Below are 56,847 nucleotides of genomic sequence, written 5' to 3'. Positions count from 1 at the left end.
AAGGCAGGCAGACCCTTCTCGCATCTGCAAGCGCCCTTCGCAGAACCACTGCACCACCAGGGGGTAGATGCTGTGCTCCTGCACCTGGACCCGGGCCGCCACCTCGTCGGCACTGTCCCCTTCGAAGATGGGGACCCGGGCCTGGAGGATCACCGGGCCGCCATCGAGCTCTTCGGTGACGAAGTGGACGCTGGCGCCATGCTCGCTGTCACCGGCCTCGATGGCGCGCTGGTGGGTGTGCAGCCCCTGGTATTTCGGCAGCAACGAGGGGTGGATGTTGATCATCCGCCCGGCGAAGTGACGCACCAGATCGCCGCTCAATATCCGCATAAAGCCGGCCAGCACCACCAGATCCGGCTGATAATCCGCCATCAGAGCCAGCAGGGCGACATCATACTCCTCCCGGCTGGCGAACTGCTGCTGAGCCAGGATGGCGGTTGCCACCCCGGCTTCCCTGGCACGCACCAGGCCATAGGCATCAGCCTTGTTGCTGATGACGCCGACCACCTGACCGGCAATCTTGCCGCCGGCACAGCCGTCGAGGATGGCCTGCAGATTGCTGCCGCTGCCTGAGATGAGGACGAGGATGCGTTTCATGGAGGTCATCTGGCCGTTGATACGATCATTCATTGAATGATGACCTGCTCCTCACCATCGGCCGCCTTGGCGATGTGGCCGATGTGCCAGGCGTTTTCGCCTTCGGCCTTGAGCAGGGCCAGGGCCTTGTCCAGCTGATCCGCCGGCAGGGCGATGATCATGCCGACGCCGCAGTTGAAGGTGCGATACATCTCGTGGCGGGTGACGTTGCCTGCCTGTTGCAGCCAGCTGAACACCGCCGGCCACTGCCAGCTCTGCTCGTCGATGACCGCCTGGGTGTTGGCGGGCAGCACGCGCGGGATGTTCTCCCAGAAGCCGCCGCCGGTGATGTGGGACAGGGCGTGGATCTCGCACTCCTTGATGAGCTTGAGCACGGGCTTCACGTAGATGCGGGTCGGCTCCAGCAGGGCGTTGGCCAGGGTGGTCTCACCCAGCGGCTGCTGCACGTCGGCCTTGGAGACTTCCAGGATCTTGCGAATGAGGGAGAAGCCGTTGGAGTGGGGACCGCTGGCGGCCAGGGCGATCAGGGCATCCCCTTCGCCAACCTTGCTGCCGTCGATGATCTCGCTCTTTTCCACCACGCCGACGCAGAAACCGGCGATGTCGTAATCTTCCCCTTCATACATGCCAGGCATTTCGGCAGTTTCACCGCCAACCAGGGCACAGCCGGACTGTTCGCAGCCGGCGCCGATGCCGGTGACCACGGCAGCGGCAGTGTCCACGTCCAGTTTGCCGGTGGCATAGTAGTCGAGGAAGAAGAGGGGCTCGGCGCCCTGCACGATGAGGTCATTGACGCACATGGCGACCAAGTCGATCCCCACGGTGTCGTGCTTCTTCAGGTCGATGGCCAGACGCAGCTTGGTGCCCACCCCGTCGGTACCGGAGACCAGTACCGGTTCCTTGTAGCCAGCAGGGATTTGACACAGGGCCCCAAAGCCGCCAAGACCACCAAGGACTTCAGGACGACGAGTGCGTTTTGACACGCCCTTGATACGTTCAACCAGTGCATTGCCGGCATCGATATCTACGCCAGCATCCTTGTAGCTCAGTGAGGTTTTGTCAGTCACGCGTATTCCCCGTCATATAAAGAAGTGGAGGGTAAAATTCGGGGCGTATTCTACCAGCGGGCACGAAAAACCAGAAAGAAAATCGTTTGCGCGTTTTTGAATCGAAAAGCTCTACAAGCAGTGGCTTTTGTTGTATGATTCCGCGATTTTTTTGGCGCCGGTTAGAGGAGATAATAATGAAAGTCGTTGAAGTCAAACACCCCCTGGTCAAGCACAAGATCGGCCTGATGCGCGAAGGCGACATCAGCACCAAGCGTTTCCGTGAACTGGCCAAGGAAGTGGGCAGTTTGTTGACCTACGAAGCGACCTCTGACTTCGAAACCGAAAAAGTGACCATCGATGGCTGGAACGGCCCTGTGGAAGTCGACCAGATCAAGGGCAAGAAGGTCACCGTCGTGCCCATCCTGCGCGCCGGTCTTGGCATGATGGACGGGGTGCTGGAGCACATGCCGAGTGCCCGCGTCAGCGTGGTCGGTATCTATCGCGATGAAGAGACCCTGCAGCCTGTCCCCTACTTCGAGAAGATCGTCAGCAACATCGAAGAGCGTCTGGCCCTGGTCATCGACCCCATGCTGGCCACCGGCGGCTCCATGATCGCCACCATCGATCTGCTCAAGAAGAAAGGTTGCCAGTCCATCAAGGTGCTGGTGCTGGTTGCCGCCCCCGAAGGCATCAAGGCGCTGGAAGCCGCTCACCCTGACGTGGAGCTGTTCTGTGCCTCCATCGACCAGGGGCTGAACGAGAAGGGCTATATCGTCCCGGGTCTGGGGGATGCTGGCGACAAGATCTTCGGCACCAAGTAAGCATCACCCCATCGCCGCGCCCAAGGCGCGCAAACGGAGCCGGCACCCTGCCGGCTCCGCTGTTTCTCCCCCCTTTGCTTGCTGCCATGCGCGCCTTGCCGCTACCATAAGCACCATCCCCCATTTCGAGAATCTTCTTTATGCTGAAACGCTTAGCGACTCTCCTCTGCTGCTGTCTGCCTCTCGTGGTGTCGGCCGCCCAGGTAACCGACCTCTATCAGGGCAAGGCTCCCACCAGTGGCGACATGACGGCCGCCCAGTCCCAGGCGCTGGGGGATGTGCTCGTCAAGGTGACGGGCAAGCGCGATATCCTCACCCAGCCGGATGTGGTGAAGGCCCTGGCGGCGCCGGCGGATTTCGTGCAGCAATACAGCTATCAGGACATCGGGTCGGTCAAGTTTCTCAAGGCGGATTTCAATGTGGTCAAGGTGAACGCCCTGGTCGGCCAGAGCAAGTTTGCCCTGCTTGGCCCGGTGCGGCCGCAGGTTGCCATCTGGCTGGTGGTCGACGAAGGGGAGCGGCGCATTCTGCCGGATCAGTCCGGCGATGGCTGGTCCGAGGCGCTGCGTGCCCAGACCCAGGCCATGGGGCTGCCGGTCAGTCTCCCGCTGATGGACTTGGATGACAATATGGCGGTCAATGCCACCGATGTCTGGGGCCGCTTTGCCGATCCCGTGCTCAAGGCGAGCCAGCGTTACGGCGCTGAAATGGTGGTGCTCGGCAAACTGAGCCCGGAGGGGGAGGCCTGGAGCATCGATTGGGGTCTTTATGGGGCCAAGCCGGGGGCGCAGGCAGGAGAGCTGACCGAGCTGACCAAGGGCTCGGGTTCAGGTACCCAGGCCGAGGTGGCAAAGGGCTTTGCCGATGCCCTGGCCGGTTGGCTGGTGCAGCAGTACGGTACCCGTCTCTCCGGTGTCGCCTCCAGCCAGACCCTGGTGGTGGAGGGGCTGTCCGACATCGATGGCATGATCCAGATCCAGAAGCTGCTGCAGGGGATGGCCAGTGTCACCAAGGTGGCCATCGGCAAGTTGGAAGGGGACAAAGTGACCTTCAACCTCTCGCTGCAGGGGGACAAGGCCGAGCTGGTGAGGGGGTTGCAACTTGAGAGCCGGCTGCATCAGGTGGAAGACAACGAGAGCGGCCTGCGCTATCAATGGTCGCAGCCCTGATCCCGGGGAAGGATCCTGACCGCCCGGCATGGTCCGGGCGGTTCTCTATCTGCCCCGCTGGTGATACACTTGCCCGCAAATATCACAGTCAAAGCCCAACGAGTGAAGCAACCGGCCCAACTGTCTTTAGCCGTACAACTACCGGATGATGAAACCTTCGTCAGTTTTTATCCCGGCAACAACGCCCATCTGATCACCGCCCTCAAGAATGCGGCCATCGGTCAGGGCTCGCCCTTCCTCTATTTCTGGGGAGCCAAGGGGTCGGGCCGCTCCCATCTGCTCCATGCTACCTGTGCCGAGGTCAACGCCCGCGACGCGGCGGCGGCCTATCTCTCCCTCGATCAGTTCGAACAGCTTGACCCCAGCATGCTCGATGCTTTGGAGAGCCTGCCCCTGGTCTGTCTCGACAGCCTGGAGGCGATCGCCGGCAACGCCCTGTGGGAGCGGGCCCTGTTCGACTTCTACAATCGCTGGAAGGAGAAGGGGGAGGGGACGCTCATCGTTACCGGCTGCAGCGCGCCACGCAAGCTGGGGCTGCAACTGCCGGATCTCGCGTCCCGTCTCGACTGGGGAGTGAGCTTCCACCTCGACGAGCTGGACGACGAGGGCAAACTCAGCGCCCTGCAACTGCGCGCCGAGCTGCGGGGTTTCAAGCTGCCCATCGACGTGGGCCGTTTCCTGCTCAATCGCCTCTCCCGCGACATGCGCACCCTGCTTGCCACCCTCAATCGTCTCGACAACGCCTCCTTCCGTGCCAAGCGCAAGCTGACCATTCCCTTTGTCAAAGAGATCCTCGAACTCTGAGAACCTGGCCACGCTCTTACTGCGAGGCCGTGATCAAGGCTCATGTGCTGCTCGGAATCCTCATGTGTGTTTACACACTCCGGTTCCTGCGCTGCTCTTCACCTTGCTGACGACCTCTCGTCACAGACCGTGAACAGGTTCTAAGGCCTTGGCCACTCTCCCTCTGGGAGAGGGGCCTTTCAAAAAGAAACCCCGGCACCAGGCCGGGGTTTTTTATTTCTATCAAGTCGTATCAGTGGAACTGATCTTCTTCGGTGGAGCCGGTCAGCGCGGTCACCGACGACTGGCCGCCCTGAATGACGGTGGTCACCTTGTCGAAGTAACCGGTACCCACTTCCTGCTGGTGTGCCACGAAGGTGTAGCCCCGCTCGGCGGCGGCGAATTCCGGCTGCTGCACCATCTCGACATAGTGCTTCATTCCCTCGCCACGGGCGTACTGGTAGGCCAGCTCGTACATGTGGAACCACATGTTGTGGATACCCGCCAGGGTGATGAACTGGTACTTGTAGCCCATGTCGGAGAGCTCCTGCTGGAAGCGGGCGATGGTGGCATCGTCCAGGTTCTTCTTCCAGTTGAAGCTCGGGGAGCAGTTGTAGGCCAGGATCTTGTCCGGGTACTGGGCCTTGATGGCCTCGGCAAACTGGCGCGCCTCGTCCAAGTCCGGCTTGGCGGTTTCACACCACACCATGTCGGCGTAGGGAGCGTAGGCCAGGCCGCGGGATATGGCCTGCTCGATACCGGCCTGCACCTTGTAGAAGCCCTCGCTGGTGCGCTCACCGGTCAGGAAGCCGGCATCGTAAGGGTCGGCATCCGTGGTCAGCAGATCCGCTGCGTTGGCGTCGGTGCGGGCGATCACCAGGGTGGTGGTGCCGCAGACATCTGCCGCGAGGCGAGCCGCGACAAGCTTTTGCACCGCTTCCTGGGTCGGGACCAGTACCTTGCCGCCCATGTGGCCGCACTTTTTCACGGACGCGAGCTGATCTTCGAAGTGCACGCCGGCTGCGCCCGCTTCAATCATCCCCTTCATCAGTTCGAAGGCGTTCAGCACGCCGCCGAAACCGGCTTCCGCATCCGCTACTATGGGCAGGAAGTAGTCGATGAAGCCCTTGTCCTCTGGTCCAACCTTGTTGGCCCACTGGATCTGGTCGGCCCGGGCGAAGGAGTTGTTGATGCGCTCCACCACGGAGGGGACGGAGTTGGCCGGGTAGAGGGACTGATCCGGGTACATGGTGGAGGAGAGGTTGTTGTCCGCCGCCACCTGCCAGCCGGAGAGATAGATGGCTTCGATGCCGGCCTTGGCCTGTTGCACCGCCTGGCCGCCGGTCAGGGCGCCGAGGCAGTTTACATAGCCTTTCTTGGCGCCGCCGTGGATCAGCTCCCACAGTTTGTCGGCGCCGCGTTGGGCCAGAGTGTGTGCCGGCTGCAGGCTGCCACGCAGGTTCACCACGTCCTCGGCGCTGTAGCCGCGCTTGATCCCTTTCCAGCGGGGGTTTTCTGCCCAGTCTTTCTCGATAGCCTGGATCTGTTGCTCACGGGTCAGTGCCATATCAGTTCCCTCTTTCATTGATTTCACGTTTCCATTGACTTGTTATGGGGGCCGTTACCGGCCCGGGTCTCACAGCCGCTCGTAGCCGGGCAGCGTCAGAAAATCGATGAGTGTGTCGGCGCAGGTGATCTCGTCCATCAGGGCGCTCGCCTCGGCGAAACGGCCCGATTGCCAGCGGGCCTCGCCCACTTCGCCTCTGACCACCTCCTGCTCCTCGGCCAGCATCTGGCGGAACAGCGCCTTGGTCACCGCCTGACCGTTGGAGAGGGTCTTGCCGTGGCGGATCCACTGCCAGATGGAGGTGCGGGAGATCTCGGCGGTGGCGGCATCTTCCATCAGTCCGTAGATGGGCACGCAGCCGTTGCCGTTGATCCAGGCTTCCAGATATTGCAGGGCGACGCGGATATTGGTGCGCATGCCCGCCTCGGTGCGCTCGCCCTCACAGGGGGCCAGCAGGTCGGCGGCCGTGATGGGGGCATCCTGCTCGCGCAGCACGCCGATCTGGTTCTGGGCACCCGCCGGAATGGTGGCGTTGAACACCGCCATGGCGGTATCGGCCAGACCGGGGTGGGCGACCCAGGTACCGTCGTGGCCGTTGTCGGCCTCGCGCTGCTTGTCTGCGTGCACCTTGGCAAACACCTGTTCGTTGACTGCCGCGTCCTTGGCCGGAATAAAGGCAGCCATGCCCCCCATCGCCAGCGCGCCGCGCTTGTGGCAGGTCTTGATGAGGAGTCGCGAGTAGGCAGAGAGGAACGGCTTGTCCATGGTCACCACCTGACGATCCGGCAGGACGCGATCCGGGTGGTTCTTCAAGGTCTTGATATAGCTGAAGATGTAGTCCCAGCGGCCGCAGTTGAGGGCGACGATGTGATCCTTCATCTGATAGAGCAGCTCGTCCATCTCGAATACCGCCGGCAGGGTCTCGATGAGTACGGTGGCCTTGATGGTACCGCGGGGCAGACCGAATTTGTCCTCGGTCCAGGCGAACACCTCGCTCCACCAGCGCCCTTCCAGATGGCTCTGCAGCTTGGGTACGTAGAAGTAGGGACCGGAGCCCTTGGCCAGCAACGCCTTGTGGTTGTGCAGGAAATAGAGGGCGAAGTCGAACAGGCCGCCGGGAATGGGGGCACCATCAAAGGTGACGTGCTTCTCCGGCAGATGCAGACCGCGAACCCGGCAGATGAGCACGGCCGGATTGGGATTCAGGGTATAGGCCTTCCCCTCCGGGCTCTGGTAGGCAATGGTGCCGTTGACCGCATCGCGCAGGTTGATCTGGCCCTCGATCACCTTGTTCCAGGCTGGGGCCAGGGAGTCCTCGAAGTCGGCCATGAAGACCTTGACGTTGGCGTTGAGGGCATTGATCACCATTTTGCGCTCGACCGGGCCGGTGATCTCCACACGGCGGTCCTGCAGATCGGCGGGGATGCCGCGCACCGTCCAGTCACCAGCGCGAATATGGGCGGTCTCTGGCAGGAAGTCCGGCAACTCGCCGCCATCGATACGGGCCTGGCGTGCGACTCGCTGCTTCAGCAGCTCATTGCGTTGGGGAGCGAAACGTTCCACCAGTTCGGACACCAGGGCCACCGCATCCGGCGTCAGGATCTGCGCGTAATCGGGAAGCATCTCGCCTTGAATGCGCAGGCGGGTGCTGCTGATGGTCTGGGCCGGTGCCGACATAGTGGGTACTCCTCCAAAAGTTACATTTTGAATTTATTAACTACGACTAACGTCTATATCCCTTTCTTTCAAACTCCCCGTAACAGCGGGGTAACACGATTCATAAGGTGCAAAAGAATGGCGGATTCGTCAACTTGATTTTTAAAACAGGTGTTTTTTGATGATAGTTAAGATGCTGTTTTAAATGGATTTATGTGATTAGTGCAAAAGCTCTTTGCAGATGGTTATGCTCTTGGGTTGCCGGGGCGGCAGGGGGGAGGATTTCGGTAGAGGGGATGGGTTAAAAATGTAATTAATTACGTAATAAAATTACAAATGCAAAAACAAATCCCGACATTACTCCAAGCTTTGCAAAAACAGCTGTATGAAATGCCTTCGTTCAATCCAGCCTGCATGGGGGCTATGAAGTAACCGGGTAGTGAACTGGCGTTTAAAACTAAAATGTCAAATTGAGTCAAAATGGCGAAGGCGAACAGGAGAGAGGGAAATGACGAGCAATAACGTAGGTTTGTATCACGGCGTGTCCATGAAGGAGAGGGAGGTTGGAACGCAGCAGATGGTCAATTAAACTGATTTTTGAAGAAAAACCAGCATTTTGTCGTTATTTGCGGTGGCGGTCTGTTGGCCTGGGTCAAGGGCGGTGCCGGACAGCAAAACCGGCGTCTTGAACCGCACTATGGCACGGGCTCGTCTCAGTAATCTTCATCCGGGGCGGCGAGATCGATCACATCGAGGTGCACTGAACTGCCAAACCCGTGCTCTGCGGAATCGAGCTCGGAGGGCGTGGGGGAGATCAGGGGCTGAACGGGCTGGGAGTCAACAGCTTGGGTCATGGATGCTTGCCTCATTGATTGCAAGCCGGTCGGTGATTCCATCACCCTAGTGTCCACCTCCCTGTTTTTATGGCCGGCGGAAAAGTTGCGTATCCTAGCGGCACTTTATGAAAGCTTCAAGTGGTTCTGTATGAAATTCATGCCAATAAAAAGCGGCGACCTGATGAACGGGGGAGGCGAGAGGGAAAAGAGGCAAGCGTCGGGCGTGCAGGCAAAAAAATAGCCCAGTCGTTTGACTGGGCTATTCTCGGGGAATTTGGTCGGTGTGAGAGGATTCGAACCTCCGACCCTCTACACCCCATGCAGATGCGCTACCTGGCTGCGCTACACACCGACGGAGTCAGCTCGGCTGACGGGGAGGAAGTCTAATCGGATGATTTGGCGGGCGCAACTCCTTTTTTATCAGGGAGATGCCGACTGCTTCTTTATTGTTCAGCCAAGATGCAACTTGGGCCCTGGCCGGAGTTTTGGCATAATCGCCGCCCCCTTCGGCGGGCACAGGGTGGCGAACACCCGACTCGGGGCGTTCTTATGTCGCCGGGGCCTTTGGCCTCTCTTTCATTGACAGCATCTTCTGCCGTGGGCTACCGGCTACCGGCCAGCGCGAGGGGGAAGGGGCCCGGTGTGCCCAGGGCCGGGACGCAGCAATCCGGGAGTGCGCGGCCGATGCCGTGCAGGGGCCAGGCAAGCCGACATCATATCGACGAGAGGAGCAGGGCGTGAAACCATCTGAAGTTGCAGCACAGATCAGCCAGCGCGAGCAGGACGAACGCTGGATGCGCCATGCCATGGCCCTGGCTGCCAGGGCAGAGGGGATAGGCGAGATCCCGGTGGGCGCCGTGCTGGTGCTGGGGGACAAGATAGTGGCAGAGGGGTGGAATCGCTCCATCAGCGAGCACGACGCCTGCGCCCATGCCGAGGTGATGGCGCTTCGGGAAGCGGGCAAGCAGCTTGAAAACTATCGCCTGCTCGACACCACCCTCTATGTGACGCTGGAGCCCTGCTGTATGTGTGCCGGCGCCCTCATCCACAGCCGGGTCAAGCGGGTGGTCTATGGTGCCCGGGATTTGAAGACGGGGGCGGCAGGCTCTGTGTTCGACATCCTGCTGGATCCCCGCCACAACCACCAGGTGGCACTGACGGGGGAGGTGCTCGCCGACGCCTGCTCGGCCCAGCTGTCGGATTTCTTCAAGCGGCGCCGCGCCGAGAAGAAGGCGGCCAGACTCGCCGCGAAAGAGGCGCTTCCTCAAGATGACAGCGGGGCCTGATGGCCCCGTTTGCTTTTATTTCACTGCCAGACAGGCTGCCTGCTTCCCCCCGAATACCAACTGCCACACCCCCCGATGAAGCCCGTGCTCTTTGCCGCTGTTGATGTAACAAAACTGTCATGCATCCGCCATATAATGCCGCCAAGCCTAGCTCACATTGAGGTCTTGCATGTCATCGGAATCGTTAAATCTGGTCATGGCGGGCAGTCGAAAACGCCGGATCAAGGATAAATTGGCCAAATATGGCGTCACCACAGGGGGAGCCCTGGTGCTGGTGGCGCTGTTGCTTATCTTCTTCTACCTGCTTTATGTGGTGAAGCCCATCTTCAATGGCGCCAGCATGGAGAGCACCGCGTCCTTCACCCTGCCCATCAAGGGTAAGACCGCCTGGCTCGGGGTCGAGGAGCAAAACGAGATAGGTTACCGCTTCAGCGACCTGGGGAAGGTCAAGTTCTTTGCCGTGCAACCGGATGGCAAGATCAAGACCGGACAGGTGATTGGCGAGGCACAGGTGAACGGCGAGATCACGGCGGTCGCGCCGCCTGCACCGGGCCAGAAACTCATCGCCTATGGGTTTGCCGACGGCAAGGCTCAGGTGGTGCAACCCTATTTCAAGATCTCCTATCCCAATGACGTGCGCGTCATCGAGCCCAGCCTGCAATATCCCTTCGGCGAGACCCCCGTGGTGATCGATCCCCAGGGCAAGGCGCTGACGCGCATGGTCTTCGAGGCGACCAAGGACAAGATGGCGACCGCGGCCGTGACCGAAGATGGTCGTGGTGTGCTGATGGTGATGAGCGGCGAGGAGAATTTCCTCTCCGGCGAAATCGAGTGGAGCAACCAGACCTACACCATTCCGTCCCTGCCACGCTATGTTGACCAGATGCTGCTGACCCCGAACCTGCGCCTGTTGTTCGTGCGCGAGGGCAACCGCCTGTCGGTCTATGACATCCACAACCTGAGCGATATTTCCCTGCGCAATGTCATGGAGATCAACGCCCCCAATGCCAGCGTGACCCAGGTGGCCCTGCTCTCCGGTGCGTCCTCCCTGCTGGTGGGCAACGACAACGGCGTCATCTCCCAGTGGTTCGAGGTGGCAAAGGATGGCAAGCGCCAGTTCACCCAGATCCGTGACTTCAAGAGTGACGCGCCGGTCGCCCTGCTGACCCCCGAGCACTTTCGCAAGGGCTTCATCAGCGCAGGCAGCGACGGCACCATCAACTTCTTCCATGCCACCGGCGAAGCCAAGCTGCTTGGCGAGAAGGTTGACGGGGGCAACCTGGCTGCCGTTGCCATCTCTCCTCGCCACAACCTGCTGTTGACCCAGCAGGGGGATGACTTCAAGGTCTTTGACGTCGAGAACGATCACCCCGAGGTAACCTGGTCTGCCCTCTGGCAACAGGTGTGGTATGAAGGCTATCCCGAGCCCCAGTACGTGTGGCAGTCCACCTCCGCCAGCAACGACTTCGAAGCCAAGCTGAGCCTGGTGCCCCTGGTGTTCGGTACCTTGAAAGCCTCCTTCTATGCCATGGTGTTCGCGGTGCCCCTGGGTGTCGCCGGCGCAATCTATACCGCCTACTTCATGTCGGCGGGGCTGCGCAAATACGTCAAGCCGACGGTGGAGATCATGGCGGCGCTGCCGACCGTCATCCTCGGCTTCCTGGCGGGTCTGTGGCTCGCGCCCATCATCGAAGGGGCCCTGCCCGGGGTGATCCTGCTGCTGATCCTGCTGCCCATGGGCATGCTGCTCACCGCCCTGGTGTGGAACTATCTGCCGGAGCGCGGCCGCACCTGGCTGCCGGAAGGCTGGCACGCCATCCTGCTCATCCCTGTGCTGCTGTTCATCGGTTGGGGCGCCTTCGCCTTGAGCCCCATCATCGAGAACGCCTTCATGCACGGTGATTCGCGCATCTGGCTGACCCACGACATGGGCATCAAGTTTGACCAGCGCAACTCCCTGGTGGTTGGTATCGCCATGGGCTTTGCGGTCATCCCCACCATCTTCTCCATCGCCGAAGACGCGGTCTTCTCGGTGCCCAAGCACCTGACCCAGGGCTCGCTTGCGCTGGGGGCGACCCCGTGGCAGACCCTGAGCCGGGTGGTGATCCTCACCGCGAGCCCAGGCATCTTCTCGGCGGTGATGATGGGCCTTGGCCGCGCCGTGGGCGAGACCATGATCGTGCTGATGGCCACCGGCAACACCCCCATCATGGACTTTTCCATGTTCCAGGGGCTGCGGACCCTGGCGGCGAACATCGCGGTGGAGATGCCGGAATCGGAAGTGGGCAGCTCCCACTACCGGGTGCTCTTCCTCGCCGCCTTCGTGCTGTTTGTGTTCACCTTCTTGTTCAATACCCTGGCCGAATTCGTCCGCCAGCGGTTGCGTGAAAAGTACAGCTCTCTGTAAGGACTAAGGAATCGACAATGGGTAAGTGGTTTAAATCGGGGGCCCCCTGGATCTGGATGACGGGGGGCGCCGTCAGCCTGAGTCTGGTGGCCGTACTGGGTCTGTTGTTGCTGATCGGCTGGCGTGGTCTGGTCTATTTCTGGCCCCATCCCATCTATGAGTGGCAACTTGAAGATGCAAGCGGCAACAAGAGCGTCCTGATTGGCGAGATCAACGACCGGGAGCTGGTGCCGGTGGAGCGCCTGCGCGCCGCAGGCCAGGCGCTGGAAGGGGAGGATCGCGAAGAGATTACCCGTTATCTGGTCAAGACCGGCAACCGGGAGTTCGTGGACCTCGATTTTCGCTGGGTGCTGGAGACCGATATCAAATCGCGCACCCAGCCGGCGGAGCTCGCCATGGTGGAGCGTGCCACCAACGGCAACTTCTATGGTTACATCACCTCGGTGAAGGAAGATGGCCAGGAGCTGACCACGGATCTGCATCCCGCCTTGCAGCGGGTGCTGGCCCGTGCCAACGGCCTCTCAAGCCAAGCCAACGACCTGCAAAAAGGGGCCATCGGCAGCATCAACTATCAGCTGGAGCGCCTGCGCCTGAAAGAGCGCAAGGCCGAGCTGGATGACAAGCTGACCGATCAGCTTAAAGCCGAGCTGGCGAGCGAGCGTCAGGCGCTCAACGACCGTTACCAGGTGCTGGAGAAAGAGCTCTTCTCCCTGCGTACCCAGGCGGACAGAGACAGCATCACCGTCAAGGACATGCGCGGCGAGCTGGTGACCATGCCGATGTCCCGGGTGCTGGATGTAGTCTGGCCCAACGACATGAGCCTGATGGCCAAGGTGGGTCACTGGTTCCACCAGATTGGCAAGTTCGTCTCCGATGACCCCCGGGAGGCGAACACCGAGGGCGGCGTCTTCCCGGCCATCTTCGGCACCGTCTTCATGGTGATCCTGATGGCCATCATCGTGACCCCGCTCGGGGTGGTGGCGGCGGTCTACCTGCACGAGTACGCGGGCAAGAACAGCCTGACCAAGATCATCCGCATCGCGGTGATCAACCTGGCGGGGGTACCCTCCATCGTCTACGGCGTGTTTGGTCTGGGCTTCTTCGTCTACACCCTGGGGGGCAGCATCGACCGCCTCTTCTACCCGGAAGCGCTGCCGAGTCCGACCTTCGGTTCCCCCGGAGTCATCTGGTCAGCCCTGACCCTGGCCATCCTGACCCTGCCGGTGGTGATCGTCTCCACCGAAGAGGGGCTGGCCCGGATCCCGAGCACCATTCGCCAGGGTTCGCTGGCGCTGGGTGCCACCCAGGCCGAGACCCTGTGGCGCATCGTGCTGCCCATGGCAAGCCCGGCCATCATGACCGGCCTTATCCTGGCCATCGCCCGTGCGGCGGGCGAGGTGGCGCCGCTGATGCTGGTGGGGGTGGTGAAGCTTGCTCCCACGTTGCCGATGGACGGCAACTTCCCGTACCTGCACGTGGAGCGCAAGTTCATGCACCTGGGCTTCCACATCTATGACGTGGGCTTCCAGAGCCCGAACGTCGAGGCGGCGCGTCCTCTGGTCTACGCCACCTCCTTCCTGCTGGTGACGGTGATCGTCGGCCTCAACCTGACGGCGATCGGTATTCGTAACCACCTGCGCGAGAAATTCCGGTCGCTGGAACATTAATCCAGCCATTACAGAGACGGGCAGGGACCTTCCCTGCCAACCAGATATTCCGGCAGCGGGCAAGACGTTTGCCCGCTGCCACCAAGAGAATTTGAGGTAAACAGATGATCAACGTAACACCGAGTTCGGCCCCGCACACCGCCACCGACCTGCTCAACCTGACCCCGGAGCAGACTGCGCTGGAGGTGAAGGATCTCAACCTGTACTACGGCAACAAGCAGGCGCTGTTCAACGTCAACATGAAGATCCCCAAGGGTCAGGTCACCGCCTTCATCGGCCCGTCCGGTTGCGGCAAGTCCACTTTGCTGCGCTGCATCAACCGGATGAACGATCTGGTGGAGATCTGCCGCATCGAGGGGGAGATCCAGCTGCACGGCCACAACATCTATGACAAGAGCGTGGATGTCTCCGCCCTTCGCCGTCAGGTGGGCATGGTGTTCCAGCGCCCCAACCCCTTCCCCAAGTCCATCTACGAGAACGTGGTCTACGGCCTGCGCCTGCAGGGCATCAATGACCGCCGTACCCTGGACGAGGCCGCCGAGCGTTCCCTGCGCGGTGCCGCCCTGTGGGAGGAGGTGAAGGATCGTCTGCACGACAATGCCTTTGGTCTCTCCGGCGGTCAGCAGCAGCGTCTGGTGATTGCCCGTGCCATCGCCATCGAGCCGGAAGTGCTGTTGCTCGATGAACCGACCTCGGCGCTGGACCCCATCTCCACCCTCACCATCGAGGAGCTCATCAACGAGCTCAAGAGCCAGTTCACCGTGGTGATCGTGACCCACAACATGCAGCAGGCGGCGCGGGTCTCGGATCAGACCGCGTTCATGTACATGGGGGAACTCATCGAGTACTCGAATACCAACACCATCTTCACCACCCCGGCCAAGAAGAAGACCGAAGACTACATTACCGGTCGTTACGGCTAAGGGATGCCGCTGATTGAGATGAGCAAGATGAGCAAGATGGGCATCAACAAACAGATTGGCAGTCAGTTCAACGGCTAAGGCATAATCGGAGCAACAAGGATTACTGGTATGGACAATATGAACCTCAACAAACACATCTCCGGTCAGTTCAATGCCGAGCTTGAGAGCGTGCGCAACCAGGTACTGGTGATGGGGGGGCTGGTGGAGAAGCAACTCACCGACGCCATCGCCGCCATCCATGGCCAGGATCTGGATGCGGCGCGCAAGATCGTGGCCAACGACCACAAGGTCAACGCCATGGAAGTGGCGATCGACGAGGAGTGCACCCGCATCATCGCCAAGCGTCAGCCCACCGCGTCCGACCTGCGGCTGGTGATGGCCATCATCAAGACCATCACGGATCTGGAGCGGATCGGCGACGTGGCGGACAAGATTGCCCGCATGCTGACCGACAACGCCAACAAGCCCCAGCCACCGCTGGTGTCGCTGGAGAACATGGGGCGTCGCACCATCAAGATGCTCCACGACGTGCTCGACGCCTTCGCCCGCATGGATCTGGATGCCGCCCTGGCGGTCTACAAGGAAGATGACAAGGTGGACCGCGAATACGAGTCCATCATCCGCGAGCTGATGACCTACATGATGGAAGATCCGCGCACTATACCGCAGGTGCTGAACGTCTTGTGGGCGGCACGGGCCATCGAGCGGGTCGGCGATCGCTGCCAGCACATCTGCGAGTACATCGTCTACTACGTCAAGGGCAAGGATGTGCGTCACACCAAGGCCGATGACCTGAGCGATCTGCTGGGCAAGGGCTGATGGGGCGCCTTGGGTGGAGCTCCCGTCGCGGCTGCACGACGGGAATCCAACTCTGATTGAATAAAAAGGCGCTTTGAGCGCCTTTTTCATTGCATGGCACGGCAGTTCAAGATAACGCCACCCAGCGGGCGCTTTTCTGCTAGAATATGGCCCCTGTGTGAGTCCCGGATGGAGTCACGGTCCGGTTTCCCGGGCCCAGTTTGCCGTCTTGTGCTAAGGCGGCTGTAGCAATAGGTTAATCATGAGTTTTGCCGATAGTTTGTTCTTTCTGATGCTGCTGGTCGCCGGCAGCGTGTTCTTCTCACTCTCCGAGATCTCCCTTGCCGCCTCCCGCAAGATCAAGTTGCAGGTGATGGCCGACGAGGGCAACCGCCACGCCGAGAAGGTGCTGGCATTGCAGGCCCAGCCGGGCAACTTCTTTACCGTGGTGCAGATAGGCCTCAATACCGTCGCCATCCTCGGCGGTATCCTGGGGGAATCCGCCCTCAATCCCGCCATCAGGGAGCTGATTGCCGGCTTCTACCAGGGGCCCTGGCTCGGCCAGATTAGCTCTGCGGCCTCGTTCGTCTTCGTCACCGGCATGTTCATCCTGATAGCGGACCTGATGCCCAAGCGCCTTGCCATGACCATGCCCGAGCGGATCGCTGTTGTGGTGGTGCGTCCCATGATGCTGTGCGTCACCTTGCTGATGCCGCTGGTGTGGCTGTTCAACGGCATGGCCAACGGCCTGTTCCGGCTGATGCGCATCTCCATGGTGCGCAACGACGAGATCACCTCCGACGATATTTATGCGGTGATGGATGCAGGTGCCGAAGCCGGTGTCATCCAGCGCGAGGAGCACCAGCTCATCGAGAACGTGTTCGAGCTCCAGTCTCTGGGTGTCACTTCCGCCATGACGGCGCGGGAGAGCCTCATCTACTTCACCCTGCAAGAGGGGGAGGAGAGCATCAAGGCGAAGATCGCCGAGCACCCCCACAACAAGTTCCTGGTGTGCGACCACAACCTCGACAGCATCAAGGGGTTCGTGGATGCCAAGGAGCTGCTGATCCGCGTCATCAGCGGCCAGAGCATCGATCTCAACAGCGGCTCCCTGGTGCAGAACGTCATCATCATTCCCGACACCCTCAACCTCTACGAGGCGATGGAGTACTTCAAGAACCATCGCGGCGATTTTGCGGTGGTGATGAACGAATACGCCCTGGTGGTGGGCATCGTCACCATGAACGACCTGATGAGCACCGTCATGGGGGAGTGGGCCACCCACGTGGTGGAAGAGCAGATCGTCCAGCGGGACGAGAACTCCTGGCTGGTGGACGGGGTGACCCCCATCTCCGACGTGATGCGCGCCTTCGACATCGAGGAGTTCCCGGAAAACCAGAACTACGAGACCATCGCCGGTTTCATCATGTACATGCTGCGCAAGATCCCCAAGCGCACCGACTCGGTCAAATATGCCGGTTACAAGTTCGAAGTGGTGGACATCGACAGTTACAAGATTGACCAGTTGCTGGTCACCCGGGTAGAACCTGCGAGCAATGAGAAGCCCGCTCAGGAATCCTAAAGGAGTTCGTTAGCAATCATGAAGATGAAGACTCATTCCCGTGCGCTGGCCTGTGTGGCGCTCGCCCTGGCACTGGGTGCCTGCAGCCAGAGCGCACCGCGCAAGCCGGTGGCGCCTGCCAAACCCGTCGCTCCCCAGCCTGCCGTGGTGGTCCCGCAGCAGGATCCCGATGCGGTGGTGCAAAGCGCCGTGGCAGAGCCCAGCCCGGTGTTCGACGAGGAGTATCACGGCCCGGATCAAGGGTCGCTTGAATCGGTCACCGCCCTGTTTGCCCGGGGTTACATCGAATCCGCCATGCGCGAGACCATGCTGGCGGCGGTGCACAGCGACTATCCGCTGCTCGGCATGCGGGACGTGCGTCTCACTGACCCTGTTGCCAAGTTCCTCACCTCGGCCCAGGCACGCACCACGGCCCACGACTACCTCTATGCCGGGGTGCAGCGTCGGCTGGGCCGCCCCCTCAGCCCCGCCCAGTGGGAGCAGATCTGGCAGGGCTATCCCCAGCAGGGCCGGGTCTCCGACTGGGTCAAGCAGACCAAGCGGGTGATGGCCGGGCGCTGAGCCCCTGGTTATCGGCGGCTGTGCCCGCCTTGATCCCCTGTTTCACAAGAGGCCACCCCCCGGGGTGGCCTCTTGTCGTTTCAGTGCCTGGCCAGGTGATGCCTGTGCCGGGGAGACCTCCCTTTGCCGCCATCATCCTGAGCTTGCCCGGATTTGTTCGTAGCCCCCGATTGCCTCTTGTTCTACTTTGGGTCATGATATTTGGGATTTCTAGCCGTCTAGATGTTTTGATGGCTTAATGTGGTTTCACACAATAAACACCCGTCATGGCGGGGAGACGCAGAGAGACAGAGATGGACAAGCAGGATTTGTGGGTACTCGATGGCGGTATGGGCCGTGAACTGGCGCGGCGTGGTGCGCCGTTCCGTCAACCGGAGTGGTCGGCACTGGCGTTGATGGAAGCGCCCGAGACGGTGCGCGAGGTACACCAGGCCTATGCGACGAGCGGTGCCCGGGTGATCACCACCAACAGCTATGCCCTGGTGCCCTTCCATATCGGCGAGGCACGCTTTGCCGCCCAAGGGGAGGCACTTGCAGCTCTGGCCGGGCAACTGGCCCGAGACGTGGCCGACGAGCAGGGGGGAGCCGTCAAGGTGGCCGGCTCCTTGCCGCCGCTCTTTGGCTCCTATCGTGCGGACCTCTATCAGGCCGAGCGGGTGAGCGAGCTGGCGACACCGCTTATCCGTGCCCTGTCACCCCATGTGGATCTCTGGCTGGCGGAGACCATGAGCCTCATCGCCGAGCCCCTGGCCCTCAAGGCCCTGCTGCCCGAGGACGGCAAGCCGTTCTGGGTCTCCTTTACTCTGGAAGACGAAGCGCCGGGCAGCGAGCCCACCCTGCGCTCCGGCGAGCGGGTGGCGGATGCCGTGACCGCGTTGGCGTCGGCCGGGGTGGATGCCATCCTGTTCAACTGCTGCCAGCCCGAGGTGATTGAAGGGGCGCTCAAGGTGGCCGTCGCCGCGTTGCAGGTTCAGGGGCGCACCGACGTTCGCCTCGGCGCCTATGCCAACGCCTTCCCGCCCCAGCCCAAGGAGGCGACTGCCAATGACGGTCTGGACGAGATCCGCGGCGATCTGGGGCCGCTGGATTACCTCGGCTGGGCCGAGCGCTGGCGCAGAGCCGGGGCAAACCTCATCGGCGGCTGCTGCGGCATCGGCCCGGAACACATCGAGGCGCTGGCCAGCCGGCTGCGTTAAGGAGCGCCCATGAAAGAGAGCAAGATCGGGCTCTGGTCCCTCACTGCGCTGGTGTTCAGCTCCATGGTGGGGGCCGGCATCTTCAGCCTGCCCCAGAACATGGCCGATGTGGCGGGCGCCCGCGCCGTGCTGATCGGCTGGGCCGTCACCGGGGTCGGCATACTGGCGCTGGCCATGAGCTTCCTCTACCTGTCGCGGCTCAAACCCGAGCTCGACGGCGGCATCTACAGCTATGCCCGGGCCGGCTTTGGCGAGCTGGTGGGGTTCTTCTCCGCCTGGGGATACTGGCTCTGTGCCACCATCGGCGTGGTGGGGTATCTGGTGATCGCCTTCGCGGCGCTGGGCAGCTTCGTCGATACGCCGGAGCGGGTCTGGTTTGGCGAGGGCAACACATTGGCAGCTTTTGTCGGCGAGTCCTGCATCCTCTGGGCGGTGCACCTGCTGGTGGCCCGCGGCGTGCAGCAGGCGGCCCTGTTCAATCTGGTGGCGACCCTGGCCAAGAGCCTGCCGCTGCTGCTGTTCATCCTGTTCGCCTGCTACTGGTTCGATCCGGTCACCTTTGCGGCGGATCAGGAGGGCAGCACCCTGGCGGTACCGGTCTCCGAGCAGGTGCGCAACACCATGCTCATCACCCTCTGGGTTTTCACCGGCATCGAAGGGGCAGCGGTGCTCTCGGCCCGGGCGAGAAACAAGCGGGACGTGGGCACCGCCACCGTGCTCGGCGTGGTGCTGGCGCTGCTGCTCTATGTGCTCATCTCGGTGCTGGCGCTCGGAATATTGAGCCGCCCGGAGCTTGCGGCCCTGCCCAACCCCTCCATGGCGGGATTGATGGCCCAGATGACGGGTTCCTGGGGCAAGCTGCTCATCAGCGCCGGCCTCATCGTGTCGGTGCTCGCCTCCTACGTGAGCTGGACCCTCTTCTCGGCCGAGGTGCCGTTCAGCGCGGCTCGTCACGGGGCCTTCCCGGCCATCTTCCGGCGCGAGAACCGCAACGGCACCCCCATCGCCTCGCTCTGGCTCACCAGCCTGACCGTGCAGGGCTGCTTGCTGCTGGTATGGCTGCTTGGCAAGGGGTATACCAACCTGCTGCTCATCTCCACCTCCATGATCCTGGTGCCCTACCTGCTCATCGGCCTCTTCCTGCTCAAGCTGGTCTTCAGTGGCAAGGGGGGGCAGGGCCGCGGCCTGATGCGGGTGGTGGCGCTGGTGTCGAGCGGTTATGGTTTCTGGCTGCTCTACGCCGCCGGGGTGGAGTACCTGCTGCTGTCGCTTCTGCTCTACGGGCCGGGTCTGCTGCTGTTTCTCTACAGCCGTCGCCAGCTCGGCGCCGAGCAGCGGCTCAGCGGGCGCGAACGGCTGCTGGCCGGGGTGACGCTGCTGAGCCTGATCCCCGCCGTCTGGTCCTTCGTTCACGTCTGACCCGGGGGTTGTCCCTGTCATGAAAAAGAGCGCCCCTGGGCGCTCTTTTTTATCCTGGTCGGTGGGTCAACCGCTGGTGGGGCCCGCCGGTTTGCCAAACAGCACGGCGAGCTTTTGCCGCCATGGGAGGCCCCGGGCCTCTTGCAGCATGTCGCGCCACTCGTGGAAGGTGAGGGTGAGGGGGTTGAAGCTGTGAATTGGCTTGGTGATGCCGAAACGGCACGGCTCGCCCAAGTCTTCTTCCACGAAGGTGCCAAACAGCCGGTCCCAGATGATGAGCACGCCGGCGAAGTTGCGATCGATGTATCTGGCATTGCTGGCGTGGTGCACCCTGTGGTGGGACGGGGTGTTGAAGATCCATTCAAGTTTGCCCAGCTTGCCCACCACCTGGGTGTGGACGAAGAACTGAAAACCCAGGCTCAAGAGCACGGTGGCCACCACCGCCTCGGGGGGGAAGCCGATGAGGATCATGGGGATCCAGAACAGCCACATGCCGGAGACCGGGTACATCAGGCTCTGGCGAAAGGCGGTGGAGAGGTTGAGCCGCTCCGAGCTGTGGTGCACCACGTGGGAGGCCCAGAGCCAGCGCACATGGTGGCTCGCGAAGTGGAACAGCCAGTAGCAGAGATCCTGCAACAGAAAGAGCAGCAAGAGGCTCCAGAGGTTCAGCTCGATATCGAATAATCGCCAGCCCCAGAGGGTGTCATAGAGATAGGCGATGGCAATGGCGGCCAGGGCATCGCCCCCCTGATGCATCAGTGCCAGGGTGGCATTGGCGAAGAGATCCTTCCACTGGTAGCCCGCCGTGGGATAGGCGGCGCCGTGTTTTCGCAGGTAGAGCATCTCCCAGCCGATGAAAACCAGAAAGAGGGGCGAGAGGTAGAGCAGGAGCAGTTGCACATCCATGTGAGCCATCCGGTTGGACCAGTTGGATGTCAGCATACCGGATGATGTTAGAAACTCATTAACATTTGATGGTGATCCTCCTGTCTGACGCGGCCCGGCCTTGCCCTCCCTGTTTACACTGAAGAAGGAGCGCGCGCGGCATCTACCGCAAGCGGCAGTACCTTGGGAGGGAGAGAAAATGAACGGGACGCCTGTTTGTCTCATGCTCGGCCTGCTCAGTGCGAGTGCGATGGCCAATGACAATTTCAACAGCGAGTTGAGCCATGTTGTCGGTGGTGCGGCCATGGGGGCGGGCTTTACGGCCATCGCGGATCACTATGGCTATCGGGAGCACAGGGGCTGGATTGGTTTTGGCATCTCGACCGGCATCGGCATCGCCGCAGAGCTGATCGAGCGGGCCAGTGGTCAGGGACCCTTCTCCGCCCTGGATGCGGGGGCCAATGCGCTGGGGGCCGCCGCCGGTGCCTACGGGACGGATCGCTGGCTGCTGGCACCCGTGGTGCTGCCCGAGCAGCACTTCGCCGGCCTGACGGGCATGTATCGATTCTAGGGCGAGCCACCTGGAACAAAAAAGGGAGCCTGGGCTCCCTCTTCTTGATTTGCATGACACCGCTGCGCGGTTGATCGAGCCCGGGTTTGCCCCTTTACCGGATTGCCAATATCGGTGCGCTCGTCAGAGTACCTGGCTCAGGAACTGGCGCAGGCGCGGGGAGGGGGGATTGTCGAAGAAGTCGGCGGGTTTCTCGTCCACCAGCAGCTCGCCGCTCTCCATGAAGAGCACCCTGTCCGCCACTTCCCGGGCAAAGCCCATCTCGTGAGTCACTACCACCATGGTCATCCCTTCGCGGGCCAACCCCTTCATGACGTCCAGCACCTCTCCCACCATTTCGGGGTCGAGGGCGCTGGTGGGCTCGTCAAACAGCATGATGCGCGGCTGCATGGCGAGCGCCCGGGCGATGGCCACCCGCTGCTGCTGGCCGCCGGAGAGCTGGGAGGGGTAGCTCTGGGCCTTGTTGGAGAGACCGACCTTGAGCAACAGGGCCTTGGCCCGCGCCTCTGCCTCCTGGCGAGAGAGCCCTCTCACCTTCTGGGGGGCCAGCGTGATGTTGTCCAGCACCGTCAGGTGAGGGAAGAGGTTGAAGGACTGGAACACCATGCCCACCTCTTCCCGCAGCTTGTTGACATCCCCGGGTTCGGTGAGGCTGATGCCGTCGACCACGATATTGCCATCGTTGATGGTCTCCAGCTGGTTGAGGGTGCGCAGGAAGGTGGACTTGCCCGAGCCGCTCGGCCCCACGATCACCACCACTTCCCCTTCGGCCACCTGGGTGCTGACGTTTTTCAGGGCGTGCACCTCAGTGCCGTAGAACTTCTCTACACCGGTCGCCTTGATGATGGGATCAGTTGCAGCGCGCATAGTTCACCTCCAGACGACGCACCGGGAAGGGGCAGGGAGTGCCAGTGATGGCAGAACGTTTCGACACCGATGGCGCCTTGATAACGGGATCAGTTGCTGCGCGCATATTTCACCTCCAGACGACGCACTAGGAAGGAGAGAGTGCCGGTCAGCACCAGATAGAGCAGGGCCACGGTGAACCACACCTCGAACGGGCTGAAGGTGGAGCTGACCACTTCGCGCCCCGCCTTGGTGAGATCGGTGATGGAGATGACGGAGACCAGAGAGGAGTCCTTGATGAGGTTGATGAACTGGCCCGCGAGCGGTGGCAGCACCCGTTTGAAGGCCTGGGGCAGGATGACGTAGCGCATGGTCTGGGCCGAGGTCATGCCAAGGCTTCTGCCCGCTTCCATCTGCCCCTTGTGAATGGAGCTGATGCCGGCGCGCACGATTTCCGCCACGTAGGCGCCGGTGAAGACCGCGAGCGCCGCCACACCAGCGGTGAATCGGTCGAGGTTCAGCACGGTGCCGATAAAGAAATAGACGATGAAGATCTGCACCAGCAACGGGGTGCCACGGATGAGCTCCACATAGGTCACGGCCAGGTTGCGCAGGGCCGGATTGGGGGAGAGGCGGGCGAGCCCGGCCAGGGTGCCAAGCAGGATGGCGAAGATGCCCGCCACCAGGGAGAGCTTGACCGTGACCCAGACGCCCCAGGCAATGGGGCCGGCGGTCCAGCTCAGTTGCACATCCAGGGTATCGCCGAGGAAGACGGTATCCCCTTCAGCCAGCTGGGAGCCCTTGGGAGCGATGGCCTGACGGCGGCTGGGGTCGAGATCGTCTTGCAGGAAGAGCTGTCCCTTGTCCGCGACCACGGTGCCGTCAAACTCGGCATAGTGTTTCTGTTCTGCCTGATAGGCGATGTACTGGGGAATGCGTTCCCAGCGCCAGGTGTAATCCACTGCCTGCACGGCCTTGTAGATGCCGAAAATGGCGGCCAGCACCAGCAGCAGGAAGATCCCGTGCCAGAGCAGCTGATTGGGCTGTTTTTCCATCTGTCTTGTGAGTTTGGGGTTGATCACTGTCACAACCTCTTTTGTCGTTATCGTGTGGGGAGTCTGCGTGAAGGGGCGGCATGCCGCCCCTTTGAGAGGTTATTTGAGCTGGTTCAGCCAGGCGGTGGATTCAAACCACTTCTTGTAGAGACGGTCGTAGCTGCCGTCGCCCTTGATCTGGCGCAGGTAGTTGTTGAACCAGTTGAGGGTGTCCTGATCCCCCTTGCGGATGGCCCAGGCCAGCGGCTCGAAGGTGAACGGCTTGTCGAGGTGCACCACGGCGCCCTGGTTCTGGGACGCGAAGATGGCGTTGTAGGGCAGGTCGTAGACGAAGGCATCCACCTTGCCGTTGATCACTTCCAGCTTGGCGTCATCCTGGGTTTCAAACTGCAGCAGGGTGGCCTTGGGGATCATGCGCTTGACTGCTTGCTCGCCCGTGGTGCCGAGTTTGACCGCGATCTTGTATTTGGGATCGTTGAGGTCCTGGAAGGATTTGATTTCGCCCGCCTTGTCCTTGCGAAGCACAATGGTCTGGCCGACGACGATGTAGGGATCGGCAAAGTTCACGCGCAGGTTGCGCTGGGGAGTGACGGTCATGCCGCCCATGATGACGTCGAACTTGTCGGTCAAGAGCGCGGGGATGATGCCGTCCCAGGCGGTGTTGACGAACTCCACCTTCACGCCCATCTCCTTGGCGACCATCTTGGCGAGATCCACGTCAAAGCCGATGTACTGGCCCTGCTTGTTGGTCATCTCGAAGGGTTGATAGCCGGCATCGAAGCCGACCCGCAGCACACCGCGTTCCAGCACGGCATCCAGGGTGGAAGTGGGCGCGGCGTTGGCCAGCCCGCACAGCAGCAGGGTAGAGAGAATGAGTTTTTTGATCATAAATGACGTCTCTGTCGTAAATGTGGTCGGCCTTGAACCTGCTCCCGTGCGACTCCATGGCACAAGAGACTGCTGCATCCGGCAGCAGGCAAGACAGGATTATTGTCTTGGTCGGGGCAAAAGCCCCATATGAGATTCTATGAATGGTTCGTTGGATGAAAAATGTACCAAAACCTGTTTGTGCCAGAAGACTCAATAAGTTATGGAGACTTTTATCCCTCGTGGTGACTCATAAAACCACATGAAAACAACATATCTATCTAATGGCGCCGGTTCAAGTGCAAAATATCCGGCGGCCGTCTCGGTGGAAAATCCGGGCACAGACAGGGCGTTGTTCGGCACGCTTCACGGGGAGTAGGGCGTGCGAGCCGGGCAAATATTTTTGCCCGGCCCATAGGCTCCCTCTGTGTCTTGTCATGGGCTTCCCATATACTCAGCCATCCCCATTGGAAGGTTCGGGAATGGACGCCTCAATTCTGCTCAATCTGGACGTATTTACCCTGATGTTGATGGCCCTCGGGGGCTACAGCCTGGGATTCATCACCCTCTCCATCATCTGGTGGACCCACAGGGAAATACCCGGTCTCGGGCTCTGGTGGTGGTCCAGCCTCTGTGCCCTGGCGGCGCAATCGCTCTTCTTCATGCAGGCATTTGCCCCCCATATCGCGGGGATCTGGCTGGCCAACCTGCTCATCACCTTCTGCCTCGCCCTGATGCCACTCGCCATCCAGCGCTTCTTCGGGGAGCCGCCAAACTGGCGGGCATTCACCCTCTTCATGCTGGTCTACCTGCTGATCCTCTGCTGGAGCGTCATCTTCAACGACAAGATGGCCCCCCGGGTGCTGCTGGCCTGCCTGAGCTACATGATGGTGGGGGCGGTGATTGTCTGGCTCATCTGGCGCCATGGCTACCCTGACTATCTGCCCGCGGTGCTGGTGTTCACCGTGGTCAACATCCTGCTCTACGGTTTCAATCTGGTGCGCATGGGGGCCTTGCTCGGCGGCGAGGTGCGGGTCCTGATGGATCAGCATGTGGTCAATGTGCTCCCCTTCCTCTCCATGCTGATGGGCAACTATCTGTCGACCTTCGGGGTGCTGCTGATCTGTACCCAGTACCGGGCCCTGGCCCTGCGGCGACAGGCCAGCCAGGATCCCCTGACCGGCCTCCTGAACCGGCGCGGCTTCATGGATCACTGCGTGACGATGGCAAGGCAGGGGGCGCTGGTGGTGCTGGATCTCGACGACTTCAAGCAGATCAACGATCGCCACGGTCACGAGACCGGGGACAGGGTGCTGGAGGCGGTGGGTCGCTATCTTGCCGGCCAGCGGGATCTGGTGGCCAGCCGCTTCGGCGGGGAAGAGTTTGTGCTGCTGTTGCCCGAGTGGGACCCCCTGGCCCAGCAGGCGCGCTGCGAGCAGATCCGCCAGGGAATAGAAACGCTGGAGCTGAAGGGGGTCCGGGTGACGGCCAGCCTGGGGTGGGTGCCCAGCGCCCGTGAATGGCACTTTGACACCCTGTTCAGCCAGGCAGATCGCGCTCTCTATCAGGCCAAGCGGGAGGGCAAGAACCGGATCTGTCAGGGGGCCTGATCCCCCGTCAGGTCATGCCCGGCCGGTGGCCGTCGGCTCCGACCGGACAAAGGCATACCGAGTCAGCCACCTGGTCGCATCAGACCAGAATGGCCGCCTGGCGGCCTGTCAGCGGTGCAACTCCCCCGCGCGTTCCGGCTGATAGACCACTTCCAGGATCTCCACCTGGATGGTGCGACCGGCTGGCCCCGGCCAGGCGATGCTGTCACCCACCTTGAGCCCCAGCAGGGCGCTGCCCACTGGCGCCAGCACGGAGATCTTCGACTCGTCCCCCTGCACATCCTTCGGATAGACCAGCGTCAGGCAGAAGTCGTTGCCGCTGTTTTGCATCTTGAAGCGCACCGTGCTGTTCATGGTCACCACGTCCGGCGGCATGTCGGCGGGTTCGCGGATCTCGGCGCGATCCAGCTCCTCTTGCAGGGCAAGGTGCTGGGGGTGGTTGCCAAGCAGCTGTTCGATGCGATCCAGATCCAGGCTGGAGATGACGAGATGAGGCTGTTTCATAGGGTATTTCCTTATCAATGACTGAAGGGACCAGGATGACGGGCAGACTGGTCGACAAAAAACGGTGCAAGGGTAAAAAGCAGACAGCAAAAGCGATGCCCCCGAGCGACTCGCGCAGCGGGGCGAGGGCGGGGGCTCAGCGGGGTGTGAGCGTACTGGAAAAAATTATGATTGCTTTCATGGAGATACCATAACCATTCTGGGGTGGTTTGGCAATTGGACTGACTGTCTCATCAGGGAGCCTGGTAATCGTACTGGTGCAGGATGCGCGCGAGACTGCCATCCTCCCTCATTTCCTGAATGACCCGGCGCCAGCGCAGCGCCTCGCTGCGGGAGAAGCGGGGGCTGGCGGCCAGGTAGAGGGTGCTCTGCTGCAAGGTCTCGCCCCGCACCAGGTCCGGGAGCGGCAGACCCGCCCGCTGCTGGTTGTAACGGGCGGTGTTCCAGGCCACCGCCCATGCCTGGATGCGGCCGCGCGCCAGCTTGCTGGCGTTGCTGACCTCCTCGGTGACCAGCTCCCGGGTAACCCCTGTCAGCGGCTGGATCAGGCTCTGGCTATGGGAGCCACGCATCACGCCAACGGTGAGGCCTGGCAGTGTCTTCATGGAGAGCGGCGCTGGATGGTGACGGCGATGGCTGACCAGCACGAAGGCTTCCTCCAGCAGGGGGGCAATCCAGAGAAACAGTGGTTCGCGCTGGGGGTTTCGGGCCGGGGGCAACAACAGGACATCCGGGCGGTGGCTGGCCTGGCTGAGGGCGCGAGCCAGCGGCATCAACTCGATCTCGAGCGGTTCCCCGAGGCGGCGGGCAGCCTCCTCCAGTACCTCGATGGCCATGCCGCTCGGCGCACCCTGCTGGGCGCGGATCACATAGGGGGGAATGTCCGCGGCCACGACGACCACGGCACGGGCCGAAAAGGCGCAGACGATCAGAGGGGAGAGCAGCAGAAGCAGAATAACAAGGCGCATGGATGTTCGGGTCCGGGATGAGTACAGAGAGTGTAACATCCCGTTACGCCATGTCAGCCAGGCGATTGCCGCCTGGGGGGATCAGTCGAAGAAATCCCGGAGATCCAGGGTCTGGTACCCTGCCAGTTGCTGCCAGGGGAGGGTCTTTGGCAGCGGCTTGAGCGTCACCTCCATCCGGTAGCTGCGATAACCGTCGAGGCTTGCCGACTCCACCACCAGGGGCAACTGCCAGCGGCTCGACCAGAGGATGCGGGTACGCTGGCGACCTTCACGGGTCTCATACCAGTTCGCCTGGTCGGGGGCGGCCTCATCCAGCGGTGTCATTCCCTCTAACAGGGCAGGGTTGATGAGGTGGCGGATCCGCGCCCACTCCGGCTTGAAGGCCACCTGGCCGTACTCCTCCTGCGGCACCTCCACCAGCTGGTTGTGCCAGGCATCGGCGTAGCGCAACTGGAGTGCGTCTCCCTCGCTGCGGGTGACCCAGCGCGCCGCCATCTGGTGAGTGAAGTGCTTGTGGCCGGGGCGGGCATCGTGGGTGGCGTGATAGGCACGGGCCAGGGGAACGGGAATGAGCCGCTGGCTCCACACCTGGTCACCGACCCGCAGCCACTTCTCCTGCCACTGGCTCTCCCGGGTGATGCCGTCGCTGCCGGTCACCCTGTCCACGTAGCGGATGCGGGCGGCCAGATCGGGCACCTCGTCGGCCAGGAGGGGGAAGGAGAGGGCGCTGCCCAGCAGCCATAAAGAAAGCAGATATTTCATCATCGTCTCTCGCTCGACGGAAAACGGGCCCGGCGCGGTGCCGGGCCCCTTTATCACAGGCCGAGGGCCTCCCTGAGCTTGCCGAACACCCGGGTGTTGTCGAGGGTGCCCTTGAACTGGCTGCTGCCGGCGCCGCCCGCGAACAGCATCACATCGCCGCCGCCGTGAGTCTCGGAGCCGAGTTTGACCCCGGTCTCCTGCAGGTAGTCATCCGCCATCACCTCATCGCTGGTGAGGGTGGGGCGCTGGTCCTGGCGGTTGGGGCCGTTGCCGAATACCAGAGTAGTGAACGGCTTGCCGTCCGCGTCGTTCTGGGTCGAGCCATCGGCGTTCTTGACCAGATCCAGCACCTTGTTGCCCTTGGCGGAATAGCCGTTGATGGTCATGGTGTGGTCGTGGTCGGCGGTGACCACGATCAGGGTATCGCTCAAATCCACTTTGCCGAGGGCCGTCTTGACCGCCTCGTCCAGCGCCACCGCATCGGTCAGCGATCGCTTGGCGTTGGTGGCATGCAGGGCGTGGTCGATACGCCCCCCCTCCACCATCAGGAAGTAGCCCTGGCTGTTCTGGCTGAGCAGATCGATCGCCTTGGCGGTCATCTCGGAGAGGGACGGCTGGGTACTGGCCGCCCCCTTGGCGACGCGGTCCAGTTCGTAGTCGAGGTGGGACTTGGTGCTGAACAGCCCCAGCACCTTGCCCGAGTTGACGGCAGAGAGCTCATCCTTGGTGGTGACATAGCGGTAGCCCCGGGCGGTCAGCTCGGCGGTGAGATCCCGGCCGTCGGCCCGGCCGCCCTTGTTGCTGGCGCTGTAGGGCGTCCAGTGGTTGGCGCCGCCCCCCATCAGCACATCGACCCCATCCCCCAGCGCCTGATTGAAGCCGGCTCCGCCCGGTACCGCCTGCTCGGCGATGGCGTAGGCCGCATCCCGGTGGCAGATATGGGAATAGGTCGCCGCCGGGGTGGCATGGGTGAGCTCAGTGGTCGTGACGGCCCCCACCGACTTGCCCGCTGCCTTGGCCAGCTCGAGAAGGGTGGGCACCGGGCTTCCGTTGTCGCTGGTGCAGTTGTTGATGCCCTTGTTGCCGTTGGCATCCTTGGACGGTGCCACGGCCCTGGTGTCGCTGCTCATGGCGATCACCTCGTTGTTCATCTTGACGCCGGTGGTGTAGGCCGCCATGGAGGGGGCGGAGTCCGTGGTCTGGGCATCGTGGGAGAAGGTCTTGATGCGCGCGCTCTGGGGCAGTTTCATCATCTCGAGATCCCCCTCTTCCCCCACCTTGAACAGGCGGGTGGCGGTGAGCACGGTGGGGCCCATGCCGTCACCGATAAAGAGGATGACGTTCTTGGCATCGGCGGCGTGCGCCTGGGAGAGGCCGCCAAGCGTGCCGAGCAGGGCGGTGCAGACCAGCGTCTTTTTCATGGTGATGTTCATCCTGATAATCCCTTACAGCTTGGCCGCAGCCTTGATCTTGCCGAACACGGCGGTGTTGTCGAGAGAGCCGTGGAAGCGCTCCGCTCCCTGGCCGATGGCGCCGAGGAAGACATCGGTACCGCCGTGGGTCTCGTTGCCTATCTCGCCCACCTTGACCACCACCTCCTGGTGATAGTCGTCGGCGGAGGCGGTAGCGTCATCGAGGGCCGCCACGCTGCTGCGCGGGCCGTCCACCCGGTTGTAGCCGTTGCCAAAGCCGATGATGGTGTAGGGCATGCCATCGCTATCCTTGCTCGGCTCGCCGGTCTCGTAGTTCTTCACCAGCCCGAGCACGCCCGCATTGCCTGCCGTGGTCTTGCCGGTGCGCTTGGCGTACCCGTTGAGCACAAGCGTGTGGTCATGGTCGGCGGTGACCACGATCAGGGTGTTTTTCAGCTCGGGATCGGTTTTCTTCACTTCATTGATGGCGGCCTGGATGGCGTTGTCGAAGGCGAGGGTATCCTGCAGGGCGCGCTTGGCGTTGGTGTCGTGCAGGGCGTGGTCGATGCGCCCCCCTTCCACCATCAGGAAGTAGCCCTTCTCTTTGCCCTTGAGCTGCTTGATGGCAGCCAGGGTCATTTGGGCCAGTGATGGCTCGCTGGCGGGTCGGTCCAGGTCATATTTCATGTGGCTTGAGCCAAACAGGCCCAGCAGCGGCTTGCTCGCATCGGCCTGGTTCAGCTCGTCAAGGGTGGCGGCAAACTGATAGCCCTTCGCCTTCATCTCGTCGATGAGGTTGCGACCATCGGTCCGCTTGCCTTTGTCGGCGCTGGGCAGGAAGAAGCCGCTGCCGCCCCCGAGCACCACGTCCAGCCCCTCTTTCAGGGCGCTGTTGTAGCCGGCGCCGCCCGGCACCAGCTGGGCGGCGATGTCCGCCTCCAGATCCCGGTTGCAGATATGGGCATAGGTGGCGGCCGGGGTGGCGTGGGTGACCCGGGTGGTGGTGACCACGCCGGTGCCGCGGCCATCGGCCTTGGCCAGCTCCAGCAGGGTGGTCACCGCTTTGCCGCCGCTCTGGCTGCAATCGCTCTCCTGGGTGGCGTCGCTGTCCATGCTGATGACGCCGTTGTTGCTCTTGACCCCGGTCATGTAGGCCGCCATGGAGGGGGCCGAGTCGGTCACCTGGGCATCGTGGGAGAAGGTCTTGATGAAGGCCGTTTCCGGCAGGGTGTCGATGGTGAGGCTGCCCTCTTCGCCGACGCCATAGATCCGGGAGGCGGTGAGGGTGTTGAGACCCATGCCGTCGCCGAGGAAGAAGATCACGTTCTTGGCGCTGGGTTCCGGGGTGTTGCTGTCGTTGTTGGAGTTGCAGCCGGCGGCCAGGGCGGCGCCTATCATCACTGCAAGTCCTGCCATCTTTCTCATTGGGGTTCGCTCCTTGTGAAACCTGAGCGCAGCCTAGAGGGGGCAGATGACACTTTTAGTGAAGAGAGATGACAATGCGGTGAAAGCGCTTTGTAAATGTTATCTTATATCAATGGGTTATGTTGATTGGGTTCTGCCACTCACCTCCCGGTGGCGTGGCGGGCATCCGGCCACCTGGGTGACAACACCCGGCCAGAATAGCCTGTCAAATCGGGGCCGCAGCAGGTAAAATGCGCCCCCTTGCGATGAGTGCCAGCGGTCTGGCGCATCACCACGCACCCGCAACCCCGAGCGCCCGCAGCCCCGAGAGGGGACCGCATGCCAATGAGAGAGTAACGGATATGTCCATCAACTGGTTCCCCGGCCACATGCACAAGGCCCGCAAAGAGATTGCAGAGGTCATGCCCCAGGTCGATGTCATCATCGAGATGCTCGACGCCCGCATCCCCTTCTCCAGCGAGAACCCCCTGGTGCCGGAGCTGCGCGGGGAGACGCCGGTGATCAAGGTGCTCAACAAGGCAGACCTTGCCGACCCCGAGATCACCGAGCTGTGGGTGGCCCACATGGAGCAGGAGAAGGGGATCAAGGCACTGCCCCTGACCCAGCAGGAGCCTACGATGATCAAGCAACTGCTGACCCTGTGCCACGAGATGCTGCCGGAGCGCAACTTCGAGCTGCGCGGGGTGCGCGCCATGATCATGGGCATCCCCAACGTGGGCAAGTCCACCCTGATCAACACCCTGGCGGGGCGCATCATCGCCAAGACCGGCAACGAGGCGGGGGTGACCAAGTCCCAGCAGCGGATCAAGCTCGACAACCACGTCATCCTGACGGACACCCCTGGCTTCCTGTGGCCCAAGCTCAACCCGCCCTCCTGCGGTTATCGACTGGCGATCACGGCGGCCATCAAGGATACCGTCTTCGATTACGCCGACATCGCCATGTTTGCCGCCGACTACTTCATCAAGGCCTATCCGGAGCGCATCAAGGCACGCTACCAGCTGAGCGAGCTGCCGGAGACCGAGATCGAGCTGCTGGATCTCATTGCCCGTCAGCGCGGCTTCATGCGCAAGGGGGGGCTTGCGGATCTGCACAAGGCCTCGGAAATCCTGGTCAATGAATTCCGGTCCGGCATGCTGGGGCGGATCTCCCTGGAGACGCCAGAGATGGTGAGCGTCGAGATAGTGGAAGCCCAGGCCGAGGCTGAGCAGAAAGCCAGGGAGAAGGCGGAGCGGGAAGAGGAGCGCCAGGCCCGGGCTCGTCGCAAGTACGCCAAGAAGCGCCAGCGCTGACCGGCGTTGTGCACGATAGGTTGTGCTTGATAGAAAGAAGAGGCGGCCCTGGGCCGCCTCTTCTGGTCATGGTGCTCTGGCGTGAGGATTGATGTTCAACGGCCCGCTGCCCCTCATCATGACCAAGGTGTCGGCCAATCAAGGGGATGAGGCTCCCGTCAGGGGAGGGCCGTGCCGCGTTGCCATCACGGTGGGCAGAAAAACCTTGCGACCCGGCCTCAGTGCCGATTGACAAAGGCACAGGCGGTGGCATGATGCGCTCGCATTTTGCCTCTCCCCACGGTTCTATCCATGACCACATACTCCCGCCCGGTGCTGCTCCTGCTCTGTGGCCTGCTGTTGCTGACCCTGGCCATCGCGGTATTGAATACCCTGGTGCCGCTCTGGCTCGCCCATGAGCATCTGCCCACCTGGCAGGTCGGCATGGTCGGCTCCTCCTATTTCACCGGCAACCTGCTGGGAACCCTGCTGGCGGGCAGACTCATCGCCCGCTGCGGCTTCAATCGCAGTTACTACCTGGCCAGTGCGCTCTTTGCCGCAGGCTGCGTCGGGCTCGGCATTACCCTGGCGTTCTGGAGCTGGCTCGCCTGGCGATTCATCGCCGGGGTCGGCTGCGCCATGATCTGGGTGGTGGTGGAGAGCGCGCTGATGTGCAGCGGCAACGCCCGCAATCGGGGTCGCCTGCTGGCCGCCTACATGATGGTCTATTACGTGGGCACTGTGCTTGGGCAACTGCTGGTGAGCAAGGTGCCGACGTCGCTGATGGCGGTGCTGCCCTGGCTGACCGCCCTGGTGTTGGCGGCCATGCTGCCGCTCTTGTTCACCCGCATCGCCAGTCCGTCAGGGAACCACCAGGCCAGGACTCCGGTCTGGCCGATGCTGCGTATGCGTCAGGCGCGTCTGGGGGTGAACGGCTGCATCCTCTCCGGCATCGTGCTGGGGGTGCTTTATGGTCTGATGCCGCTCTATCTGAACCACCAGGGGGTGAGCGACGGGGCCATCGGCTACTGGATGGCGGTGATGGTGAGCGCAGGCATCCTGGGGCAATGGCCGGTGGGGCGTCTGGCGGATCGTTTCGGGCGCCTGCCGGTGCTGCGGGTACAGGTGCTGGTGGTGATCCTGGGGGCCATGGCGATGCTCGGCAACGCGGCCATGGGACCGACGCTGTTCATTCTGGGGGCCGCGGGCTTCACGCTCTATCCGGTGGCCATGGCCTGGGCCTGCGAGAAGGTGGAGCAGCATCAACTGGTGGCCATGAACCAGGCGCTGCTGCTGAGCTACACCATCGGCAGCCTGCTCGGGCCCACCCTGACGGCGCTCCTGATGCAGCACTACTCGGATCATCTGCTGTTCATGGTGATTGCCGGGGTCTCCCTGGTCTATCTGCTGATGCTGCTGCGCAAGATGGGCGAGCACCCGACGCCAATGGCCCATGCCTGAGGGCAGACGGCGTCATCATCCCTGTGCACGGATATAGAAGAGGCGACCCAAGGGTCGCCTCTTTTTCGTCATGGGCCGGGTGGTGCCGCTCAACCAAACCGGTGCCTTGCTACTTCAAAGAGCGAGAGGTGCAGCGGGATCAACTGCTGCCAGTCTCGCCGGTAACCCCCTCCCGGTACGGCGGTGATGGGCAGCCCGTGGCGAAGCGCAGAGTCAAAGACCATGGCATCGCGCTGGCGCACGCCGGAGTCGCTCAGGGAGAGGTAGCCTAGCTCGTCGTCCCGGTGCACATCCACCCCGGCCTGATAGAGGATGAAGTCAGGGGCGTAGAGGCGATGAGCTAGGGCGAGGGCCTGGTCCAGGGTCTCGAGATAGGCGTCGTCCTCCATGCCGCTTGGCAGGGGAAAGTCCAGATGGGAGGCTGGCTTGTGGCGGGGGAAGTTGTGTTCCCCGTGCAGGGAGAGGGTGATGATGTCACGGCTGCCCGTGCACAGGGCGCGCTGCCATCTCCCTGATGGACATCGAGATCCACGATCAGTACCCGCTCGCAGAGTCCCTCGTCCAGGCAGGTTCGCGCTGCGATCACAAGGTCGTTGAAGAGGCAGAAGCCGCTGCCAAATCCCCGGTGTGCGTGGTGGTAGCCACCGGAGATCTGCAGTCCGCAGCCCTGCGCAAGGGCGTGGCGGCTGGCGGCCAGGGTGGCGCCGACCGAGTGCATGGTACGTTCTATCAGCAGGGGAGACCAGGGAAAGCCGAGCCGGCGAATGGCCCCTTCATCGAGGGTGCCGGCGAGGGCGGCCTGTACATAGGCCGCATCGTGCACCTTCTCTATCTGCTCACGGCTGGCAGGGGTGGCCTGTGCCAGCGGATAGTCGAGGGCGACGAGGCGTTCAAACAGCGCCTGGTACTTGGCCAGGGGGAAGCGGTGACGCTCGGGCAGTGTCAGGGCGGAGTAGTGGGGGTGATAGAAGATGCGCAGTGACATGAAGCATCGGCCATGAACGGGTATGAAAAAGGGGAGCCAGGCTCCCCTCGATGTAGGCGTGCGATGCGCCTTACTGCTGCTGGATCACCCAGATCTGGAAGGCTTTGCGGGTCTCCGCATCGGCCTTGTTGTACCAGCTCTGCAGCTGGGTCAGGGCTTCCGGGTTGCTCATGGCCTTGCTCGGGGCCACTTCCACCGGTGCGCTGGCGGCAGCCATCACGGCGGCGGTGGAGACGGAAACGGTCTTGGGCTGGTTGAAGGCCTTGCCCATCTTCAGCAGCTCCTGCTGATAGTCACGGGTCAGCTGGAAGCCACCCACGGTCGGCATGACGAACTGCTCGGATTTCAGGACCTGGCCGGTGGATTTGTCTTTCAGAACGACGTTCTGTTCCTTGACGAAACGCTTGGCTTCTTCTTCCTTGCGGGGCTTCTTGAAGTCGAGGAAGAGTTGCTGGTTGTCGGCGGCGGTGAAGTTGATCACCAGGGGCTCGGCGGTGACCAGCTTGGTTTCACTGCGGCTGGAGTAGTTGCCCTCGAAGGCGACCACGACCTGGTGCCTGCCGGGCTCCAGGGAGAAGACGGTGGCTTTGTCGAGCAGCTGGGGGTTGACGGGTTCGCCATCGAGCAGCTGGATGACATAGGGATTCGTAATTTCCAGTTGGCTAGCGGCCAGGGCGCTACCTGCCCACAACAGACCAGCCAGGGCCGGTACCAGAACAGTCAGTTTCATTTCATCTCCTTGAACAGTCAGGCAATTGCCCACTGAAAAATAGGGGGTCATTTTTACAGGTTTGCCCCACAGCGGCAATAGCCGTTTATGGCGCCTTCCGGTGTGCGGGGTGTGGATCCCGCTGCCCCGAGTCCTGCGGGCAGCGTGCTCTTCTATCTTCCTGCCCCCTCCTGACATGAGAGACAGGGGATCGCATGGCGGGCGTCAGCCGTGTCACTCGATGCGTCGGGTGAAGGGGGGGAGGGCGTCCAGCAGCCCCTTGCCGTAGCGCTTGGTCAGCAGGCGCCGGTCCAGGATGGTGACCCGCCCCCGATCCGCCTCTTTTCGGATGAGGCGGCCACAGGCCTGGATGAGCTTGCGCGACGCCTCCGGCACCGTCAGTTGCAGGAAGGGGTTGCCGCCGCGCTGCTCTATCCACTCGGCGGTTGCCTCTTCCACGGGGGAGTTGGGCACCGCGAAGGGGAGCTTGGTGATCACCAGGTTGGTGAGGTAGTGGCCAGGCAGATCCAGCCCTTCCGAGAAGCTGCCGGTGCCAAAGAGGATGCTGGCCTGGCCGCCGTCGCACTTCTGTTTGTGCAAGAGGAGCAGGGCGCTGCGGGACGCTTCCCCCTGTACCAGGAGCGACATCCCCTTGGTCCGCAGCCCCACCGCCACCTCGTTCATCTGGCGATAGGAGGAGAAGAGCACCAGGCTGGCCTCCTTGCCTGCCAGCAGGCGGGGCAGGGTATCGATCAACTCCTGGGTGAAGGCGGGGGCACTGGGTTCATGGGCCATCTTGGGCAGATAGAGTTCGGCCTTGTGGTAGTCGAAGGGGGAGCGCAGCCGCAGATAGCGGGTGCCGTCATGCTCCTTGAGTCCCACCTGGTGGCGAAAATAACTGAAGGAGGAGAGGGCGGTGAGGGTCGCTGATACCAGCACGGCCCCGAGACAGCGGGACCAGAGCCACTCCTCCAGCAGATACCCCACCTCGATGGGGGAGGCGTGCAGCCAGATGTCCCCGTCCTCGCTTCTGGCCATCCAGCGGGCGAGGGGGGTCTTGCCGGTGGGAACATGGCGGCTCAGCATCTCCCAGAGGGCGCAGAAGCTCTCGAGCCGTTGCAAGTGAAAACCGCTCTCCGCCAGCAGAGGCTCGGCCTCCTTGCGACGGATTTCGCCATCCTTGAGCGCCTCGCCGATGGCCCCCTGCATTCTGTCCAGCGCCCGCAACGCCTTCTTGCTCGCCTCCTTGAGGTTTTCCGCCAGCATGGGCAGGGGATCCGGCAGCACCCCATCGGCGAATCTGTGGTGGGGCTCGCCGCCAAAGAGGTGGTCATTGCTGGTGAGCCACTGCTCGAGGGCTTTGAGATCCGGCTGGAGAGAGGCCAGGGCATCCTGCAGTCTGAGCTGGGGGTCGAGGAGGCTCTCCTTGTTCAGCGTCCTGGCCAGCTTGCCAGCGCTTTGCACCAGCTTTTCCAGCCAGCGGCGGGATCCCTTGATGCTGGCGCTGGCGGCGCCGTGATCCCGGGCGATGGTGGGCAGGTGATGGGCTTCGTCCAGCACATAGATGCACTCGTCCGGTGGCGGCAGTATGATGCCGCCCCCCATGGTGAGGTCGGAGAGCAGCAGGGCGTGGTTGACCACCAGCACATCGGCCGCGTCCATGTCGTTGCGGGCCCGATGGAAGGGGCAGTGCTGATGGTGGCTCAGGGCCTTGTTGCAGGTGTGGCGGTCGGCGGCGATGCGATCCCAGCAAGGGTCTGGAATGGGTTTGGGCCAGTTGTCCCGATCCCCGTCCCACTTGCCTTCGGTGTAGGCCTGCCACAGCCCCTGGTAGCACGCTTTGTCAGCATCCGATGGCTTGTGTTTGCTCAATGCGCCGAAGTCGAGTTCGAAATTGGCCATCTCGCTGCCGTTTGCCGCCTGCTCCAGCAGGTGCTCGCAGCAGTAGCGCTGGCGCCCCTTGACCAGCATGAAACGAAACGGCAGCTCGCTGTGACGGTGATAAAAGGGAAGATCCTTGTGGATGAGCTGCTCCTGCAGGGCCACGGTGGCGGTGGAGATCACCAGCTTCTTCTGGGTCAGCCGTGCCACTGGTATGGCCCCCTGGGCATAGGAGAGGGACTTGCCGATGCCGGTGCCAGCCTCGGCCACCAGGATGCGGCGACTCCTGTCATATTCTCCCGTCAGGGTCTTGGCGATTTCGGCAACCAGGAAATTCTGCTCCTTGCGCGGCACAAAACCGGGTAAACCATCGGCTATCTGGCGATAGGTACTGCGGATGGTGGCTTTGAGGCGAGTCGATAGCATAAAGAAGGTGTGGCCGTGTCGGTGTGGATGGCAACAGGATACCCGCAACAGGCGGCCCGGGTCGAGGCAGGGGAGAAGCAGTCGGGTCAGCCCCGGCTTTGCAAATATGTTATGAGGGAACAGGGGGTTGCAATAAACCACCAAAAAAGAGGGATTCAGGCAGAGAGTATCGCTGTAAACGTTTTCCCTGATGGGGCAAACATTGTGAGATTCAGCTCACAAATTTTTCCCTGTGACTATGGTTTTCATAAAAAGTTCCAAGTTTTTTCATTGCGGATTCGAAAACCCGGTGATAGTCTCGGCGCCATAGTGATGCAAAGAACATCGCTAACACAGGGAATAACAAGGACTTAGTGTTTAATTACAGTAGGCATTGGAAACTATGAAAAAGACAATTCTGGCTATTGCTATCCCGGCTCTGTTCGCATCCGCAGCCAACGCTGCTGTCGTTTACGACAAAGACGGCACCTCCTTTGACATTTACGGCCGTGTTCAAGCCAACTACTACGGTGAACACGACGATACCGACGCTGAACTGGTTGGTTCCTCCCGTCTGGGCTGGTCCGGCAAAGTCGGCCTGAACAACACCTGGTCCGGTATCGCCAAGACCGAGTGGCAAGTATCCGCCGAAAACTCTGACAACAAGTTCAACTCCCGTCACATCTATGTCGGCCTGGACGGTACCCAGTACGGCAAGATCATCTTCGGCCAGACCGACACCGCGTTCTACGACGTGCTGGAGCCGACCGATATCTTCAACGAATGGGGTGACGTAGGTAACTTCTACGACGGTCGTCAAGAAGGCCAGATCATCTACTCCAACACCTTCGGTGGCTTCAAGGGCAAAGTGTCCTACCAGACCAACGATGACGTAGCCGTCAAGGTTACTGACATCGGTCAAGGCATCAAGGAAACCGACGTCTACGGTCCGAAAGTCAAACGCAACTACGGCTACGCCGCTGCTGCTGGCTATGACTTCGACTTCGGTCTGGGCCTGAACGCCGGTTACGCTTACTCCGACCTGGAAAGCACCGTCAGCACCGCTTCTGGCGACAAGAAAGAGTGGGCCCTGGGCGCACACTACGCCATCAACGGTTTCTACTTCGCCGGTATGTACACCCAGGGTGACCTGAGCTACGACAACACCACCCAAGGCAACAACAAGGACAAGGGCCGTGGCTACGAGCTGGCTGCTTCCTACAACGTTGACGCCTGGACCTTCCTGGCCGGTTACAACTTCGCCGAAGGCAAGGTACTGTCCAACTCCGCCGGTTCTTCTTACGAAGACATCGTCGACGAAACCCTGCTGGGCGTGCAGTACAACTTCACTTCCAAGTTCAAGGCGTACACCGAGTACAAAATCCAGGGTATCAACGACAAGGACGACGAGTTCACTGTTGCCCTGCAATACAACTTCTAATCTAGCCTCTGCGCTGATTTAGTTGATGAACGGCCAAGCTTGCTTGGCCGTTCTGTTTTTTGGCCCCTTCACCACTTTTCGTCCTCTGGCCCTGCGCCATATCACGTTGTCTTCTTTGCACCCTTGGTTCTCCTCTGGTAAATCGCTAGATTATTCAATTTGTTGAAGCAGATTGGCCGACAGGGAAGGATGCCTTTGATCGATTTCACCCACCCCGAGTGGCGCGCGCTGGCACAGCAGTTGCTGAGAGGCGGCCCCCAGGCTGTTCGCGGTCGTCAATGGCAGCCGCTCATCGGCATGCTTCGGGACAACCAGTTGCTGCTGGCCCTTGGCAATCATCACTATGAGCTCACCCCTGCCGGGCACCGCTATTTGACCCGGGAGCTGATGCTGGCGAAGATGGCCAGTGCCCCGCCGGAACCCGAGGAGTGGCTGCAATCCCACGGCTGGCAACTGGGGGAGAGGGTCAACGAGCGGGTGCTGGCGGCCCTGTATCGCAAGGGGGAGGGCCATTTCAGCCCCATCGAGCAGATCGATTTCGAAGACAAGGGGATCCGGCTTTGCAGTGATCTGCCCCTTCGTCTGCGGGCCGCACGGCCGTTCAGCCTGTTTCTCAGCGGCGGCACCCTGCTGGATGTCGCCCCCTGGCTCCAGACCCTGGGGGAGGTGGCGCTGCCAGCCCGCACCCTGGCGCAGATTGGCAAGATCCTCTGGGGAGAGGGGGAGATACAGCGGGTGATCACGACCGATGCCGTCGGCGCCTTCGCCGAGTTGCCACTGCCCGCCGACGCCCTGCTGGTCTGGTATCCCGCCGAGGATCCCGGCACGCTGGAGCCCCTGATCGCCGCCTTGCCGCCCCAGACCCTCTGGAGCCACCTCACAGCCCTGGATCCGGCCGGGGTCGACAGAGTACTGGCATTGGCCCAGCGGTTGGGGAGACCGGCGAGCTGGTGGCTGCCCCGGGATCTGGTGCCCATCAAGGCGGCTTACGGGGCTCCCCTGGGGGATGGCCGGCCCTGGGAGCCGAGCCGTATCCCCCGTGCGCTGCTGGCGCAGTGCAATGATCTGGTGGAGTCGAATCGGGGTCTGTCGGTCGAGGTGTGTGCCCTGGCACCGGATTGGCACGGGATTGGTTGAGGCGGCGCCGAGAAAGCGGTTTTCCCCTATGGAAGGCAGTGGTATAAAGAGCTGACGAAGCGCTCCCTGGACGGGCGCTTTTGTTTGCCAACCTACTTTGCCAGCCAACGAACTCAACGGACTACAGGGAATACCATGTTTGAAAAGGTTGTTGCCGCCCCAGCGGATCCGATCCTGGGCCTGACCGAAGCCTTCCGTGCCGACACTCGCAGCCACAAGATCAATCTGGGGGTCGGTATCTACAAGGATGAGACCGGTGCCACTCCTATCCTTCACTGCGTCAAGCAAGCCGAGCAGAAGCTCTTGACCGACGAGAAGACCAAGAACTACCTCGGTATCGAAGGCAATATCGAATACGGCCGCATCGTGCAGCAACTGCTGTTCGGCCGTGATGCCGCCCTGGTGACCAGCGGCCGCGCCAAGACGGCGCAGGCGCCGGGCGGTACCGGTGCCCTGCGCATCGCCGCCGAGTTCGTGGTACGCAACAATCTCGCCAAGACCATCTGGATCTCCGATCCCACCTGGGCGAACCACGTCAGCGTGTTCCAGGCGGCCGGTTTGACCGTCAAGTGGTACAAGTACTACGACGCCGCCACCAAGGGGCTCGACTTCGCCGCCATGCAGGCCTCCCTGTCTGACGCGCAGGCGGGGGATCTGGTGCTGCTGCACGGCTGCTGCCACAACCCGACCGGTATCGACCCCACCACCGAGCAGTGGCGTGCCCTGGCCAGTCAGAGTGCTGCCGCCGGCTGGCTGCCGCTCTTTGACTTCGCCTATCAGGGCTTTGCCCGGGGTATCGAAGAGGATGCCGAAGGCCTTCGCATCTTCGCCGAGTGCCACGACGAGCTGCTGGTGGCGAGCTCCTTCTCCAAGAACTTCGGCCTCTACAACGAGCGGGTCGGCGCCTTCACCCTGGTCTGCGCGACCAAGGCGGTGGCCGACGTCGCCTTCACCCAGGTGAAGACCGTCATTCGTGCCAACTACTCCAACCCGCCGTCACACGGCGCCGCCGTTGTCACCACCGTGGTGAGCGACCCGGCCCTCTATGCGGAGTGGGTGGAAGAAGTGGCCGCCATGCGGGTGCGCATTCGCGAGATGCGCGAGCTGCTGGTGGAGAAGCTGGCCGAGCGGGGGGTGAACCAGGATTTCAGTTTCATCCGCGAACAGAACGGCATGTTCTCCTTCTCCGGTCTCTCCAAGGATCAGGTGGAGCGCCTCAAGAGCGAATTCGCCATCTATATCGTCGGCTCCGGCCGGATCAGCGTGGCAGGCATCACCCGCGCCAACATTGATCCCCTCTGCGACGCCATCGCCAAGGTGTTGTAAGAGAGAAGCATCTGCGCCAAGCGCCTTGCTTCAGCCATAAAAAGCCCGCCGACACGGCGGGCTTTTTCATTTTCCGGCATCAGCGGCGCCGCTTGCTGCTTCCCAGCAGGGAGCCGAGCACCCCGCGCATCAGCTGGCGTCCCACCTCGTTGCCGAGGGTGCGGGCCACGCTCTTGGCGGCGGTCTGCACCACCCCGTCATGCTGGCCACCACGGGGGCCGGTGCGACCGAACAGGATGCCATTCAAGGCATCCAGCAGACCGCCGCCCTGGTCGGTCTGTGGGGAAGCGGTCTCGTCACCGGCGGCGGGCGATGTCTCTTGAAGTCGCTCGAACGCGGACTCCCTGTCCTCCTGGGTGTCGTATCTGCCGTAGAGCAATGAGCCCTGAATAAGCGCCTGGCGCTCGGCCGCGCTCAGGGGGCCGATGCGGCTGGCCGGGGGCGCGATGAAGGCGCGCTCCACCACGCTGGGCCGCCCCTTCTCGTCGAGCAGGGAGATGAGCGCCTCCCCGACCCCCAGTTCAGTGATGGCTCCGGCGGCGTCGAAGGCCGGGTTGGCCCGCAGGGTGTTGGCGGCGATGCGTACCGCCTTCTGATCGCTCGGGGTGAAGGCGCGCAGGGCGTGCTGCACCCGGTTGCCAAGCTGCCCCAGCACGCTGTCGGGGATGTCGGCCGGACTCTGGGTCACGAAATAGACGCCCACCCCCTTGGAGCGGATGAGGCGCACCACCAGCTCAATTTTCTCCAGCAGCGCCCTGGGCGCATCCTTGAACAGCAGATGGGCCTCGTCGAAGAAGAACACCAGCACGGGCTTTTCCGGATCCCCCACCTCGGGCAACTGTTCGAACAGCTCGGAGAGCAGCCAGAGCAGGAAGCAGGCATAGAGGCGGCTGGACTGGGTGAGCTTGCCGGCGGCCAGTACATTGATATGGCCGTGGCCCGCCTCGTCGGTCTGCATCAGATCCTGGATGTCCAGCATGGGCTCGCCGAAGAAGTGATCGCCGCCCGCGCTCTCCAGGGTGAGGAGGTTGCGCAGGATGGCGCCGATGGAGGCGGTCGACACATTGCCGTAGCGGGTGGTGAGGGTCTTGGCGTGCTCCCCCGCAAACTGCACCATGGCCCGCAGGTCTTTCAGATCGAGCAGCAGCAACCCCTCGTCGTCCGCCACCTTGAACACCAGCTCCAGCACCCCGCTCTGGGTGTCGTTGAGGCCGAGCAGGCGTGCAAGCAGCAGAGGCCCCATGTCGGAGACGGTGGCCCGCACCGGGTGGCCCTCTTCGGCGAAGAGATCCCAGAACAGGGTGGGGCTTGCGGCAAAGTCGGGTGCCTGAAGGCCGAGCTGGGCCAGACGGGCATCCAGCTTGGCAGAGGGGGTGCCGGCGGCGCCCAGGCCGCTCAGATCCCCCTTCACGTCTGCCAGAAAGACCGGCACGCCGAGGCGGGAAAACCCCTCCGCCAGCACCTGCAGGGTGACTGTCTTGCCGGTGCCGGTGGCCCCGGTGATAAGGCCGTGGCGATTGGCCATGGCGGGGAGCAGGGAGAGGGGGTTGCCATTGGCATGGGCCAGCGTGAGCGGTTTGGCCATGGTGGGCTCCTTGTTTCGAATGGGGGTCGAAAAACAACGGGTTACAAGGAGTGTGGTGGCAGAGGCAGACGATGGCAAGGCACGCCGCCCGAGACAAGGACGGCGTGCTGGCAACCTAGCGGGGGCGGGTCAGCTTGCCCAGTTGCAACAGCAGCAGGGTGAGCAAGGCGCCGGCGGCGGCGCTCAGCACCGCCAGCAGCAGGCTGCCGAGCAGGAAGGGGGGCACCAGGGTGGCTGCCTCCTGCTCCAGCCAGTGCAGGGACCAGGTGAGATGGAAGGGGGCTGGCGTCTCGTTCAGCACCAGGCAACCGGTACGATAGGCGTAGAGGTACATGAAGGGGAGCGTCAGCGGGTTGTTGAACCAGACCGCCAAGAGGGCCAGCGGCAGGTTGAAGCTGAACGCCAGCACCAGGGCGACGGCCACCAGGGAGTGCATGGGCATGGGGACCCAGCTGGCGAACAGCCCGGCCGCCACGGCGCCACAGAGGGCCCGCGTTCCCCCTTGCCAGAGGGCGGGGGTCAGCAGTCGCTCGCCAAAGAGGGCGAACCACTTCTGTTGGCGCAGGGTATCGGGGTCAATCTTGAAGCGGGCCAACCAGCGATTCAGCATGGGCGCGCCACCTTGCGTTTTTGCCACTGGCGCACCGTGCTCAGGCGCCAGCCCGCGCGAACCAGGACATAGCCGACGAGGGCGCTCAGCAGGGCAAGCACCAGGGAGCCCAGCAAGAGCGGCGGGGCCACCGTCTCGAACACCGACACCAGCCAGGCCCAGGTGAAGGTGATCTCGATGTGCTGGGAGGGTTGCCCCAGCAACTGGCAGCCCACCAGATAGGCGCCATAAAACAGCGGTGGCATGGTCAGGGGGTTGGAGAGCCAGACCAGGGCCACCGAGAGGGGCAGGTTGACCCGGCAGGCGATGGCGCCGCCAGCGGCCAGCAGCATCTGGCAGGGGAGGGGAACCCAGGCCATGAAGAGGCCGACCGCACAGGCACCGGCGGCGGAGCGCCGGTTGAGATGCCAGAGGTTGGCATCCAGCAGCAGCTTGCCAAAGAGTCGCAAGTGCTTGTGTTCCTTGAGGGTCGCCGGGTCGGGTAGCCAGCGCTGTATGATTCGTTTGGGCATGTTCTGAACCTTGCTAAATACTTGCTCCATGGATCTGCGTCTGTTGTCGTTTGCCCTGGGGGCAAGCTCCTCACTGCTTTGGCCATGGCTGCCTTCATGGGAATGGGGTGGCCTGATGCTGCTGCTCGCGCTCCCCCTCGCCGGTGGTCGTTGCTGGCGGCTGCTGTTTCTGCTGCTCGGCATCCTCTGGATGCAGGTGAATTTGCACTACCGGCTTGCCTGGCTGGATCAGCTTGGCAAAAAAACGAGCCACATCATAACCGCACACGTGCAAAGTACGGAGTCTTCGGGAGAGAAAGAGGGGGATAAATTTGCGCGCCTGCTGCTGCGCCTCGATACCTTGGACGATCGCCCCCTCATCGTGCCACCTCTGGTGCGGGTCAATGCCTATCAGGTGTTGCCGCCGTTGCCTGCCGGCAGCCGCGTCACCCTGGTGACCTCTCTCAAGCCGGCCCATGGCCTGGCCAACGAAGCGGGGATGGATGGGCGGCGCCTGCTCCTTGGCAAGGGGATCACCGCCACCGGCAACCTGCGCCGGGTCATCGCCCTGGATGCCGTGCCCCCGGGTGTGCGCGATCGCTGGCTGGTGGCGGCGAGTCGCGCCTGGGAGGGGATGGCGCAGGCCCCCCTGCTGGCGGCCCTCACCTTCGGGGAACAGGGGGGGATCACGGATGCCCAGTGGGAACTCTTTCGCGGCAGCGGCCTGACCCACATCATCGCCATCTCGGGCCAGCATATCGCTCTGGTGGCGGTGCTCGGCTGGTGGCTCGGGCGGCTGTTCGGGCTGCGCGGGGCTATCTGCGTGTCACTCCTGTTCGCGGCCACCTACAGCTGGCTGGCGGGGTTTGCGGTGGCCACCGAGCGTGCCCTCATCATGGTGCTGGTGTGGAGCCTGCTGCGCTGGCTAAAGCGGGACTGGCCGAGCCACCGGATCTGGCTGTGGGCCTTTGTAGTGCTGACATTGTGGGACCCTTTCGCCCTCTATTCTGCGGGGTTCTGGCTCTCTTTTCTGGCGGTGGCCCTGCTGTTGCTGGCGAGCCTGCTGCACGATCGCCCCGGCCTGGTGCGGCTGCAACTTCTGCTGCTGCTCGGATTGCTGCCCCTGCAACTGCTGCTGTTCGAGGGGATGGCGCCCCTGGCGTTTCTGCTCAATCTGCTGGCACTGCCGCTGTTCTGCCTTGTCATCATTCCCCTGGCGCTCATCGGCGTGCTGGTGGCGCCCCTCTCCACGTTGCTGGCCCACGGCCTGCTCTGGGTCTCCGCCTTCGGCCTGGAGTGGGTGCTGTGGGGGCTCACGCAGCTGGCGGATCGCCTGCAGCTCTGGTGGCCGGTGCCCGGCTGGCTGATGCCCGCCAGCGCCCTGCTGATCCTGCTGTGGACGGGATGGCACCTGCCGGGAGGGCGCGCCCTGGGGGGGCCGGTGGCGGCGGCCCTGCTGCTCGCCCTCTGGCCTGCTCCCGCTGCCTGGCAGGTGCGGGTGCTGGACGTGGGGCAGGGGCTCTCGGTGCTCGTCACCCGGGGGGATCGGGCCATCCTGTTTGATACCGGGGATCGCTACCCCGGGGGCTACAACATGGCGGATGCGGCCATCCTGCCCCTGCTCAACCGGCTCGGCATCCGGGTGATCGACACCCTGATCATCAGCCACAGAGACAGGGATCACGCGGGCAACCGGCAGGCTCTGCTGCAGAGCATGGCGGTGCGTCGGGAGCTCTCCTCCTTCCCCTTTGCACCGGCTACCCAGGCCTGCCGCCGAGGTCAGCAGTGGCATTGGCAGGGACTGGATGTGCGGGTGCTCTGGCCCCTGGCAGCCGGGGCGGGGCGCAACAATGACAGTTGCGTGGTGCAGCTGGACGACGGGCGTCATCGGTTGCTGCTGAGCGGCGACATCGAGCAGCAGGCAGAGCGCCGCCTGCTGGCACTGGCGCTGGAGGAGGGTGAGGGCGCGGGGCTGGCCAGCACCCTGCTGGTGAGCCCGCATCATGGCAGTCGCACCTCCTCCACGGCCCCCTTCGTGGCTGCGGTGAAACCTGCCTTCGTGGTGCACAGCGCAGGCTTCATGAACCAGTGGGGCTTTCCCCGCCCCGAGGTGGTGGCGCGATACCAGGGGGCGCGGCAGTGGGTCACGGGGGAGGCGGGCGCCATTCTGATCGAGCCGGGGGACGCGGGGCTCAGGATCCGGGCCGAGCGGGAGCAGGGGCCCTGGTACCGGCGTGGCGGCCCCTGGTGGCAGCCGCAGGTATGGGGAAGGGAGTGAGGATCCGGTGAGCCAGCCCGGCAAGGGGCGGCCTTCATTTGTGACCCGGGTTGTAGCCATCGCGCCAGCGGCGCTTGGTGTAGCTCCAAGGTTTGGCTAGAATAGCCCGTCATTTCCCTTATTAACGGCTATTCATGCAACAAGAAACCTCACAAGAGAGCTGGGCCGTCTTCAAGCGCCTGCTCGGTTATGTCCGGGATCGCAAGCTGGGTCTGGTGGGCGGCATCATTGGCATGCTGGGTTACGCGGCCGTGGATACCACCTTCGTCTACTCCATCAAACCGCTCATCGACCAGGGGCTCAACGGCAACGACAGCAGCGTGCTCAAGTGGATGCCCTTCTTCGTCCTCGGCATCGTGGCTCTGCGCGGCTGTGCCGCCTTCCTCTCCAACTACTGCATGGCCTGGGTCGGCAACCACGTGGTGATGCGCCTGCAGCAGCAGGTGTTCAGCCACCTGATGGCCATGCCCATGAGCTTCTTCGACCGCCAGAACACCGGCAACCTGCTCTCCAAGGTGACCTATGACGCCGGTCAGGTGTCGTCCGCCGCGAGCTCGACCCTGGTCTCCCTGGTGCGGGAAGGGGCCACCGTCATCGGCCTGCTGGGCCTGATGTTCTGGCACTCCTGGCAGTTGTCGGTGATCTTCCTGGTGGTGGGGCCCCTGGTCGGGATCCTCATCAGCATCATCAGCCGACGTTTTCGCAAGATAAGCCGCCACATCCAGCAGGCGGTAGGTGACATCACCACCTCCACCGAGCAGATGCTCAAGGGGCACAAAGAAGTGCTGATGTTCGGGGGCCAGGAGGTGGAGGACAAGCGCTTCTACCAGGTGAGCAACCGGATGCGCCAGCAGACCATGAAGATGGTCGCCGCCGACGCCATCGGCAGCCCCATCGTCCAGATGGTGGCCTCCGTGGCCCTTGCGGTCTTCCTCTATGTCGCCACCATCGACAGCGTCAAGGCGACCCTGACCGCGGGCACCTTCACCGTCATGGTCACTTCCATGATGATGCTGCTCAAGCCGCTGAAAAGCCTGACCGACGTGAACAACCAGTTCCAGCGCGGCATCACCGCCTGCCAGAGCCTGTTCGGTCTGCTGGACTCCACCCCGGAGCAGGACACCGGCACTCGCACTCTGGAACGTGCCCGAGGTGAAATCGAGTTTCGCAACGTCACCTTCACCTACCCGACCAAGGAAACACCGGCGCTGCGCAACATCAGCTTCAAGGTGGAGGCGGGCAAATCGGTGGCCCTGGTGGGTCGTTCCGGCTCCGGCAAGAGCACCATCGCGAGCCTTCTGACCCGCTTCTATGACATCGAAGAGGGGGAAATTCTGCTGGATGGCGTCAACATCCGCGAATACCGCCTGAGCGAGCTGCGCAAGCAGTACGCCCTGGTCTCCCAGCACGTGCACCTCTTCAACGACTCCGTGGCCAACAACATCGCCTACGCGGCGGAAGAGAAGTACAGCCGCGACGAGATCAAGCAGGCGGCCCGCATCGCCCATGCGGACGACTTCGTCAGCAAGATGCCGGAAGGCTATGACACCGTCATCGGCGAGAACGGCGCCTCCCTCTCCGGCGGCCAGCGCCAGCGCATCGCCATCGCCCGCGCCCTGTTGCGGGACTCTCCGGTGCTGCTGCTGGACGAAGCCACCTCGGCCCTGGACACCGAGTCCGAGCGCCACATCCAGGCGGCCATCGACGAGCTGTGCAAGGCACGCACTTCCCTCGTGATCGCCCACCGCCTCTCCACCATCGAGAAGGCGGACGAGATCCTGGTGATCGACGAAGGACACATCGTCGAGCGCGGCAACCACCAAACCCTGATGGACATGCATGGTACTTATGCCCAGCTGCGGGCCATTCAGTTTGGTAATACAGCCACGGGTAACAAGGGCTGATGCTGGCCAGACTCTGGTACGGGAACAGCCTCTGGCGCTGGGGGCTGGCCCCCTTCGCCCTGCTGTTTGCCCTCATCAGCGGCGTCCGCCGTCTGGGGTATCGCCGGGGCTGGTTCAGCGCCTATCGGGCCACCCTGCCGGTGGTGGTGGTGGGCAATCTCTCGGTGGGGGGCAACGGCAAGACCCCGGTGGTGGTCTGGCTGGTGGAACAACTCCAGGCCCGGGGCTGGCGCCCGGGCGTGGTGAGCCGCGGCTATGGCGGCAAGGCGCCCCATTACCCCTATCGACTGGATGAGAGCAGTACCCCGGCCGAGGCCGGGGATGAGCCCGTGCTCATCGCCAGACGCTGCGGCTGCCCCGTGGCGGTGGCCCCCAGACGGGCCGATGCTGTGCGGTTGCTGGAGCAAAGCGGTGAGGTGGACATCATCGTCACCGACGACGGCCTGCAGCACTATGCCCTGGCCCGTGACATCGAACTGGTGGTGGTGGACGGTGCGCGCCGCTTTGGCAATGGCTGTCTGCTGCCCATGGGGCCGCTGCGCGAGCCCACGACCCGCCTCAAGCGGGTGGACGCCATCATCTGCAACGGCGGCGAACCCGCCCGTGGCGAATACGCCATGCGCCTGGTGCCGGATACCCTGCGCCGGGTGTGCGATGATGCGCCTCTCACGGCCCCCCTCTCGGGGCCGGTGGATGCCCTGGCAGGCATCGGCCATCCCCCCCGTTTCTTCGCCACCCTGACCGCCCTTGGTTACGAGCTGGTGCAGAGCGTCGGCTACGGGGATCACCAGGCGTTCGACGCCGCCGAGCTGCTGGCCCGCTTCGGCCAGCGCCCCTTGCTGATGACCGAGAAGGATGCGGTCAAGTGCCGCCCCTTCGCCCCGGACAACTGGTGGTATCTGCCGGTCAGCGCCGAGCTGCCCGATGCCCTGGGGGAGGCGCTGCTGCGCACCCTGGGCCCGCAGCCCGGAAGAGGGAACGGGCACCAGGCGCCCTGACGGGCGCCACCGGATTGGAACAGACGGCCAGCGCCCGGACTCGGGGGCTGGCCCTGCACATTGACATGCCAGGCAAGATCGCCTGTGGGAAATCGTTAAAGGAGTTTCGTTGTGGCACTGGATATTAAACTGCTCGACATCATCGCCTGCCCGGTCTGCAAGGGGAAACTGCACTATCAAGCGCACGCCGAGGGCCCTCAGGAGCTCATCTGCCGCTTCGACAGACTGGCCTATCCCCTGGAGGAGGGGATCCCGGTGCTGCTGGAGAACCGGGCCCGTCACCTGGCGCTGGAAGAGCTGAAGCCATGAGTTTCGTCGTCGTCATTCCTGCCCGTTACGCCTCCACCCGGCTGCCGGGCAAGCCGCTGGCCGACATTCACGGCAAGCCCATGGTGCAGCACGTGGTGGAGAAGGCCCTGCAATCGGGCGCCGATCGGGTGATCGTCGCCACCGATGACGAGCGGGTGCAGCAGGCTCTGGCTCCCTTTGCCGCCGCTGCCGGGTTCGAGGTGTGCATGACCTCACCGGATCACCAGTCCGGCACCGAGCGTCTGGCCGAGGTGTGCCGTCACTACGGCTTTGCCGCCGATACCATCATCGTCAACGTGCAGGGGGACGAGCCCCTCATTCCCCCCGTCATCATCCGCCAGGTGGCGGACAACCTGGCCGCGGCCAGCGCGCCCATGGCGACGCTGTCGGTGCCGATCAGGGATGCCGAAGAGGCGTTCAATCCCAATGCCGTCAAGGTGGTGACCGACCGGGAGGGGTATGCCCTCTATTTCAGTCGCGCCAGCATCCCCTGGGATCGGGACCGCTTTGCCCAGAGCCGCGAGCAGATTGGCGATCACTACCAACGCCACATCGGCATCTACGCCTATCGCGCCGGCTTCATCCAGCGTTACGTGGACTGGGCGCCGAGCGTGCTCGAGCAGGTCGAAGCCCTGGAGCAGCTGCGGGTGCTCTGGTACGGGGAGAAGATCCACGTGGCCCAGGCGCTGCAAGCCCCGCCGGTGGGGGTGGACACCCAGGCCGATCTCGACAAGGTACGTGCGCTGCTGGCCGGTTGAGGCTGGCGAAACGGCTTTGATGCAATACGGCGCCCCAGGGCGCCGTTTTTTAATTGATTCTTTGTATAATAATTTGATTTAAAACGGATTTTACGAGCAATTTCAAACTTTTCCCGCCCATGGTTTGCCAAATCATCGAGTTTGGTTATGATGCAAGACGCCGTGTTAACCCTAACTGGCATATAACGAGATAAAAACGGGGTGTTTGGGTGATTAATGTATTCCTGGTCGATGATCATGAGTTGGTGCGTACAGGGATAAGACGCATTTTGGAAGACGTCCGCGGGATCAAGGTGGTGGGCGAGGCGCAGAGCGGGGAAACCGCGGTGGCCTTCTGTCGGCAACATCACCCCGATGTGATCCTGATGGACATGAACATGCCGGGCATCGGCGGTCTGGAAGCGACCCGCAAGATCCTGCGGATCCGCCCCGATGTGCGCATCATAGTGCTGACCATTCATTCAGAAAATCCGTTCCCTACCAAGGTGATGCAGGCGGGCGCCGCCGGGTACCTCACCAAGGGGGCCGCGCCGGACGAGATGATCCACGCCATTCGCCTGGTTCACTCCGGTCAGCGTTACATCTCCCCGGAGATCGCCCAGCAGATGGCCCTGAGCCAGTTCGCCTCCGCCGACGAGAACCCCTTCAAGTCCCTCTCCGAGCGGGAGCTGCAGATCATGATGATGATCACCAAGGGGCAGAAGGTGACCGACATCTCCGAGCAGCTCAACCTGAGCCCGAAGACGGTCAACAGCTACCGCTACCGCCTGTTCAGCAAGCTGGGGATCAACGGTGACGTGGAGCTGACCCATCTGGCCATTCGTTATGGCATGCTGGATGCCGATACCCTGTAACGGGGGCGTGTGGACACCAAAGGCGGCACCGGCCGCCTTTTGCTTTTTGCAGGCTGTGGGCAGTATGCTCTCCCCGTCTTTTTGCATTCATCCGTTGAGTCGAGTTGCCGATGACCCTCTCTCCCGAGCCCCATTTTGACAGCAAGGCATTTCTGAGCGCCGTCACCCACCAGAGCGGTGTCTACCGGATGTACGACAGCGGCGGCACCGTCATCTACGTGGGCAAGGCCAAGGATCTCAAGAAACGGCTCGCCTCCTACTTTCGAGCCAATGTCGACAGCATCAAGACCCGCACCCTGGTGCGCCAGATTGCCGATGTGCAGGTAACGGTCACCCACACCGAGACCGAGGCGCTGATCCTCGAGCACAACCTCATCAAGCAGTACCAGCCCCGCTACAACGTGCTGCTGCGGGATGACAAGTCCTACCCCTGGATCATCATCACCGACCATCGGCACCCGCGCATCGGCGTCCATCGCGGCGCCCGCAAGGTGAAGGGGGAGTATTTCGGCCCTTACCCCTCCGGTGGCGCGGTACGCGAGAGCCTGCACCTGATGCAGAAGATCTTCCCGGTGCGCCAGTGCGAGGATGCCGTCTATGCCAACCGTACCCGCCCCTGCCTGCTCTACCAGCTCAAGCGCTGCGCCGGCCCCTGTGTGGCGGGGCTGGTGAGCGAGGCCGAGTATGCCCAGCAGGTGGCGCTGGCCAAGCTGTTCCTCGCGGGCAAGAACCAGCAGGTGATCGGCGAACTGGTGGGCAAGATGGAGTCCGCCAGCGGCGATCTGCGCTTCGAGGAGGCGGCCCGCTACCGGGATCAGATCCAGGCCCTGCGCCGGGTCACCGAGCAGCAGTCGGTGAGCGGCAACGTGCTGGACGAGCTCGACGTGGTGGGGGTGGCCTTCGAGCAGGGGACCGCCTGCATCCACGTGCTCTTCATCCGCCAGGGCAAGGTGCTGGGATCGCGCAGCTACTTCCCGAAAGTGCCGGCCGATACCCCGCTTGACGAGGTGGTGCAATCCTTCCTGCTGCAGTTCTATCTGTCGGGGCAGGGGGGACGGCAGATCCCGAGCGAGGTGCTGCTGGACGTGGCGCTGGAGGATGAGAGCGTCATCGCCGACACCCTGAGCCAGACCGCCGGCTACAAGGTGCGGGTGGTGAGCCGGACACGCAGCGAGCGGGCCCGCTTCATCAAGCTCGCCTCCATCAACGCCCAGACCGCGCTGCGCTCGCGCCTCGCCCACAAGAGCACCATCACCGCCCGTTACGATCAGCTGGAGGAGCTGCTGGAGCTCGAGAGCCCCATCGCCCGCATGGAGTGCTTCGATATCTCCCACACCATGGGGGAGCGCACCGTGGCCTCCTGCGTGGTGTTCAACCGGGAGGGGCCGCTCTCCTCGGAATACCGCCGCTTCAACATCGACGGTATCACCGGCGGGGATGACTACGCCGCCATGGAGCAGGCGCTGGAGCGTCGCTTTGGCAAGCAGCAGGAGCCGGACAAGGTGCCGGATGTGCTGTTTATCGACGGCGGTCTCGGCCAGTTGCGCCGCGCGGAGGAGATCCTGGCGCGCCAGCTGGAGTTCCTCGGCGGCAAATATCCGCTGCTGGTGGGCATCGCCAAGGGGGTGACCCGCAAGGCGGGGTTGGAGACCCTGATCCTGGGGGACAGCCACGAAGAGCTGCACCTGCCGGCGGACATGCCCGCCTTGCACCTCATCCAGCACATTCGCGACGAATCCCACCGCTTTGCCATCACGGGCCACCGGGCCAGGCGGGCAAAGGCCCGCACCACCAGTACCCTGGAAGAGATTCCCGGGGTGGGGCCGAAACGGCGGCAGGCGCTGCTCAAATACCTGGGGGGTTTGCAGGAGGTGAAAAAAGCCGGGGTGGACGAGCTCGCCAAGGTGCCCGGCATCAGCCAGGAGCTGGCCCAGTCCATCCACGACGCATTGCACTCGCTCTAGCGCTGCCTTTGGTGTGAAGGAGGTCACGCCAGGGGGCATCAGGGCTTGCCGCCTGCGCACAAGAGCCGTGACGCAGGGGGCTCCCAAATGCCATAATGACCGGCATCCTGAGGTTATTGATGGATTAATGGACCAAGGCGGGCGCCAGTTCGGTTGCATCCGCGATCGGCTTGGGGCTACCATGTAGCGGCATACAAGAAGTGGCTGAAAATAATGACAAATATTCCTAACCTGCTGACGTTCTTTCGGATTTTGCTCATCCCCGTCTTCGTCATCCTGTTCTACCTTCCATATCAGTGGTCCTACATGGCGGCGGCCATCGTCTTTATCCTGGCGGCCGCAACCGACTGGTTTGACGGCTATCTTGCCCGCAAGCTGAACCAGTCCACCGCCTTTGGCGCCTTCCTCGATCCGGTGGCCGACAAGATCATGGTGGCGGCGGCCCTGGTGGTCATCGTCGAGCACTACAACACCGTCTGGGTCACCATCCCCGCCATGACCATGATTGGCCGGGAGATCATCATCTCCGCCCTGCGTGAATGGATGGCCGAGCTTGGCAAGCGCTCCTCGGTGGCCGTCAGCTGGATTGGCAAATGGAAGACCATGATCCAGATGGTGTCGCTCACCGGCCTCATCTGGCAATACGACATCTGGATGGTGTGGCTCGCCTATGTGCTGCTCTACGTGGCCACCGTGCTCACCTTCTGGTCCATGTTCCAGTACATGAAGGCCGCCTGGGGCGATCTCAGCTACCACTCCCGGTTCTAGTCCCGACGGGAAGATGGCCGTTTCTCTGCCACTGGCGCCGAGAAACGGCCATGAGCGCCAAAAGTGTGGGACAAGGGTAAAAAACACCCGAACGATCAGCGTATTAAATGTTTTTGGTTGACTGGGCGGGGAACATCGCTAGAATGCGTTCTCACAGTCAGGCAGTCAGCCAGACCGATGCGGGAATAGCTCAGTTGGTAGAGCACGACCTTGCCAAGGTCGGGGTCGCGAGTTCGAGTCTCGTTTCCCGCTCCAAATTCAGACAATAGAGAGTTCCTCTCTTTTGCATGGCGCGTTAGCAAAGCGGTTATGCAGCGGATTGCAAATCCGTTTAGTCCGGTTCGACTCCGGAACGTGCCTCCATATTGACAAGCCCGCCACGCGAGCTTGATACCGATTGCGGTGCCCGAGTGGTGAAATCGGTAGACACAAGGGATTTAAAATCCCTCGACGTTCGCGTCGTGCCGGTTCGATTCCGGCCTCGGGCACCATTAAAATCAAAGAGTTACTAAGGCCACTAGCAATAGTGGCCTTTTTGTTTCTAGTTGATTGACAGCCAGAATGGCAGCGACCTGAAGAGCCGGTTCATCTCTTGAATCTGCACGTGCCAAGCTGCGACCCCTGGTGTGAACATCAAAGAGCCTGCTCGATGGCAGGCTCCTGAGTGCTTCCCTGATTTATCTAGAGTTCCGAGATGATGGTCGACACCTCTTCTGCTCCGTGTCTTATCTCCTCCATCACTTTTGCAACGTCATCGATCTGCTTTTGCCCGTGGATGGCACCGTCTGCCGCGGACTGGATCTGCTCGCTGACCTGCCTGGTGAGCTGCTGATTCTGGCTGACGACATTGGCTATTTCGTTGGTCGATAGGGAGGTTCTTGCCGCCAGTTGACGAACTTCATCGGCCACGACGGCAAAGCCTCTGCCTTGTTCGCCGGCTCTCGCCGCTTCGATGGCGGCATTGAGCGCGAGCAGGTTGGTCTGGTCTGCAATGCTGCTGATGGTGGATACGATGGCGGTGATATTCTGGGATTGAGCGTGGAGCTTGCTCATCAAGGTGCTGGCATGTTCCATCTGTCTGACAATATTGTCCGAAGTGGAGACGACGGTGGTCAACATCTCCTCTCCTTTGATGGCGGAGGATTTGGTTGTGACAGATGTTTCATTTGCCACCTTGGCCACATGTTGTACGGCCTGATCTTTGCTGATCTGCGGGGTGATATTGGAGGCAAACTTGATGACCTTGATCACCTTGCCATGGCTGCCCCGCACAGCGTTGTAGGTTGCCTCCAGCCAGACTTCATGGCCTTTTTTATCAAATCGCTGAAAGCGTCCCGATTTGAACGTCCCCTGAGCCAGCTCCTGCCAGAAATCGGGATGTTCCCGATAAAACAGCTCATCACAAAACATGCGATGTTGATGGCCTTTAATTTCATCAAGTCGATAGCCCATGGTATCCAGGAAATTACGGTTGGCGGAAATAACAACACCAGTCGGTTCAAACTCGATGACGGCGAGGGAGCGATCCAGCGCCTCAAATATTGCTTTTTGAGTCATGAGCAGATCATGTTGCACCGTCACATCTGACGCTATTTTGATGATCTTGATTATTTTTCCGCCCTGGCTGACGGGGAAATAGGTGGCCTCCAGCCATATTTCCTTGCCTTGTTTGCCAACCCGGTGGAAGGTGCCATGCTGGCTGTGCCCATTTGCCAGATCTCGCCAGAATTCCCGATAGGAGGGAGAGTCGGTATCTTCTTTCATGCAGAACATGGCGTGATGCTGCTGCACGATCTCATTGAGGGAGTAGCCGACGGAATGAAGAAAAAGCGGGCTGGCATCGAGAATATAACCATCGGTAGTGAATTCAATCATGGGAAGATGATCGTGCATGGCATGATCCAGTGCCTCGCTTTTCAAGGCCCTCTCTCGTTCTGCTGCCAGCTCTTTTTTAAGTTTCGAGTCGAACATAAGCACACCCCAGCCAAGAAAATAGAATCATCCGACATCTCTTCGTTGACGAACCCTTCACACTTTCTGGGTATGAAGCGTCGTTTTGAGTGTAATGCACCCCTGTCATTTGATTCGGGCTTTTCCATACAAAAAACAGGTTTAATACAAGATGATGCGCCCTTTTTATATGCGGTGATAAATAAAACGTATTCCTATTCTGAATTATTTGTTCGATGCATCGATTGTTTAACGGGGGTCTCTCAATGGGCAAGACAATGGTTCGCAGTCGTGGGCGAACAGGGCCTCATTTCGGCGAATACGGGTATCCAGGGCAGGGGCTTGTCGGTGAGGTGTGACGGTTGTCTGCATCGATGGGGGAGGGCGTGCAGCGGGAAGGTACTGCCTATAGAGATGTCTCGGTCCCTCTGTCCGGGAAACCTGCACTTGAGTGTTTGAACGCATCTGTTGCCCATTGTCATGGACGATGGGAAGGGGGGTGACGCTCCGTGTGGCTGCGAAATGCCCTGGAGAGGCTCG

Annotated in this window: 48 protein-coding genes, 4 tRNA genes and 1 pseudogene (1 of these 53 only partly in view); 30 read left to right on the top strand and 23 right to left on the bottom strand. The window is 62.2% G+C overall.

Translation table 11 applies throughout. The features are described from left to right. Together purN and purM are read right to left on the bottom strand one after the other, a co-directional pair. A protein-coding gene (gene purN, locus AB5Y54_RS09800) for a phosphoribosylglycinamide formyltransferase (protein ID WP_368153667.1) crosses the window boundary here: on the bottom strand, window positions 1-597 show its 5' portion. Its footprint begins 42 nt before the window's first position; only the first 597 of its 639 coding nucleotides appear in the window; its start codon is at window positions 595-597; its stop codon lies off the left edge, out of view. A gap of 29 nt (window positions 598-626) precedes the next feature. Beyond that, window positions 627-1,664: a phosphoribosylformylglycinamidine cyclo-ligase gene (purM, locus tag AB5Y54_RS09795; RefSeq protein ID WP_128342591.1), complete on the bottom strand. Its 1,038-nt coding sequence runs from the start codon at window positions 1,662-1,664 to the stop codon at window positions 627-629. A 176-nt stretch (window positions 1,665-1,840) separates the two neighbouring features. Between purM and upp the strand changes: the two genes are divergently transcribed. The 3 genes from upp to hda all read left to right on the top strand — a co-directional run bounded on the left by upp (window position 1,841) and on the right by hda (window position 4,440). Further along, the gene (gene upp, locus AB5Y54_RS09790) at window positions 1,841-2,467 is read left to right on the top strand and encodes a uracil phosphoribosyltransferase (protein ID WP_005302745.1); all 627 of its coding nucleotides are present in this window, start codon (window positions 1,841-1,843) and stop codon (window positions 2,465-2,467) included. A 140-nt stretch (window positions 2,468-2,607) separates the two neighbouring features. After that, the gene (locus AB5Y54_RS09785) at window positions 2,608-3,636 is read left to right on the top strand and encodes a DUF2066 domain-containing protein (protein WP_368153542.1); all 1,029 of its coding nucleotides are present in this window, start codon (window positions 2,608-2,610) and stop codon (window positions 3,634-3,636) included. A 102-nt stretch (window positions 3,637-3,738) separates the two neighbouring features. Continuing rightward, a complete protein-coding gene (gene hda, locus AB5Y54_RS09780) occupies window positions 3,739-4,440 on the top strand; it encodes a DnaA inactivator Hda (RefSeq protein ID WP_010675272.1) in 702 nt (233 codons plus the stop codon). A 232-nt stretch (window positions 4,441-4,672) separates the two neighbouring features. On the opposite strand, the gene aceA is transcribed toward hda, so the two are convergent. From aceA to AB5Y54_RS09760, 4 genes are all read right to left on the bottom strand, one after another. Then, window positions 4,673-5,986 (bottom strand): isocitrate lyase, encoded by a 1,314-nt coding sequence (gene aceA / locus AB5Y54_RS09775; protein WP_104453132.1) that lies wholly within the window; start codon window positions 5,984-5,986, stop codon window positions 4,673-4,675. 69 nt (window positions 5,987-6,055) lie between these two features. Continuing rightward, window positions 6,056-7,663, bottom strand: coding sequence for a malate synthase A (aceB, locus tag AB5Y54_RS09770; protein WP_323890766.1), 1,608 nt, complete (start codon window positions 7,661-7,663; stop codon window positions 6,056-6,058). 692 nt (window positions 7,664-8,355) lie between these two features. Continuing rightward, entirely contained in the window at window positions 8,356-8,496 is a 141-nt protein-coding gene (locus tag AB5Y54_RS09765) for a hypothetical protein (RefSeq protein WP_010675269.1), read from the bottom strand. 257 nt (window positions 8,497-8,753) lie between these two features. Next, a tRNA-Pro gene (locus AB5Y54_RS09760) sits at window positions 8,754-8,830 on the bottom strand. Between the two features lie 385 nt (window positions 8,831-9,215). Between AB5Y54_RS09760 and tadA the strand changes: the two genes are divergently transcribed. The 9 genes from tadA (at window position 9,216) to AB5Y54_RS09715 (ending at window position 20,317) form a co-directional block, all read left to right on the top strand. Beyond that, window positions 9,216-9,764: a tRNA adenosine(34) deaminase TadA gene (tadA, locus tag AB5Y54_RS09755; RefSeq protein WP_080770013.1), complete on the top strand. Its 549-nt coding sequence runs from the start codon at window positions 9,216-9,218 to the stop codon at window positions 9,762-9,764. A gap of 169 nt (window positions 9,765-9,933) precedes the next feature. After that, window positions 9,934-12,171, top strand: a complete 2,238-nt coding sequence (locus AB5Y54_RS09750) for an ABC transporter permease subunit (RefSeq protein ID WP_113736171.1) — start codon at window positions 9,934-9,936, stop codon at window positions 12,169-12,171. Window positions 12,172-12,188: 17 nt separating this feature from the next. Continuing rightward, a complete protein-coding gene (gene pstA, locus AB5Y54_RS09745) occupies window positions 12,189-13,838 on the top strand; it encodes a phosphate ABC transporter permease PstA (RefSeq protein WP_042017560.1) in 1,650 nt (549 codons plus the stop codon). A gap of 104 nt (window positions 13,839-13,942) precedes the next feature. Beyond that, entirely contained in the window at window positions 13,943-14,761 is an 819-nt protein-coding gene (pstB, locus tag AB5Y54_RS09740) for a phosphate ABC transporter ATP-binding protein PstB (RefSeq protein ID WP_010675264.1), read from the top strand. A gap of 108 nt (window positions 14,762-14,869) precedes the next feature. Then, the gene (phoU, locus tag AB5Y54_RS09735) at window positions 14,870-15,580 is read left to right on the top strand and encodes a phosphate signaling complex protein PhoU (RefSeq protein WP_029314752.1); all 711 of its coding nucleotides are present in this window, start codon (window positions 14,870-14,872) and stop codon (window positions 15,578-15,580) included. A 241-nt stretch (window positions 15,581-15,821) separates the two neighbouring features. After that, the gene (locus tag AB5Y54_RS09730; protein ID WP_041213150.1) at window positions 15,822-17,141 is read left to right on the top strand and encodes a hemolysin family protein; all 1,320 of its coding nucleotides are present in this window, start codon (window positions 15,822-15,824) and stop codon (window positions 17,139-17,141) included. A gap of 18 nt (window positions 17,142-17,159) precedes the next feature. Further along, on the top strand, window positions 17,160-17,702 hold the full coding sequence (locus tag AB5Y54_RS09725) for a hypothetical protein (RefSeq protein WP_052815412.1): 543 nt from the start codon (window positions 17,160-17,162) through the stop codon (window positions 17,700-17,702). A 293-nt stretch (window positions 17,703-17,995) separates the two neighbouring features. Beyond that, window positions 17,996-18,898 carry a homocysteine S-methyltransferase family protein gene (locus tag AB5Y54_RS09720; protein WP_039040257.1) on the top strand — a complete coding sequence of 301 codons (903 nt, stop codon included), beginning with the start codon at window positions 17,996-17,998 and terminating at the stop codon, window positions 18,896-18,898. Between the two features lie 9 nt (window positions 18,899-18,907). Next, window positions 18,908-20,317 (top strand): basic amino acid/polyamine antiporter, encoded by a 1,410-nt coding sequence (locus AB5Y54_RS09715; protein ID WP_042864109.1) that lies wholly within the window; start codon window positions 18,908-18,910, stop codon window positions 20,315-20,317. A gap of 66 nt (window positions 20,318-20,383) precedes the next feature. Here AB5Y54_RS09715 and AB5Y54_RS09710 read toward each other — a convergent pair whose 3' ends face one another. Beyond that, complete coding sequence (locus tag AB5Y54_RS09710; RefSeq protein WP_039040283.1) at window positions 20,384-21,223, bottom strand: sterol desaturase family protein; 840 nt, start codon at window positions 21,221-21,223, stop codon at window positions 20,384-20,386. Window positions 21,224-21,401: 178 nt separating this feature from the next. On the opposite strand from AB5Y54_RS09710, the gene AB5Y54_RS09705 reads away from it, so the two are divergent. Continuing rightward, window positions 21,402-21,773: a hypothetical protein gene (locus AB5Y54_RS09705; protein ID WP_368153533.1), complete on the top strand. Its 372-nt coding sequence runs from the start codon at window positions 21,402-21,404 to the stop codon at window positions 21,771-21,773. A gap of 123 nt (window positions 21,774-21,896) precedes the next feature. Here AB5Y54_RS09705 and AB5Y54_RS09700 read toward each other — a convergent pair whose 3' ends face one another. The 4 genes from AB5Y54_RS09700 to AB5Y54_RS09685 form a co-directional block, all read right to left on the bottom strand. Continuing rightward, window positions 21,897-22,640, bottom strand: a complete 744-nt coding sequence (locus AB5Y54_RS09700) for an amino acid ABC transporter ATP-binding protein (protein WP_182975867.1) — start codon at window positions 22,638-22,640, stop codon at window positions 21,897-21,899. After that, a complete protein-coding gene (locus tag AB5Y54_RS09695) occupies window positions 22,624-22,746 on the bottom strand; it encodes a hypothetical protein (protein ID WP_257692682.1) in 123 nt (40 codons plus the stop codon). Before AB5Y54_RS09695 ends, AB5Y54_RS09700 begins: the two co-directional genes overlap by 17 nt. Next, a complete protein-coding gene (locus AB5Y54_RS09690; RefSeq protein WP_041201654.1) occupies window positions 22,730-23,674 on the bottom strand; it encodes an amino acid ABC transporter permease in 945 nt (314 codons plus the stop codon). Before AB5Y54_RS09690 ends, AB5Y54_RS09695 begins: the two co-directional genes overlap by 17 nt. Before the next feature lie 99 nt (window positions 23,675-23,773). Beyond that, window positions 23,774-24,562 (bottom strand): transporter substrate-binding domain-containing protein, encoded by a 789-nt coding sequence (locus tag AB5Y54_RS09685; RefSeq protein WP_010675255.1) that lies wholly within the window; start codon window positions 24,560-24,562, stop codon window positions 23,774-23,776. A 461-nt stretch (window positions 24,563-25,023) separates the two neighbouring features. Between AB5Y54_RS09685 and AB5Y54_RS09680 the strand changes: the two genes are divergently transcribed. Continuing rightward, window positions 25,024-26,151, top strand: a complete 1,128-nt coding sequence (locus AB5Y54_RS09680; protein ID WP_368153528.1) for a GGDEF domain-containing protein — start codon at window positions 25,024-25,026, stop codon at window positions 26,149-26,151. Between the two features lie 108 nt (window positions 26,152-26,259). Here AB5Y54_RS09680 and rnk read toward each other — a convergent pair whose 3' ends face one another. The 5 genes from rnk to AB5Y54_RS09655 form a co-directional block, all read right to left on the bottom strand. Beyond that, on the bottom strand, window positions 26,260-26,655 hold the full coding sequence (gene rnk, locus AB5Y54_RS09675; protein WP_010675253.1) for a nucleoside diphosphate kinase regulator: 396 nt from the start codon (window positions 26,653-26,655) through the stop codon (window positions 26,260-26,262). Window positions 26,656-26,888: 233 nt separating this feature from the next. Continuing rightward, a complete protein-coding gene (locus tag AB5Y54_RS09670) occupies window positions 26,889-27,623 on the bottom strand; it encodes an ABC transporter substrate-binding protein (protein ID WP_181824823.1) in 735 nt (244 codons plus the stop codon). 81 nt (window positions 27,624-27,704) lie between these two features. After that, complete coding sequence (locus AB5Y54_RS09665) at window positions 27,705-28,388, bottom strand: hypothetical protein (RefSeq protein ID WP_048208747.1); 684 nt, start codon at window positions 28,386-28,388, stop codon at window positions 27,705-27,707. A 50-nt stretch (window positions 28,389-28,438) separates the two neighbouring features. Continuing rightward, window positions 28,439-29,806 carry an alkaline phosphatase gene (locus AB5Y54_RS09660; RefSeq protein WP_171865824.1) on the bottom strand — a complete coding sequence of 456 codons (1,368 nt, stop codon included), beginning with the start codon at window positions 29,804-29,806 and terminating at the stop codon, window positions 28,439-28,441. Between the two features lie 24 nt (window positions 29,807-29,830). Further along, window positions 29,831-31,222 (bottom strand): alkaline phosphatase, encoded by a 1,392-nt coding sequence (locus AB5Y54_RS09655; RefSeq protein ID WP_114522957.1) that lies wholly within the window; start codon window positions 31,220-31,222, stop codon window positions 29,831-29,833. Window positions 31,223-31,563: 341 nt separating this feature from the next. On the opposite strand from AB5Y54_RS09655, the gene ylqF reads away from it, so the two are divergent. Continuing rightward, window positions 31,564-32,514 (top strand): ribosome biogenesis GTPase YlqF, encoded by a 951-nt coding sequence (gene ylqF, locus AB5Y54_RS09650; protein WP_041214888.1) that lies wholly within the window; start codon window positions 31,564-31,566, stop codon window positions 32,512-32,514. A 291-nt stretch (window positions 32,515-32,805) separates the two neighbouring features. Continuing rightward, window positions 32,806-33,954 (top strand): MFS transporter, encoded by a 1,149-nt coding sequence (locus tag AB5Y54_RS09645; RefSeq protein WP_111896756.1) that lies wholly within the window; start codon window positions 32,806-32,808, stop codon window positions 33,952-33,954. 89 nt (window positions 33,955-34,043) lie between these two features. On the opposite strand, the pseudogene AB5Y54_RS09640 reads toward AB5Y54_RS09645, so the two are convergent. The 3 genes and pseudogenes from AB5Y54_RS09640 to dinG all read right to left on the bottom strand — a co-directional run bounded on the left by AB5Y54_RS09640 (window position 34,044) and on the right by dinG (window position 37,955). Next, window positions 34,044-34,939 (bottom strand): annotated as a pseudogene (locus tag AB5Y54_RS09640) (histone deacetylase). A 70-nt stretch (window positions 34,940-35,009) separates the two neighbouring features. Then, complete coding sequence (locus tag AB5Y54_RS09635; protein ID WP_039040268.1) at window positions 35,010-35,669, bottom strand: DUF2057 domain-containing protein; 660 nt, start codon at window positions 35,667-35,669, stop codon at window positions 35,010-35,012. Between the two features lie 213 nt (window positions 35,670-35,882). Next, window positions 35,883-37,955 carry an ATP-dependent DNA helicase DinG gene (gene dinG, locus AB5Y54_RS09630; protein WP_324034263.1) on the bottom strand — a complete coding sequence of 691 codons (2,073 nt, stop codon included), beginning with the start codon at window positions 37,953-37,955 and terminating at the stop codon, window positions 35,883-35,885. A 382-nt stretch (window positions 37,956-38,337) separates the two neighbouring features. On the opposite strand from dinG, the gene AB5Y54_RS09625 reads away from it, so the two are divergent. From AB5Y54_RS09625 to AB5Y54_RS09615, 3 genes are all read left to right on the top strand, one after another. Further along, entirely contained in the window at window positions 38,338-39,375 is a 1,038-nt protein-coding gene (locus tag AB5Y54_RS09625; protein WP_069785249.1) for a porin, read from the top strand. A gap of 195 nt (window positions 39,376-39,570) precedes the next feature. Beyond that, window positions 39,571-40,512: a hypothetical protein gene (locus AB5Y54_RS09620; protein WP_010675241.1), complete on the top strand. Its 942-nt coding sequence runs from the start codon at window positions 39,571-39,573 to the stop codon at window positions 40,510-40,512. Between the two features lie 135 nt (window positions 40,513-40,647). Continuing rightward, complete coding sequence (locus AB5Y54_RS09615) at window positions 40,648-41,838, top strand: amino acid aminotransferase (protein ID WP_041213134.1); 1,191 nt, start codon at window positions 40,648-40,650, stop codon at window positions 41,836-41,838. A gap of 79 nt (window positions 41,839-41,917) precedes the next feature. On the opposite strand, the gene AB5Y54_RS09610 is transcribed toward AB5Y54_RS09615, so the two are convergent. From AB5Y54_RS09610 to AB5Y54_RS09600, 3 genes are all read right to left on the bottom strand, one after another. Continuing rightward, window positions 41,918-43,423: a helicase HerA-like domain-containing protein gene (locus AB5Y54_RS09610; protein WP_368153522.1), complete on the bottom strand. Its 1,506-nt coding sequence runs from the start codon at window positions 43,421-43,423 to the stop codon at window positions 41,918-41,920. Between the two features lie 115 nt (window positions 43,424-43,538). Continuing rightward, window positions 43,539-44,033, bottom strand: coding sequence for a DUF2062 domain-containing protein (locus tag AB5Y54_RS09605; RefSeq protein WP_039040273.1), 495 nt, complete (start codon window positions 44,031-44,033; stop codon window positions 43,539-43,541). Further along, window positions 44,027-44,545 carry a DUF2062 domain-containing protein gene (locus AB5Y54_RS09600; RefSeq protein ID WP_010675237.1) on the bottom strand — a complete coding sequence of 173 codons (519 nt, stop codon included), beginning with the start codon at window positions 44,543-44,545 and terminating at the stop codon, window positions 44,027-44,029. Before AB5Y54_RS09600 ends, AB5Y54_RS09605 begins: the two co-directional genes overlap by 7 nt. A 115-nt stretch (window positions 44,546-44,660) precedes the next feature. On the opposite strand from AB5Y54_RS09600, the gene AB5Y54_RS09595 reads away from it, so the two are divergent. The 11 genes from AB5Y54_RS09595 (at window position 44,661) to AB5Y54_RS09545 (ending at window position 54,848) form a co-directional block, all read left to right on the top strand. After that, window positions 44,661-46,802, top strand: coding sequence for a DNA internalization-related competence protein ComEC/Rec2 (locus AB5Y54_RS09595; protein WP_368153519.1), 2,142 nt, complete (start codon window positions 44,661-44,663; stop codon window positions 46,800-46,802). Window positions 46,803-46,936: 134 nt separating this feature from the next. Then, window positions 46,937-48,706, top strand: a complete 1,770-nt coding sequence (gene msbA / locus AB5Y54_RS09590) for a lipid A ABC transporter ATP-binding protein/permease MsbA (RefSeq protein ID WP_368153517.1) — start codon at window positions 46,937-46,939, stop codon at window positions 48,704-48,706. Continuing rightward, complete coding sequence (lpxK, locus tag AB5Y54_RS09585) at window positions 48,706-49,704, top strand: tetraacyldisaccharide 4'-kinase (RefSeq protein ID WP_010675234.1); 999 nt, start codon at window positions 48,706-48,708, stop codon at window positions 49,702-49,704. Before msbA ends, lpxK begins: the two co-directional genes overlap by 1 nt. A 111-nt stretch (window positions 49,705-49,815) precedes the next feature. Next, window positions 49,816-50,013 carry a Trm112 family protein gene (locus tag AB5Y54_RS09580; protein WP_010675233.1) on the top strand — a complete coding sequence of 66 codons (198 nt, stop codon included), beginning with the start codon at window positions 49,816-49,818 and terminating at the stop codon, window positions 50,011-50,013. Continuing rightward, window positions 50,010-50,771: a 3-deoxy-manno-octulosonate cytidylyltransferase gene (kdsB, locus tag AB5Y54_RS09575; protein WP_039040278.1), complete on the top strand. Its 762-nt coding sequence runs from the start codon at window positions 50,010-50,012 to the stop codon at window positions 50,769-50,771. Before AB5Y54_RS09580 ends, kdsB begins: the two co-directional genes overlap by 4 nt. 209 nt (window positions 50,772-50,980) lie before the next feature. Further along, window positions 50,981-51,625, top strand: a complete 645-nt coding sequence (gene uvrY / locus AB5Y54_RS09570) for a UvrY/SirA/GacA family response regulator transcription factor (protein ID WP_010675231.1) — start codon at window positions 50,981-50,983, stop codon at window positions 51,623-51,625. A gap of 110 nt (window positions 51,626-51,735) precedes the next feature. Beyond that, the gene (uvrC, locus tag AB5Y54_RS09565) at window positions 51,736-53,589 is read left to right on the top strand and encodes an excinuclease ABC subunit UvrC (RefSeq protein WP_039040279.1); all 1,854 of its coding nucleotides are present in this window, start codon (window positions 51,736-51,738) and stop codon (window positions 53,587-53,589) included. Between the two features lie 213 nt (window positions 53,590-53,802). Further along, window positions 53,803-54,357, top strand: a complete 555-nt coding sequence (pgsA, locus tag AB5Y54_RS09560; protein WP_010675229.1) for a CDP-diacylglycerol--glycerol-3-phosphate 3-phosphatidyltransferase — start codon at window positions 53,803-53,805, stop codon at window positions 54,355-54,357. 179 nt (window positions 54,358-54,536) lie between these two features. Further along, window positions 54,537-54,612: transfer RNA gene (locus AB5Y54_RS09555), tRNA-Gly, on the top strand. 34 nt (window positions 54,613-54,646) lie between these two features. Further along, window positions 54,647-54,720, top strand: a tRNA-Cys gene (locus AB5Y54_RS09550). A gap of 41 nt (window positions 54,721-54,761) precedes the next feature. Further along, a tRNA-Leu gene (locus tag AB5Y54_RS09545) sits at window positions 54,762-54,848 on the top strand. Between the two features lie 190 nt (window positions 54,849-55,038). Here the strand turns inward: AB5Y54_RS09545 and AB5Y54_RS09540 are convergent. Continuing rightward, window positions 55,039-56,328 carry a methyl-accepting chemotaxis protein gene (locus tag AB5Y54_RS09540; RefSeq protein ID WP_048207956.1) on the bottom strand — a complete coding sequence of 430 codons (1,290 nt, stop codon included), beginning with the start codon at window positions 56,326-56,328 and terminating at the stop codon, window positions 55,039-55,041. Window positions 56,329-56,847 lie beyond the last annotated feature (519 nt).

It is taken from the genome of Aeromonas sp. s9, assembly GCF_040907765.1.
Taxonomy (GTDB): domain Bacteria; phylum Pseudomonadota; class Gammaproteobacteria; order Enterobacterales; family Aeromonadaceae; genus Aeromonas; species Aeromonas caviae.
The sequence above is the reverse complement of the archived record's forward strand: the minus strand, read 5'-3'. Positions and strand labels throughout refer to the sequence as shown.

Bases quoted from the DNA above. Each gene is read 5' to 3' on its own strand.
- AB5Y54_RS09705 (WP_368153533.1), top strand. From the start codon at position 21,402: ATGAACGGGACGCCTGTTTGTCTCATGCTCGGCCTGCTCAGTGCGAGT.
- lpxK (WP_010675234.1), top strand. From the start codon at position 48,706: ATGCTGGCCAGACTCTGGTACGGGAACAGCCTCTGGCGCTGGGGGCTG.
- aceB (WP_323890766.1), bottom strand. From the start codon at position 7,663: ATGTCGGCACCGGCCCAGACCATCAGCAGCACCCGCCTGCGCATTCAA.
- pgsA (WP_010675229.1), top strand. From the start codon at position 53,803: ATGACAAATATTCCTAACCTGCTGACGTTCTTTCGGATTTTGCTCATC.
- AB5Y54_RS09700 (WP_182975867.1), bottom strand. From the start codon at position 22,640: ATGCGCGCTGCAACTGATCCCATCATCAAGGCGACCGGTGTAGAGAAG.
- AB5Y54_RS09695 (WP_257692682.1), bottom strand. From the start codon at position 22,746: ATGCGCGCAGCAACTGATCCCGTTATCAAGGCGCCATCGGTGTCGAAA.
- aceA (WP_104453132.1), bottom strand. From the start codon at position 5,986: ATGGCACTGACCCGTGAGCAACAGATCCAGGCTATCGAGAAAGACTGG.
- ylqF (WP_041214888.1), top strand. From the start codon at position 31,564: ATGTCCATCAACTGGTTCCCCGGCCACATGCACAAGGCCCGCAAAGAG.
- uvrC (WP_039040279.1), top strand. From the start codon at position 51,736: ATGACCCTCTCTCCCGAGCCCCATTTTGACAGCAAGGCATTTCTGAGC.
- AB5Y54_RS09690 (WP_041201654.1), bottom strand. From the start codon at position 23,674: ATGGAAAAACAGCCCAATCAGCTGCTCTGGCACGGGATCTTCCTGCTG.
- rnk (WP_010675253.1), bottom strand. From the start codon at position 26,655: ATGAAACAGCCTCATCTCGTCATCTCCAGCCTGGATCTGGATCGCATC.
- AB5Y54_RS09725 (WP_052815412.1), top strand. From the start codon at position 17,160: ATGAAGATGAAGACTCATTCCCGTGCGCTGGCCTGTGTGGCGCTCGCC.
- AB5Y54_RS09625 (WP_069785249.1), top strand. From the start codon at position 38,338: ATGAAAAAGACAATTCTGGCTATTGCTATCCCGGCTCTGTTCGCATCC.
- AB5Y54_RS09665 (WP_048208747.1), bottom strand. From the start codon at position 28,388: ATGATGAAATATCTGCTTTCTTTATGGCTGCTGGGCAGCGCCCTCTCC.
- AB5Y54_RS09645 (WP_111896756.1), top strand. From the start codon at position 32,806: ATGACCACATACTCCCGCCCGGTGCTGCTCCTGCTCTGTGGCCTGCTG.
- AB5Y54_RS09660 (WP_171865824.1), bottom strand. From the start codon at position 29,806: ATGAAAAAGACGCTGGTCTGCACCGCCCTGCTCGGCACGCTTGGCGGC.
- AB5Y54_RS09635 (WP_039040268.1), bottom strand. From the start codon at position 35,669: ATGAAACTGACTGTTCTGGTACCGGCCCTGGCTGGTCTGTTGTGGGCA.
- AB5Y54_RS09765 (WP_010675269.1), bottom strand. From the start codon at position 8,496: ATGACCCAAGCTGTTGACTCCCAGCCCGTTCAGCCCCTGATCTCCCCC.
- pstB (WP_010675264.1), top strand. From the start codon at position 13,943: ATGATCAACGTAACACCGAGTTCGGCCCCGCACACCGCCACCGACCTG.
- AB5Y54_RS09730 (WP_041213150.1), top strand. From the start codon at position 15,822: ATGAGTTTTGCCGATAGTTTGTTCTTTCTGATGCTGCTGGTCGCCGGC.
- dinG (WP_324034263.1), bottom strand. From the start codon at position 37,955: ATGCTATCGACTCGCCTCAAAGCCACCATCCGCAGTACCTATCGCCAG.
- AB5Y54_RS09610 (WP_368153522.1), bottom strand. From the start codon at position 43,423: ATGGCCAAACCGCTCACGCTGGCCCATGCCAATGGCAACCCCCTCTCC.
- AB5Y54_RS09615 (WP_041213134.1), top strand. From the start codon at position 40,648: ATGTTTGAAAAGGTTGTTGCCGCCCCAGCGGATCCGATCCTGGGCCTG.
- msbA (WP_368153517.1), top strand. From the start codon at position 46,937: ATGCAACAAGAAACCTCACAAGAGAGCTGGGCCGTCTTCAAGCGCCTG.
- AB5Y54_RS09685 (WP_010675255.1), bottom strand. From the start codon at position 24,562: ATGATCAAAAAACTCATTCTCTCTACCCTGCTGCTGTGCGGGCTGGCC.
- upp (WP_005302745.1), top strand. From the start codon at position 1,841: ATGAAAGTCGTTGAAGTCAAACACCCCCTGGTCAAGCACAAGATCGGC.
- AB5Y54_RS09605 (WP_039040273.1), bottom strand. From the start codon at position 44,033: ATGCTGAATCGCTGGTTGGCCCGCTTCAAGATTGACCCCGATACCCTG.
- AB5Y54_RS09670 (WP_181824823.1), bottom strand. From the start codon at position 27,623: ATGCGCCTTGTTATTCTGCTTCTGCTGCTCTCCCCTCTGATCGTCTGC.
- pstA (WP_042017560.1), top strand. From the start codon at position 12,189: ATGGGTAAGTGGTTTAAATCGGGGGCCCCCTGGATCTGGATGACGGGG.
- AB5Y54_RS09595 (WP_368153519.1), top strand. From the start codon at position 44,661: ATGCTGCTGCTCGCGCTCCCCCTCGCCGGTGGTCGTTGCTGGCGGCTG.
- AB5Y54_RS09785 (WP_368153542.1), top strand. From the start codon at position 2,608: ATGCTGAAACGCTTAGCGACTCTCCTCTGCTGCTGTCTGCCTCTCGTG.
- AB5Y54_RS09710 (WP_039040283.1), bottom strand. From the start codon at position 21,223: ATGGATGTGCAACTGCTCCTGCTCTACCTCTCGCCCCTCTTTCTGGTT.
- phoU (WP_029314752.1), top strand. From the start codon at position 14,870: ATGGACAATATGAACCTCAACAAACACATCTCCGGTCAGTTCAATGCC.
- AB5Y54_RS09655 (WP_114522957.1), bottom strand. From the start codon at position 31,222: ATGAGAAAGATGGCAGGACTTGCAGTGATGATAGGCGCCGCCCTGGCC.
- AB5Y54_RS09715 (WP_042864109.1), top strand. From the start codon at position 18,908: ATGAAAGAGAGCAAGATCGGGCTCTGGTCCCTCACTGCGCTGGTGTTC.
- AB5Y54_RS09720 (WP_039040257.1), top strand. From the start codon at position 17,996: ATGGACAAGCAGGATTTGTGGGTACTCGATGGCGGTATGGGCCGTGAA.
- AB5Y54_RS09680 (WP_368153528.1), top strand. From the start codon at position 25,024: ATGGACGCCTCAATTCTGCTCAATCTGGACGTATTTACCCTGATGTTG.
- kdsB (WP_039040278.1), top strand. From the start codon at position 50,010: ATGAGTTTCGTCGTCGTCATTCCTGCCCGTTACGCCTCCACCCGGCTG.
- AB5Y54_RS09750 (WP_113736171.1), top strand. From the start codon at position 9,934: ATGTCATCGGAATCGTTAAATCTGGTCATGGCGGGCAGTCGAAAACGC.
- AB5Y54_RS09540 (WP_048207956.1), bottom strand. From the start codon at position 56,328: ATGTTCGACTCGAAACTTAAAAAAGAGCTGGCAGCAGAACGAGAGAGG.
- AB5Y54_RS09600 (WP_010675237.1), bottom strand. From the start codon at position 44,545: ATGCCCAAACGAATCATACAGCGCTGGCTACCCGACCCGGCGACCCTC.